General features: G+C 67.7%; 57 protein-coding genes, 1 tRNA gene and 2 pseudogenes (1 of these 60 running past the window's edge). 26 read left to right on the top strand and 34 right to left on the bottom strand.

All coding sequences use genetic code 11. The features are described 5' to 3' along the window. Positions 1–141, top strand: a pseudogene (locus tag AC0N04_RS12435) (branched-chain amino acid ABC transporter substrate-binding protein); the annotation flags it as partial. Between the two features lie 109 nt (positions 142–250). On the opposite strand, the gene AC0N04_RS12440 reads toward AC0N04_RS12435, so the two are convergent. Further along, positions 251–556, bottom strand: coding sequence for a hypothetical protein (locus AC0N04_RS12440; RefSeq protein ID WP_474282073.1), 306 nt, complete (start codon positions 554–556; stop codon positions 251–253). 444 nt (positions 557–1,000) lie between these two features. Between AC0N04_RS12440 and AC0N04_RS12445 the strand changes: the two genes are divergently transcribed. From AC0N04_RS12445 to AC0N04_RS12455, 3 genes are read left to right on the top strand one after another with little or no spacing between them, the layout of a single operon-like run. After that, positions 1,001–1,516 (top strand): hypothetical protein, encoded by a 516-nt coding sequence (locus tag AC0N04_RS12445; protein ID WP_474282075.1) that lies wholly within the window; start codon positions 1,001–1,003, stop codon positions 1,514–1,516. After that, positions 1,513–1,875, top strand: a complete 363-nt coding sequence (locus AC0N04_RS12450; RefSeq protein WP_474282077.1) for a hypothetical protein — start codon at positions 1,513–1,515, stop codon at positions 1,873–1,875. Before AC0N04_RS12445 ends, AC0N04_RS12450 begins: the two co-directional genes overlap by 4 nt. Next, positions 1,872–2,414: a hypothetical protein gene (locus AC0N04_RS12455; protein ID WP_474282079.1), complete on the top strand. Its 543-nt coding sequence runs from the start codon at positions 1,872–1,874 to the stop codon at positions 2,412–2,414. The genes AC0N04_RS12450 and AC0N04_RS12455 overlap by 4 nt, the downstream gene beginning before the upstream one ends. A 436-nt stretch (positions 2,415–2,850) precedes the next feature. Here the strand turns inward: AC0N04_RS12455 and AC0N04_RS12460 are convergent. The 3 genes from AC0N04_RS12460 to AC0N04_RS12470 all read right to left on the bottom strand — a co-directional run bounded on the left by AC0N04_RS12460 (position 2,851) and on the right by AC0N04_RS12470 (position 4,379). Beyond that, positions 2,851–2,940: transfer RNA gene (locus AC0N04_RS12460), tRNA-Ser, on the bottom strand. 24 nt (positions 2,941–2,964) lie between these two features. Next, positions 2,965–3,909 carry an SPFH domain-containing protein gene (locus AC0N04_RS12465; RefSeq protein ID WP_474282081.1) on the bottom strand — a complete coding sequence of 315 codons (945 nt, stop codon included), beginning with the start codon at positions 3,907–3,909 and terminating at the stop codon, positions 2,965–2,967. A gap of 29 nt (positions 3,910–3,938) precedes the next feature. Next, positions 3,939–4,379, bottom strand: a complete 441-nt coding sequence (locus tag AC0N04_RS12470) for an NfeD family protein (protein WP_474282083.1) — start codon at positions 4,377–4,379, stop codon at positions 3,939–3,941. 129 nt (positions 4,380–4,508) lie between these two features. Between AC0N04_RS12470 and AC0N04_RS12475 the strand changes: the two genes are divergently transcribed. Both AC0N04_RS12475 and AC0N04_RS12480 read left to right on the top strand, forming a co-directional pair. Next, on the top strand, positions 4,509–6,773 hold the full coding sequence (locus AC0N04_RS12475; protein ID WP_474282085.1) for an Orn/Lys/Arg family decarboxylase: 2,265 nt from the start codon (positions 4,509–4,511) through the stop codon (positions 6,771–6,773). Between the two features lie 102 nt (positions 6,774–6,875). Continuing rightward, positions 6,876–7,769, top strand: coding sequence for a GGDEF domain-containing protein (locus AC0N04_RS12480; RefSeq protein ID WP_474282088.1), 894 nt, complete (start codon positions 6,876–6,878; stop codon positions 7,767–7,769). Between the two features lie 17 nt (positions 7,770–7,786). Here the strand turns inward: AC0N04_RS12480 and fabI are convergent, their stop codons facing one another. Beyond that, on the bottom strand, positions 7,787–8,584 hold the full coding sequence (fabI, locus tag AC0N04_RS12485) for an enoyl-ACP reductase FabI (protein ID WP_474282091.1): 798 nt from the start codon (positions 8,582–8,584) through the stop codon (positions 7,787–7,789). A gap of 255 nt (positions 8,585–8,839) precedes the next feature. On the opposite strand from fabI, the gene rimP reads away from it, so the two are divergent. From rimP to AC0N04_RS12520, 7 genes are all read left to right on the top strand, one after another. Next, positions 8,840–9,388 carry a ribosome maturation factor RimP gene (gene rimP / locus AC0N04_RS12490; RefSeq protein WP_474282093.1) on the top strand — a complete coding sequence of 183 codons (549 nt, stop codon included), beginning with the start codon at positions 8,840–8,842 and terminating at the stop codon, positions 9,386–9,388. Continuing rightward, positions 9,385–10,863 (top strand): transcription termination factor NusA, encoded by a 1,479-nt coding sequence (nusA, locus tag AC0N04_RS12495; RefSeq protein WP_474282095.1) that lies wholly within the window; start codon positions 9,385–9,387, stop codon positions 10,861–10,863. The genes rimP and nusA overlap by 4 nt, the downstream gene beginning before the upstream one ends. A gap of 64 nt (positions 10,864–10,927) precedes the next feature. Continuing rightward, entirely contained in the window at positions 10,928–13,801 is a 2,874-nt protein-coding gene (gene infB, locus AC0N04_RS12500; RefSeq protein ID WP_474282097.1) for a translation initiation factor IF-2, read from the top strand. A gap of 75 nt (positions 13,802–13,876) precedes the next feature. Next, entirely contained in the window at positions 13,877–14,239 is a 363-nt protein-coding gene (gene rbfA / locus AC0N04_RS12505; RefSeq protein WP_474282099.1) for a 30S ribosome-binding factor RbfA, read from the top strand. 80 nt (positions 14,240–14,319) lie between these two features. Continuing rightward, positions 14,320–15,267 (top strand): tRNA pseudouridine(55) synthase TruB, encoded by a 948-nt coding sequence (truB, locus tag AC0N04_RS12510; protein ID WP_474282101.1) that lies wholly within the window; start codon positions 14,320–14,322, stop codon positions 15,265–15,267. 11 nt (positions 15,268–15,278) lie between these two features. Beyond that, complete coding sequence (gene typA / locus AC0N04_RS12515; RefSeq protein ID WP_474282103.1) at positions 15,279–17,108, top strand: translational GTPase TypA; 1,830 nt, start codon at positions 15,279–15,281, stop codon at positions 17,106–17,108. A 136-nt stretch (positions 17,109–17,244) separates the two neighbouring features. Continuing rightward, entirely contained in the window at positions 17,245–18,129 is an 885-nt protein-coding gene (locus tag AC0N04_RS12520; RefSeq protein ID WP_474282105.1) for a DMT family transporter, read from the top strand. A gap of 34 nt (positions 18,130–18,163) precedes the next feature. Here AC0N04_RS12520 and AC0N04_RS12525 read toward each other — a convergent pair whose 3' ends face one another. From AC0N04_RS12525 to AC0N04_RS12565, 9 genes and pseudogenes are all read right to left on the bottom strand, one after another. Next, a complete protein-coding gene (locus AC0N04_RS12525; protein ID WP_474282107.1) occupies positions 18,164–18,799 on the bottom strand; it encodes a hypothetical protein in 636 nt (211 codons plus the stop codon). An 88-nt stretch (positions 18,800–18,887) separates the two neighbouring features. Next, on the bottom strand, positions 18,888–19,265 hold the full coding sequence (locus AC0N04_RS12530) for a hypothetical protein (RefSeq protein ID WP_474282109.1): 378 nt from the start codon (positions 19,263–19,265) through the stop codon (positions 18,888–18,890). Positions 19,266–19,634: 369 nt separating this feature from the next. After that, on the bottom strand, positions 19,635–20,261 hold the full coding sequence (locus AC0N04_RS12535) for a Rieske 2Fe-2S domain-containing protein (RefSeq protein WP_474282111.1): 627 nt from the start codon (positions 20,259–20,261) through the stop codon (positions 19,635–19,637). Continuing rightward, positions 20,254–21,129 (bottom strand): universal stress protein, encoded by an 876-nt coding sequence (locus AC0N04_RS12540; protein WP_474282113.1) that lies wholly within the window; start codon positions 21,127–21,129, stop codon positions 20,254–20,256. Before AC0N04_RS12540 ends, AC0N04_RS12535 begins: the two co-directional genes overlap by 8 nt. Further along, entirely contained in the window at positions 21,126–21,542 is a 417-nt protein-coding gene (locus AC0N04_RS12545; protein WP_474282115.1) for a hypothetical protein, read from the bottom strand. The genes AC0N04_RS12540 and AC0N04_RS12545 overlap by 4 nt, the downstream gene beginning before the upstream one ends. A gap of 82 nt (positions 21,543–21,624) precedes the next feature. Continuing rightward, positions 21,625–22,620, bottom strand: coding sequence for a sulfite exporter TauE/SafE family protein (locus AC0N04_RS12550; RefSeq protein ID WP_474282117.1), 996 nt, complete (start codon positions 22,618–22,620; stop codon positions 21,625–21,627). Further along, positions 22,617–23,534, bottom strand: a complete 918-nt coding sequence (locus AC0N04_RS12555) for a dimethyl sulfoxide reductase anchor subunit family protein (protein ID WP_474282119.1) — start codon at positions 23,532–23,534, stop codon at positions 22,617–22,619. The genes AC0N04_RS12550 and AC0N04_RS12555 overlap by 4 nt, the downstream gene beginning before the upstream one ends. Positions 23,535–23,540: 6 nt before the next feature. Then, a complete protein-coding gene (locus AC0N04_RS12560; protein ID WP_474282121.1) occupies positions 23,541–24,272 on the bottom strand; it encodes a 4Fe-4S dicluster domain-containing protein in 732 nt (243 codons plus the stop codon). 41 nt (positions 24,273–24,313) lie between these two features. After that, a pseudogene (locus AC0N04_RS12565) lies at positions 24,314–27,193 on the bottom strand (molybdopterin oxidoreductase family protein); the annotation flags it as partial. A gap of 271 nt (positions 27,194–27,464) precedes the next feature. On the opposite strand from AC0N04_RS12565, the gene AC0N04_RS12570 reads away from it, so the two are divergent. Continuing rightward, a complete protein-coding gene (locus AC0N04_RS12570; protein WP_474282123.1) occupies positions 27,465–28,715 on the top strand; it encodes a GAF domain-containing sensor histidine kinase in 1,251 nt (416 codons plus the stop codon). Further along, positions 28,712–29,416, top strand: a complete 705-nt coding sequence (locus AC0N04_RS12575; protein WP_474282125.1) for a response regulator — start codon at positions 28,712–28,714, stop codon at positions 29,414–29,416. The genes AC0N04_RS12570 and AC0N04_RS12575 overlap by 4 nt, the downstream gene beginning before the upstream one ends. 19 nt (positions 29,417–29,435) lie before the next feature. Here the strand turns inward: AC0N04_RS12575 and cobA are convergent, their stop codons facing one another. The 15 genes from cobA to dsrA form a co-directional block, all read right to left on the bottom strand. Next, positions 29,436–30,296, bottom strand: coding sequence for a uroporphyrinogen-III C-methyltransferase (gene cobA / locus AC0N04_RS12580; RefSeq protein WP_474282127.1), 861 nt, complete (start codon positions 30,294–30,296; stop codon positions 29,436–29,438). Between the two features lie 83 nt (positions 30,297–30,379). After that, on the bottom strand, positions 30,380–30,727 hold the full coding sequence (locus AC0N04_RS12585; RefSeq protein ID WP_474282129.1) for a HesB/IscA family protein: 348 nt from the start codon (positions 30,725–30,727) through the stop codon (positions 30,380–30,382). Next, complete coding sequence (locus AC0N04_RS12590) at positions 30,715–32,271, bottom strand: cobyrinate a,c-diamide synthase (protein WP_474282131.1); 1,557 nt, start codon at positions 32,269–32,271, stop codon at positions 30,715–30,717. The genes AC0N04_RS12585 and AC0N04_RS12590 overlap by 13 nt, the downstream gene beginning before the upstream one ends. 1 nt (position 32,272) lies before the next feature. Next, the gene (nrfD, locus tag AC0N04_RS12595; protein ID WP_474282133.1) at positions 32,273–33,478 is read right to left on the bottom strand and encodes an NrfD/PsrC family molybdoenzyme membrane anchor subunit; all 1,206 of its coding nucleotides are present in this window, start codon (positions 33,476–33,478) and stop codon (positions 32,273–32,275) included. A 1-nt stretch (position 33,479) separates the two neighbouring features. Beyond that, positions 33,480–34,238 carry a sulfate reduction electron transfer complex DsrMKJOP subunit DsrO gene (gene dsrO / locus AC0N04_RS12600; protein WP_474282135.1) on the bottom strand — a complete coding sequence of 253 codons (759 nt, stop codon included), beginning with the start codon at positions 34,236–34,238 and terminating at the stop codon, positions 33,480–33,482. Beyond that, on the bottom strand, positions 34,235–34,705 hold the full coding sequence (locus tag AC0N04_RS12605; RefSeq protein WP_474282137.1) for a hypothetical protein: 471 nt from the start codon (positions 34,703–34,705) through the stop codon (positions 34,235–34,237). The genes dsrO and AC0N04_RS12605 overlap by 4 nt, the downstream gene beginning before the upstream one ends. Positions 34,706–34,709: 4 nt before the next feature. Continuing rightward, entirely contained in the window at positions 34,710–36,668 is a 1,959-nt protein-coding gene (locus AC0N04_RS12610) for an NAD(P)-binding protein (RefSeq protein WP_474282139.1), read from the bottom strand. A gap of 11 nt (positions 36,669–36,679) precedes the next feature. Next, complete coding sequence (gene dsrK / locus AC0N04_RS12615; protein ID WP_474282141.1) at positions 36,680–38,185, bottom strand: sulfate reduction electron transfer complex DsrMKJOP subunit DsrK; 1,506 nt, start codon at positions 38,183–38,185, stop codon at positions 36,680–36,682. 18 nt (positions 38,186–38,203) lie between these two features. Then, a complete protein-coding gene (locus tag AC0N04_RS12620) occupies positions 38,204–38,926 on the bottom strand; it encodes a respiratory nitrate reductase subunit gamma (protein ID WP_474283061.1) in 723 nt (240 codons plus the stop codon). Between the two features lie 49 nt (positions 38,927–38,975). After that, a complete protein-coding gene (locus AC0N04_RS12625) occupies positions 38,976–39,308 on the bottom strand; it encodes a TusE/DsrC/DsvC family sulfur relay protein (RefSeq protein WP_474282143.1) in 333 nt (110 codons plus the stop codon). Positions 39,309–39,353: 45 nt separating this feature from the next. Further along, complete coding sequence (gene tusB, locus AC0N04_RS12630) at positions 39,354–39,653, bottom strand: sulfurtransferase complex subunit TusB (protein ID WP_474282145.1); 300 nt, start codon at positions 39,651–39,653, stop codon at positions 39,354–39,356. 12 nt (positions 39,654–39,665) lie between these two features. Next, on the bottom strand, positions 39,666–40,040 hold the full coding sequence (gene tusC / locus AC0N04_RS12635; protein WP_474282147.1) for a sulfurtransferase complex subunit TusC: 375 nt from the start codon (positions 40,038–40,040) through the stop codon (positions 39,666–39,668). Between the two features lie 2 nt (positions 40,041–40,042). After that, positions 40,043–40,402: a sulfurtransferase complex subunit TusD gene (tusD, locus tag AC0N04_RS12640; protein WP_474282149.1), complete on the bottom strand. Its 360-nt coding sequence runs from the start codon at positions 40,400–40,402 to the stop codon at positions 40,043–40,045. Between the two features lie 27 nt (positions 40,403–40,429). Next, positions 40,430–41,503 (bottom strand): dissimilatory-type sulfite reductase subunit beta, encoded by a 1,074-nt coding sequence (gene dsrB, locus AC0N04_RS12645; protein WP_474282151.1) that lies wholly within the window; start codon positions 41,501–41,503, stop codon positions 40,430–40,432. Between the two features lie 88 nt (positions 41,504–41,591). Next, positions 41,592–42,887 (bottom strand): dissimilatory-type sulfite reductase subunit alpha, encoded by a 1,296-nt coding sequence (dsrA, locus tag AC0N04_RS12650; protein WP_474282153.1) that lies wholly within the window; start codon positions 42,885–42,887, stop codon positions 41,592–41,594. 247 nt (positions 42,888–43,134) lie between these two features. On the opposite strand from dsrA, the gene AC0N04_RS12655 reads away from it, so the two are divergent. The 9 genes from AC0N04_RS12655 to AC0N04_RS12695 all read left to right on the top strand — a co-directional run bounded on the left by AC0N04_RS12655 (position 43,135) and on the right by AC0N04_RS12695 (position 48,591). Then, the gene (locus tag AC0N04_RS12655) at positions 43,135–43,383 is read left to right on the top strand and encodes a DUF6967 family protein (RefSeq protein ID WP_474282155.1); all 249 of its coding nucleotides are present in this window, start codon (positions 43,135–43,137) and stop codon (positions 43,381–43,383) included. Then, positions 43,380–44,009 carry a type I-MYXAN CRISPR-associated protein Cas6/Cmx6 gene (gene cas6, locus AC0N04_RS12660; protein ID WP_474282157.1) on the top strand — a complete coding sequence of 210 codons (630 nt, stop codon included), beginning with the start codon at positions 43,380–43,382 and terminating at the stop codon, positions 44,007–44,009. The genes AC0N04_RS12655 and cas6 overlap by 4 nt, the downstream gene beginning before the upstream one ends. A gap of 70 nt (positions 44,010–44,079) precedes the next feature. Beyond that, positions 44,080–44,409 carry a TusE/DsrC/DsvC family sulfur relay protein gene (locus AC0N04_RS12665; RefSeq protein WP_474282159.1) on the top strand — a complete coding sequence of 110 codons (330 nt, stop codon included), beginning with the start codon at positions 44,080–44,082 and terminating at the stop codon, positions 44,407–44,409. A gap of 25 nt (positions 44,410–44,434) precedes the next feature. Beyond that, complete coding sequence (locus AC0N04_RS12670; protein ID WP_474282161.1) at positions 44,435–45,052, top strand: hypothetical protein; 618 nt, start codon at positions 44,435–44,437, stop codon at positions 45,050–45,052. A 5-nt stretch (positions 45,053–45,057) separates the two neighbouring features. Next, a complete protein-coding gene (locus AC0N04_RS12675) occupies positions 45,058–45,987 on the top strand; it encodes a TauD/TfdA family dioxygenase (RefSeq protein WP_474282163.1) in 930 nt (309 codons plus the stop codon). After that, entirely contained in the window at positions 45,987–47,447 is a 1,461-nt protein-coding gene (locus tag AC0N04_RS12680; protein WP_474282165.1) for a 2Fe-2S iron-sulfur cluster-binding protein, read from the top strand. Before AC0N04_RS12675 ends, AC0N04_RS12680 begins: the two co-directional genes overlap by 1 nt. A gap of 29 nt (positions 47,448–47,476) precedes the next feature. Next, positions 47,477–47,893, top strand: coding sequence for a S24 family peptidase (locus tag AC0N04_RS12685; RefSeq protein WP_474282167.1), 417 nt, complete (start codon positions 47,477–47,479; stop codon positions 47,891–47,893). Positions 47,894–47,901: 8 nt separating this feature from the next. Next, positions 47,902–48,120, top strand: coding sequence for a hypothetical protein (locus AC0N04_RS12690; RefSeq protein ID WP_474282169.1), 219 nt, complete (start codon positions 47,902–47,904; stop codon positions 48,118–48,120). A gap of 12 nt (positions 48,121–48,132) precedes the next feature. After that, complete coding sequence (locus tag AC0N04_RS12695) at positions 48,133–48,591, top strand: hypothetical protein (protein ID WP_474282171.1); 459 nt, start codon at positions 48,133–48,135, stop codon at positions 48,589–48,591. A 2-nt stretch (positions 48,592–48,593) separates the two neighbouring features. On the opposite strand, the gene AC0N04_RS12700 is transcribed toward AC0N04_RS12695, so the two are convergent. The 4 genes from AC0N04_RS12700 to AC0N04_RS12715 form a co-directional block, all read right to left on the bottom strand. Next, positions 48,594–49,715: a YeeE/YedE family protein gene (locus tag AC0N04_RS12700; protein WP_474282173.1), complete on the bottom strand. Its 1,122-nt coding sequence runs from the start codon at positions 49,713–49,715 to the stop codon at positions 48,594–48,596. 33 nt (positions 49,716–49,748) lie between these two features. Then, positions 49,749–50,621, bottom strand: a complete 873-nt coding sequence (locus tag AC0N04_RS12705; RefSeq protein WP_474282175.1) for a hypothetical protein — start codon at positions 50,619–50,621, stop codon at positions 49,749–49,751. Between the two features lie 160 nt (positions 50,622–50,781). Further along, a complete protein-coding gene (gene dsrE2 / locus AC0N04_RS12710) occupies positions 50,782–51,249 on the bottom strand; it encodes a sulfur carrier protein DsrE2 (RefSeq protein ID WP_474282177.1) in 468 nt (155 codons plus the stop codon). 66 nt (positions 51,250–51,315) lie between these two features. Beyond that, positions 51,316–51,543, bottom strand: coding sequence for a sulfurtransferase TusA family protein (locus AC0N04_RS12715; protein ID WP_474282179.1), 228 nt, complete (start codon positions 51,541–51,543; stop codon positions 51,316–51,318). A gap of 282 nt (positions 51,544–51,825) precedes the next feature. On the opposite strand from AC0N04_RS12715, the gene AC0N04_RS12720 reads away from it, so the two are divergent. Beyond that, positions 51,826–53,427: a bifunctional aminoglycoside phosphotransferase/ATP-binding protein gene (locus tag AC0N04_RS12720; protein WP_474282181.1), complete on the top strand. Its 1,602-nt coding sequence runs from the start codon at positions 51,826–51,828 to the stop codon at positions 53,425–53,427. A gap of 15 nt (positions 53,428–53,442) precedes the next feature. Here the strand turns inward: AC0N04_RS12720 and AC0N04_RS12725 are convergent, their stop codons facing one another. Then, positions 53,443–53,988 carry a helix-turn-helix transcriptional regulator gene (locus tag AC0N04_RS12725; RefSeq protein WP_474282183.1) on the bottom strand — a complete coding sequence of 182 codons (546 nt, stop codon included), beginning with the start codon at positions 53,986–53,988 and terminating at the stop codon, positions 53,443–53,445. A 162-nt stretch (positions 53,989–54,150) separates the two neighbouring features. Between AC0N04_RS12725 and AC0N04_RS12730 the strand changes: the two genes are divergently transcribed. Then, positions 54,151–54,167 carry the beginning of a CoA transferase subunit A gene (locus AC0N04_RS12730; RefSeq protein WP_474282185.1) on the top strand. It continues 685 nt past the right edge of the window, so 17 of the gene's 702 nt are visible here — the first part of the coding sequence; the start codon lies at positions 54,151–54,153; its stop codon lies off the right edge, out of view.

A 54,167-nucleotide genomic window follows, 5' to 3' on the forward strand; every position in this document is an offset into this window, starting at 1 on the left:
CCGGTGCTGGCCAAGACCACGGGCTACAAGGGCGTGACGGGCACCATCTCGTTCGACGAGAAGGGCGACATCAAGAACGGCGCGCTGACCCTGTACACCTACAAGGGCGGCAACAAGGTCTCGCTGGGCGTGATCCGCTGATCGCGTTTTGCAGGATCGACAAGGCCGCCCTCGGGCGGCCTTTTTTCTGTGCGCCGCGCGGTCGGCGTCCGCCGCCGGTGCGCCACCCGGCACCGACCGAACGGCCGGCTCAATCTCGATCCGATCCCAGTCGGCCGAGGGCATCCACATGCGAGCGTGCGGCCTGCAACGCGGCCTCCATTGCGCCGCGTTCACCGCTGCTCTTGCATTTGGATCGGTAGAGCGTGGGCCGCTGTCCCCCGCAGACCTGGACCGTGACCACGCTGGTGTAGGCACCGCCCAAAGGATCGCGGCCCGTATCGATGCGGATCGCCGTGCCTCGGTAGGTATGGATGGCGTCCTCGGCAACCGGTGAGTTGCGCCTGGCGATGGAGACCGATCCGGCGCGGCGTCGACAGTCGCTCGTCGCGCGCATCGCTGACGTGCCCCCTCTGTATGACATCCACATCTTGCCGCACGTCGGCGGTTGGATGGTCCTCGCCGGCTACGAGTACGGGCTGGGCGACAAGCTCGCGCGGCCGCAGCTATTCGCACAGACGTGGCTTCTGACTCCAGGACCAACACGCGAACTGGAGAAGGCCGACGCCCTGGTACGCAAGCTCACACGCGAGCTGGCCGAGGCGAGAGGCAAGGGTGGCGAGATGCCTACGCGGGGCCGTTACGCGAAGCGGCGACCGGTGACCCAGACGATGAATTGCCCGTCAAGGCGGGGCATGGTGGTAGATTCACGGCGATGTCGAAACACGCCCGCTCCGTTCAGTCTACCCAGCCCATCCATCGGCCAGGTGAGGGTTCGCCAATTGCCGTAACTCCCGTGCGACACGTCGGGTCGAACGGGGTTTCGACAGAACTTTTGGCGGTGAATCTGGGTGAAGCGCCTGTTCCTGATCGAAGCTACGGGGCCGACGTCTTCAGCGTCACTTTCGTGCGTGGGGTGGTCAATCTGTACTTCGGCCAAACCCAGGCGAGTAACCCAGACTCTCTTCATTCTCTGCTGGCCATTCGCATGACGCCACAGACCACGCGAAACTTCATCGCGTCGTTGACTGAAGTGCAGTCAGGCATGACGCAGCCCCTGGAGGCCACTCTCCGTCAACTGCAGATTGAGGCCGCCGAGCCCTTCACGATCACTCGGGATCCGCAGCAGTTCGTCAAGCTGTCGGCGAACTTCGCTTTGGCCGCGGTATCCAATGGCGATTCTTGTCTCGACTTTATGAACGCCTCTCCCTTCTCGATGATCGCTGTGCATTCGTCACAGAAGCTGGTTATTCAGCCAGTTGTTCGAATCGAATTGTCGAGTCCCCAGCTGTTAGGGTTGGTAGAAGCGCTAAAAGCGCTGCAAAATACGCTCCCCGCCGAAAGAGTAGCAACATGATCGGTTTCGAATTGTTCGATATCGCGAGTTGGATCGATGCCGACGGATTGCTGCTGCGCAGTTCACCAACGGCACCCACGCAGACCAAGAAGGCTATCCGGAAGTTCGCGAACGGGTTCGTCGCGAGCGTCGCCATCGCAGCGAGCGCGTCCAGCATGGCATCGTCGCAAGTTGTCATGAGGACACCTGTGACAGCTCAAGCGGCTACTCCGGCGCGGACGTCGGTCCCAATCGCCGGAGATGAGGTGAATGACTCCGATTCGGCGGATCCAAACTACTGGTTTTCGTTGATGAGCAAGATGCAGTCCTGGCGACCGATTGTTGAGTCTTCGGTCGTATCGCCAGAGCCACTTGATTGAGCGCCGATAGCGGCTGGTGGGCTCCTCAGCTTGCCGAGAATCTCAGCCAAGGGGACGTGATAGCGGAGCAGGTTTCAGCTACCGCAGTCCGTCCGACGACGTTCTTGAAGGCGCGGAGCTTCAAGGGAAATGAGTCTGGCTGGGGAATTAGCCCCGGGCCAGCGGTCGACAAGGACGGCCGCACCTTGGTGCTTGCCGCGGGAGCGGTGCGGGCAGTGATCGTAATGACCCACAGTTGCGAACTCGATAAAGCCGATGGAAAGCTGTCGCGCCGCCGAGTTCTGGTCGCCCCGATTGCCGCACTCGATACAGTTCCCGAAGAGCACCAGCGGCAAATCCTCAGCCAGACGAACAAGGCACTTCTCCCGCTTCCTGGGATCCCGGAGCTGGGCGACTGCTACGCCGACTTGCGCGTGATGTTTCCGGTATTGCGCGAACTAGTAGATGCCTCTCGTCGGCTGGCATCGATGACGCCCGAGTCGGAAGCAAGACTGCAGGCGCAGCTTGTCGCATTTTTTGTTCGCAAACTGCCTAACTAGAACTCTTGCCTTCGAGGGGCTTACTTCGTGGCATTGCAGCCCATGGTGCGCCCCTAGTGCATCTTGTACCACCGCCCGCCCCGATAGACCGGCTGCCAGTGCCGCGCCGCAGTCTCCCCGTCATCAACCACGACGGAGAGCATCGACATGACGACCTAGCACATCAACCCACCGACCGCATCGGGCTTTTACATCGCATCATGTGAGCGCCGCGGCGGGTTCGCGGCCTACTGGACCGGCCGCCACGAGACGATGTCCTGTAGCTTGCGCGACCCGGGCGACCCCATGGCGACTCAAAGCTGCGGCGCCGTGCTGGCGACTTCCTGCGCCTGAAGACCCAGGCGCGACGCCGAAACCAAGCATCCTGCCGGTTGGTGGGCCTTATGGTGGGCAGGAAAGAAAAACTGGCCACGAGGGCCCGTCTCTTCTAGGTTGGTGGCGGAGGGAGCGGGATTCGAACCCGCGGTGGGGGTTAGCCCACACACGCTTTCCAGGCGTGCGACTTAAACCGCTCATCCATCCCTCCGCAGGGACAGCCGGCGATTCTAGCTCAGGACGAGGCCTTCGGCGCCGGGTGGGTGCCCGGCGCGGCCGTGGTCCGCATCAGGGCCATCGCGCTGCCGACCAAGCCGGCGACCTCGGTCATGTTGCCGGGCACGATCATCGTGTTGGTGGTGCGGGCCAGTTGCGCATACGCTTCGACGGCACGCTCTGCCACCTTCAGTTGCACCGCCTGCTCGCCCCCGGGGAGTTGGATCGAGGCCGCAATCTTGCGAATCGCTTCGGCGGTGGCTTCAGCCACCGCCATGATGGCAGCGGCTTCGCCCTGCGCCTTGTTGATCTCGGCCTGCTTCTCGCCTTCGGAGCGCGCGATGAAGGATTCGCGCTGGCCGTTGGCGATGTTGATCTGCTCCTGCTTGCGACCTTCGGAGGCCGCGATCAGCGCGCGCTTCTCGCGCTCGGCGGTGATCTGCTGCTGCATCGCGTGGAGGATTTCCTTGGGCGGCGTCAGATCCTTGATCTCGTAGCGCAGCACCTTGACGCCCCAGTTGCTGGCGGCTTCGTCGAGCGCGTTGACGACATGGGCGTTGATCGCCTCGCGCTCCTCGAAGGTCTTGTCCAGTTCCATTTTGCCGATCACGCTGCGCAACATGGTCTGCGCCAGTTGCGTGATGGCCGAGACATAGTTGCTGGAGCCATAGCTGGCCCGCATCGGGTCGGTAACCTGAAAGTACAGGATGCCGTCCACCTGGAGCTGGGTGTTGTCCTTGGTGATGCAGACCTGGCTGGGCACGTCGAGCGGGATTTCCTTGAGCGAATGCTGGTAGGCCAGGCGGTCGATGAACGGCACCAGGAAATTCAGGCCCGGCGCCAGCGTGGCGTGGTACTTGCCCAGCCGCTCGACCACCCAGGCGTGCTGTTGCGGGACGACCTTGACGGATCGCGCGATGAACAGCACGGCGACCACGAACAACACGATGGCGATGATTTCCATGAAGATTCCCTGTCAGTCAGTCGGTGCGGTCATTTCGCGCAGGGCGAAATGATCAGGTGGTTGGATTCAACGGCGACGATGACATGCTCGCCGGGCGCTGGCTGGCCCGGTCCCTCGAGCCGCGCCTGCCAGGTCGAACCGCGGTACTGAACCAGCGTCCGGCCGTCGGGCTGCCAGGTCGACACCTGGACATGCTCGCCGACGTCGAGGTTCACGTCGCGGTTGCGCGATGGGCTGGACTCGGCCGGGCGCCGGCTCCGGTGGCGGCGCCACGCCACCACCGCGCCGCCGCCGACCGCGGCGGCCACCAGCATCTGGCTGCTGTGGCCCAGCCCGATTCCCGCGGCGAGCGCCCCCGACGCGGTGCCGAGCGCCAGCATCAACAGGTAAAAGGTGCCGGTCGTCAGTTCGGCCAGCACGAGGACGCCGCTGACCAGCCACCACACGATCGACGGGTTCCAGGTGTCCATGCATCCTCCAGGGGGGTACGGCCTGAGGCCAGTGTAGCGACGCCGGCCGAGGCGTCGGCGTTCCGTCACCACTTCGGCCCTACACTTCGCCCTCGCATTTCCTCAGACCGTCGTGCATCCGGAGCCGCCATGCAGCGTTTTCACTTTCCCATCGTGATCATCGATGAGGATTACCGTTCCGAGAACACCTCGGGCCTGGGTATCCGCGCCCTGGCGGAGGCGATCGAGAAAGAGGGCTTCGAGGTGGTCGGGGTGACCAGCTATGGCGACCTGTCGCAGTTCGCGCAGCAGCAGAGCCGGGCCAGCGCCTTCATCCTGTCGATCGACGACGAGGAGTTCACGCCGGGGCCGGAACTGGACCCGGCGGTGCTGAACCTGCGCAAGTTCATCAGCGAGATCCGCTTCCGCAACGCCGACATCCCGATCTACCTGTACGGCGAGACGCGCACCAGCCAGCACATCCCGAACGACATCCTGCGCGAGCTGCACGGCTTCATCCACATGTTCGAGGACACGCCGGAGTTCGTGGCCCGCCACATCATCCGCGAGGCCAAGAGCTACCTGGACGGCCTGGCGCCGCCGTTTTTCAGCGCGCTGATGGACTATGCCCAGGACGGTTCGTACTCCTGGCACTGTCCGGGCCATTCGGGCGGCGTGGCCTTCCTGAAGAGCCCGATCGGCCGGATGTTCCACCAGTTCTTCGGCGAGAACATGCTGCGCGCCGACGTCTGCAATGCGGTCGAGGAACTGGGCCAGCTGCTGGACCACACCGGCCCGGTGGCGGCCAGCGAGAAGAACGCGGCGCGGATCTTCAACGCCGACCATTGCTTCTTCGTCACCAACGGCACCTCGACTTCGAACAAGATCGTCTGGCATCACACGGTGGCACCCGGCGACGTGGTGCTGGTGGACCGCAACTGCCACAAGTCGATCCTGCATTCGATCATCATGACCGGAGCGATCCCGGTCTTCCTCACGCCCACCCGCAACCACTTCGGCATCATCGGTCCGATCCCCGAGAGCGAATTCAGCAAGGCCTCGATCCAGAAGAAGATGGCCAAGCACCCGTTGCTGCAGCACGTGGACGTCAAGACGGTGCGGCCCAAGATCCTGACCGTCACCCAGAGCACGTATGACGGGGTGCTCTACAACACCGAGACCATCAAGTCCAAGCTCGACGGCTGGGTCGATACGCTGCACTTCGACGAGGCCTGGCTGCCCCACGCCGCGTTCCACAAGTTCTACGGCACCTTCCACGCGATGGGCAAGGGGCGGACGCGGCCCAAGCAGGCGGTGGTCTATTCGACGCAGTCGACCCACAAGCTGCTGGCGGGCATCAGCCAGGCCTCGCAGGTGCTGGTGCAGGACTCCCAGAGCGTGCCGCTGGACCGGCATCTGTTCAACGAGGCCTACCTGATGCACACCTCGACCTCGCCGCAGTACGCGATCATCGCGTCCTGCGACGTCGCGGCGGCGATGATGGAGCCGCCCGGCGGCACCGCCCTGGTCGAGGAAAGCATCCGCGAGGCGCTGGATTTCCGCCGCGCCATGCGCAAGGTGGACGAGGAGTACGGCCAGGACTGGTGGTTCCAGGTCTGGGGGCCGGACCGTCTGGCCGAGGACGACATCGGCCAGTCCGACGACTGGATCCTGCAGGCTGGCGAAACCTGGCATGGCTTCGGCAAGCTGGCCAAGGGCTTCAACATGCTGGACCCGATCAAGTCCACCATCATCACGCCGGGACTGGACGTGTCGGGCCGCTTTGCCAAGACCGGCATTCCCGCCTCCATCGTCACCAAGTTCCTGGCCGAGCATGGGGTCGTGGTCGAGAAGACCGGGCTGTACTCGTTCTTCATCATGTTCACCATCGGCATCACCAAGGGCCGCTGGAACACCTTGCTGACCGCCTTGCAGCAGTTCAAGGACGACTACGACCGCAACCATCCACTGTGGCGCATCCTGCCCGAGTTCTGCGCGGCCTATCCGCGCTACGAGCGGCTGGGCTTGAAGGATCTGTGTCAGAGCGTGCACGAGGCCTATGCCAAGGGCGACATCGCCCGCTTGACCACCGAGGTCTACCTGTCCGATCTCGAACCCGCGATGAAGCCCAGCGATGCCTTCGCCTACATCGCGCACCGCAAGACCGAGCGGGTCGAGATCGACGACCTGGAGGGACGGGTGACCACCGCCTTGCTGACGCCGTATCCGCCGGGGATTCCGTTGCTGGTGCCCGGCGAGCGGTTCAACCGCAAGATCGTCGACTACCTGCGTTTCACGCGCGAGTTCAACCTCGCGTTCCCCGGCTTCGGGGCCGATGTCCATGGCCTGGTGACCCAGGAGGGCAGCGACGGTGTGCGCCGCTATTTCGTCGACTGCGTGCAAGGCGAGACCTGAGCGCGGTCTCAAGCGAGCGGCCGGACCGCCGATAGACCCGCATGGGCCGGGCTCGCCGCCCGACCCGGGGTGTCCATGCCAGAAGCTTTCGATCCCGCCACCATGACACGGCGCCCTGCGCCGCGCCCGGTGGCGGCCCGCTGGCTGGTGGCCGGCCTGGCGGCCAGTGCCGTGGCCGCGGCGGGTGCGTGGGCTTGGGGCGAGGCAAGCGGCTTCTTTCTGTATTTGTTGCTGCTGCCGGCGGCGGTCGCGTCATGGCGCCGGCAGCGGGGTGTCGGCGGCGCGCTGCCAGGCGCCGTCGCGGCCATGCTGGGCGTGACGGCCTATGGGGTTCTGCTGCGTCGCGTTCCTCCGCTTTGGTCGCTGAGTCCGGCCACCTTGGACCTGCTGCGCGGCGCGAACGCGATCGGCGCGATGGCCCTGGCCACCGGCCTGATGAGGACGATGGGCCGCGTCGCCGGGGCCCGGCAGAACCTGGCGACGCGCCGGGCCCGCGATCCGCTGACCGGTGTGCTCCATCGAAGCGGCTGGCTCGTGGCGGTGGCCCGCTGGCAGCAGGCGGCGGGTGCCGCGGCCGAGCCCGGCGTGCTGGGGGTGCTGATGGTCGATGTCGACCACCTGGGCGCGATCAACGAACTGCACGGGCAGCTGATCGGCGATCAGGCCCTGAAGACCGTCGCCGCGGCGTTGCGGCAGGGCCTGCGGGAGGGCGATTTGCTGGGTCGATGGGCCGGCGATGTCTTCATCATCGCGATGCGCACCGGCGAGGCTCGCGGCCTCAGGATGGCGGCGGAGCGCCTGCGCGCGCTGGTTCAGGCCGCCGAACTGCGGGCCGGCAACGACGGCGAATGGCTGGCCTTGAGCGCGAGCCTGGGCGGGGCGGTCGGCCCGCTCGACGAAGCCATCGAGGCGCTGATCGGGCGCGCAGAGGAGGCGCTGCGGGCGGCGCGCAGCGAAGGCCGCGCGCGCCTGCGTGTCACCCCGATGCCGGAGTGACGCCCGCGTTCGCCGGCTCAGCCGCCGGCGACGTCCTCGCCGCCACCCGGCGTCATGTGACTGAAACCGCCATCGACGTACATGATCTCGGCGTTCACGCCGGCGGCCAGGTCCGACAGCAGGAACGCGGTGGCATTGCCCACTTCCTCGATCGTGATGTTGCGATGCAGCGGCGCATGGGCTGCGAACTGGCTGAGTTTCTTGCCGAAATTGGCGATGCCCGAGGCAGCCAGCGTCTTGATCGGCCCGGCCGACACCGCATTGACCCGGATGTCGCGTTCGCCCAGCGAATAGGCCAGATACCGCACCGACGCTTCCAGCGAGGCCTTGGCCAGGCCCATGGTGTTGTAGTCCGGCACGCGCCGCGCGGCGCCCAGGTAGGACATGGTCACCAGCGACGCCTTGGGGCGCAGCATCGGCAGCGCCGCCTTGGCCATGGCCGGAAAACTGTAGGAGGAGATGTCGTGGGCGACCCGGAACGATTCGCGCGACAGGCCGTTGAGGAAATCTCCGCCGATGGATTCACGCGGTGCGAACGCAATGGCGTGGACAAAGCCGTCGAACTGCCCCCAGGCCGCGCCCAGCGCGGCCATGGCCTGTTCGATCTGCTCGTCGCTGGCCACATCCATTTCGACCACCAGTTTGGAGCCGAATTCCGAGGCAAACTCGTTGGCGCGTTCCTTGAAGCGCTCGCCCGCATAGCTGAAGGCCAGTTCGGCCCCTTCGCGGTGGCAGGCCTTGGCAATGCCATAGGCGATCGAGCGGTTGTTGAGCAGGCCGGTGATCAACAATCGCTTGCCGGCGAGAAAACCCATGGTGGCTCCTGTTACTTTGACGTTCGGCGTCGCATTTTGGCATGCCAGGGCGCGATTTCGAACCTGTAACTTGTGGGCACATGGCTTGCAGGCTACAATCCGTCTTTCGCTAGAATTGCAAGGCGTGGGCGGACTCTTCCAGCCCATTTTTTTTGCGCAATTCATGCTTGCTTCACGCTCGGCGTGGGCTGAATGTGTGCTTGAGCGCGCCTGGAAAGGCGCCAACCCGGAACGAGAAAAGGCGCTTACCCCCTGATGAACTGGATGCAGGCCGTCGAACGCACGGTGACCGGATTGAACTATGAACTCGTCGATGTCGAACGGTCGGCGGGCGGGTTGTTGCGTGTCTTCATCGATCGCATTCCGGGCTGCGCTTATCCGACCGGGGAGCACGAGTTCGTCACCGTCGAGGATTGTGAGGCGGTGACCCGCCAGTTGCAGTACGTGCTGGAGGTCGAAAACGCCGACTATGCACGGCTGGAGGTGTCTTCGCCGGGCCTGGATCGGCCGCTGAAGACGCCTGAGCACTACGCCCGCTTCGTGGGCGAGCAGGTGCAGATCACCCTGAAGCTGCCGTTTCAGGGTCGAAAAAAATACCAGGGCACGCTGCAGGCTTCCGAAGCTGGGGGTTGGCAGTTGGTGTTCAGTGACGGCAAGGTCGAGCAGGTGCTGGACTTTGCCTTCGACGAAGTTCGTGAAGCCCGGTTGGTGCCGGTGCTTGATTTCAAGGGGCGCCGTGGCAAGGGCACCCTGGCTGCGCCGAAGGTGTCGGCCGATACGGTTGACGGAGGTCTAGAAAAATGAACCGCGAAATGCTGATGTTGGTGGATGCGATCTCGCGCGAAAAGAGCGTCGATCGCGATGTCGTGTTCGGTGCCGTGGAAGCGGCGCTGGCCTCCGCGACCAAGAAACTGCACGGCGGCGAGGTGGACATCCGCGTCACCGTCGATCGTGAGACCGGCGATTACGAAACCTACCGCCGTTGGCTGGTGGTGCCCGATTCGGCCGGCCTGCAGAATCCGGATGCCGAAGAGTTGCTGTCTGAAGCGCAGGAGCAACTGGCCGAACTCGAAGAAGGCGATTACATCGAGAAGACGATCGACTCGGTGCCGATCGGCCGCATCGGGGCGCAGGCCGCCAAGCAGGTCATCCTGCAGAAGATCCGCGACGCCGAGCGCGAGCAGCTGCTGAACGATTTCCTGTCGCGCGGCGAGAAGATCTTCGTCGGCACGGTCAAGCGGCTGGACAAGGGCGACATCATCGTCGAGTCCGGGCGCGTCGAAGGGCGGCTCAAGCGTGGCGAGATGATCGCCAAGGAAAATCTGCGCACCGGCGACCGGGTGCGGGCCTACATCGCCGGCATCGATACGGCGGCCCGGGGCCCCCAGATCATGCTGTCGCGCTCGGCCCCCGGGTTCATGGTCGAGTTGTTCGCCCAGGAAGTGCCGGAGATCGAGCAGGGCCTGCTGGAAATCAAGAGCTGCGCCCGCGATTCGGGTTCCCGCGCCAAGATCGCCGTTGTCTCGCACGACAAGCGGGTCGACCCGATCGGTACCTGCGTGGGTGTGCGCGGTTCGCGGGTGACCGCGGTCACCAACGAGCTGGCCGGCGAGCGCGTGGACATCGTGTTGTGGTCGGAAGATCCGGCCCAGTTCGTGATCGGCGCCTTGGCGCCCGCCAACGTGCAGTCCATCGTCGTCGACGAGGAACGGCACGCCATGGACGTGGTGGTGGACGAGGAGAACCTCGCCATCGCGATCGGCCGCGGCGGCCAGAACGTGCGGCTGGCTTCCGAGCTGACCGGCTGGCGCATCAACATCATGACGGCCGAGGAATCGGCCGCCAAGCAGGCCGAGGAATCGGGTTCCAGCCGCAAGCTGTTCGTCGACAAGCTCGACGTCGACGAGGAAGTCGCCGAGATCCTGATCGCCGAAGGTTTCACCAGCCTCGAAGAGGTGGCCTATGTGCCGCTGCAGGAGATGCTGGACATCGAAGGCTTCGACGAAGACACGGTCAACGAATTGCGCACCCGCGCCAAGGACGCCTTGCTGACGATGGAAATCGCCCGCGAAGAGAAGGTCGAGGAGGTCTCCCAGGATCTGCGCGACCTCGAAGGCCTGACTCCCGACCTGATCGCCAAGCTGGCCGATGGCGGTGTGCATACCCGTGACGACCTTGCCGACCTTGCGGTCGACGAGCTCGTCGAGATGACCGGCGTGGAAGACGCGCAGGCCAAGGCGCTGATCATGAAGGCCCGTGAACACTGGTTCACCGCCTGATCGCGCCGACCCCGAAGAATCCCCGCGTCATCCGCACACGGCATCCAGATCAAGGAACTCAAGAATGGCAGTGACCACCGTCGCCCAACTCGCATCGGAGCTGAACCGGCCCGCTGCGACGCTGCTGGAGCAGTTGCAGTCGGCCGGCGTCGCGAAGCAGTCGGCCGATGACTCGCTGAGCGAGTCCGACAAGGAACGCCTGCTCGAATTCCTGCGCTCGGCGCATGGCACGGCCGGCGGCGATCGCAAGAAGATCACGCTGACCCGCAAGTCGACCAGCGAAATCAAGCAGGCCGACGCCTCCGGCAAGGCTCGCACCATCCAGGTCGAAGTCCGCAAGAAGCGGACCTTCGTCAAGCGCGACGACCTTCCCGGCGCGCCGGTCGAGGACGACAGCGTGGCCGAAGCCGCCGAGCTGGCCCGGCGCGAAGAAGAGGCGCGCCAGCAGGCCGACCTGATCCGCCAGCAAGAGGAAGAACTGGCGGAGAAGCGCCGCCTGCGCGAGGCCCAGGAACTCGCCGAGCGCGAGGCTGCCGCCCAGCGCGCCGCTGCCGAAGCCGCCGCCGCACAGGCCGCTGCCGAGCGTGCCGCGGCCGAGGCCGCCGAGGCCTTGGCCCGGGCCGCCGCCGAATCGGGTGTCGCCAAGACGCAAGCACCTGCGAAACCGGCGGCTGAAGAGCCTGTGGCTGCGGCACCGGCCGCGCCGGCAGAGCCGCCCAAGCCGACCTTGCGCGTGGTCAAGGCCGCCGATGCCGAAGCCGAAGAACAAAAGCGCCTGAGTGACCTGACCCGGCGCCGCCAGGCGGCGGAGTCCGAAGCCGCTGCGATTCGCGACATGATGAATCGCAAGGCCAAGGTCATGGTCGCGAAGAAGGAAGAGCCCAAGCCGGTCGAAGCGGCCAAGGAAGGCATCAAGGGCACGATCCACAAGGCCAAGGCCGTCCCGGGGGCTCCGGCCGCCGCGGCGACGGCCGCCAAGCCGGGCGACAAGAAGTCGGTCAAGTCCGAGAAGCTCTCGTCGAGCTGGGCCGACGACGCCAAGAAGCGCGGCGCAGCGCCGGGCAAGGGCCGTCCCGACGCCGGTGCGAATCGCCCCGGTTGGCGTGCGCCTCGCGGCGGCCGCCGCGGCGACAGCCGCGACGGGGAGCGCAGCAGCACCTTCCAGGCGCCGACCGAGGCGGTGGTGCAGGAAGTGCACGTGCCCGAAACCATCTCGGTGGCCGATCTGGCCCACAAGATGGCGGTCAAGGCCAGCGAAGTCATCAAGCAGTTGATGAAGCTGGGCCAGATGGTCACGATCAACCAGCAGCTGGACCAGGAAACGGCGATGATCGTCGTCGAGGAAATGGGCCACAAGGCGCTGGCCGCCAAGCTGGACGATCCGGAGGCCTTCTCGGAAGAAGAGGAAGCCGCGGTCACCGGCGAAGCGCTGCCGCGCGCACCGGTGGTCACCGTCATGGGTCACGTCGACCACGGCAAGACCTCGCTGCTCGATTACATCCGCCGCAGCCGCGTGGCCGCGGGCGAAGCCGGCGGCATCACCCAGCACATCGGCGCGTACCACGTGGAAACGCCGCGCGGCATGATCACCTTCCTGGACACCCCGGGTCACGCTGCGTTCACGCAGATGCGGGCCCGCGGCGCGAAGGCGACCGACATCGTGATCTTGGTGGTGGCGGCCGATGACGGCGTGATGCCGCAGACCAAGGAAGCCATCGCCCACGCGAAGGCGGCCGGCGTGCCCATCGTGGTCGCGATGACCAAGATCGACAAGCCGGACTCGAACCTCGAACGCCTGAAGGGCGAACTGGTGGCCGAGCAGGTCGTGCCGGAAGAGTTCGGTGGCGATTCGCCGTTCATCGGCGTCTCGTCCAAGACCGGCGAAGGCATCGACGCACTGCTGGAGCAGGTGCTGCTGCAGGCCGAAGTGCTGGAGCTGAAGGCGCCCGCCGAGGCGATGGCCAAGGGCCTGGTGATCGAAGCGCGTCTGGACAAGGGCCGCGGCCCGGTGGCCAGCGTGCTGATCCAGTCAGGCACGCTCAAGCGTGGCGACGTGATCCTGGCCGGTTCCAGCTATGGCCGCGTGCGCGCCATGCTGGACGAGGACGGCAAGAACATCGCCGAGGCCGGTCCGTCGATTCCGGTCGAGATCCAAGGCTTGACCGAGGTGCCGCAGGCCGGCGACGACTTCATGGTGCTGTCGGACGAACGCCGGGCCCGCGAAATCGCCACCTTCCGCCAGGGCAAGTACCGCGAGGTGACGCTGAACCGCCGCCAGGCCGCCAAGCTGGAGAACATGTTCGAGAACATGGGCCAGGGCGCGGCGCAGGCCCTGCCGTTGATCATCAAGGCCGACGTGCAAGGTTCCCAGGAGGCGCTGGCGGCGTCGCTGCTCAAGCTCTCGACCGACGAGGTCAAGGTGCAGATCGTCCACGCGGCGGTCGGCGGCATCAGCGAATCCGACGTCAACCTGGCGATCGCGTCGAAGGCCATCATCATCGGCTTCAACGTGCGGGCCGATGCCCAGGCCCGCAAGCTGGCCGAGCACAGCGATGTCGACATCCGCTACTACAACATCATCTACGACGCTGTCGATGAAGTGAAGGCGGCGATGAGCGGCATGCTGGCACCGGAGCAGCGCGAAGAGGCGCTGGGCACGGCGGAGATCCGCAAGGTCTTCGTGGCGTCCAAGATCGGCACCGTGGCCGGCTCGATGGTCACCTCGGGCCTGGTGCGCCGCAACGCCAGGTTCCGCCTGCTGCGCGACAACATCGTCGTCTACACCGGCGAGGTCGACTCGATCCGGCGCGAGAAGGACGACGTCCGCGAAGTCAAGGAAGGCTTCGAGTGCGGTATCAAGCTCAAGAACTACAACGACATCGCCGAAGGCGATCAGCTGGAATTCTTCGAGATCAAGGAAGTGGCACGCACGCTGTAAGCCGACGAGGGTTCGCACCCGCGAAACCCCGCCGGCACCGGCGGGGTTTTTGCTTGCTGACACCGGAGAACGACCATGCGACATAAACGCACCATCCCCAACCGCAGCTTCCGCGTGGCGGATCAGATCCAGCGCGATCTGGCCGAACTGATCCGCGAGTTGAAGGATCCGCGCATCGGCATGGTCACGATCAATGCCGTCGAGGTGACGCCGGACTACGCCCATGCCAAGGTGCTGTTTTCGCTGCTGGTCGGCGATCCGGCGGCGACCGAACTGGCTCTCAACGAGGCGGCGGGTTTCGTGCGCAACGGCTTGTTCAAGCGGCTGGCCATTCATACCGTGCCCACCTTGCATTTCAAGTTCGACCAGACCACGGAGCGCGCCGCCGAGCTCAGCCAGCTGATCCAGCAGGCCAACGCGAGCCGCGCCAAGGAGTGACGCGGATGAGGCTTTCGTCCTGCCAACCGTGTGGCCGAACCGACGGGCGGACGCTCGTCTGCGCGGGCGCCTGACCCCCGATGACTGCGCGCCAAGAGCCTCCGCGCCGCGTTGCACGCCGTGCCCTGCACGGGGTGCTGCTGCTGGACAAGCCGGTCGGTTTGTCCAGCAACGACGCGTTGCAGAAGGTCAAGCGCCTGTTCCGGGCCGAGAAGGCGGGCCACACCGGCACGCTGGACCCCCTGGCGTCGGGCCTGCTGCCCATCTGCTTCGGCGCGGCGACCAAGTTTTCGCAGCTCAGCCTGGACGCGGACAAGACCTACGTCGCGACGCTGCGCCTGGGCCAGCGCCGCGTCGGAGGTGACCGCGAGGGCGAGGTGGTCCAGGAGCGTGCCGTCGACGTGGACGCCGAGCGCTTGGAACTCGCTTGCCGCGGCTTCACCGGCGAGATCGAGCAGGTGCCGCCGATGCAGTCCGCGCTGAAGAAGGATGGCAAGGCGCTCTACGAATACGCCCGTGCCGGAATCGAGATCGAGCGCGCTCCGCGGCGGGTGACGATTCACGCCCTTGACATCCTGGACTGGAATGCTGAGGCCCTGGAACTGGGCTTGCAGGTGCGTTGCTCCAAAGGGACTTACATCCGCGCGCTGGCCGAGGACCTGGGTGAAGCCCTGGGCTGCGGCGCTCATCTGGCGGCGCTGCGGCGCACCGCCAGCGGCCCGCTGTCGTTGGCCGACGGCTTGTCGCTGGAGCGGCTGACCGCGATGGACGACGCTGCGCGGGATGCGGCCCTGCTGCCGGTGGACTGCCTGCTCGATACCGCCGCCCCGGTGCGCCTCGACGCCACCGAGGCGGCACGCTTCCTGTCCGGCCTGCGCCGTCGCGTGCTGCTGCCGGACACGCCCGCCGTGCGGGTCTACGGCCCCGAACCCGCTGCCTTCCTCGGCAGCGGCCACATCACCCATGGCGAACTGATCGCCGACCGCCTGCTCAGTCCCGTCGAGGTGCAGGCCTTGCTGAATTCCTGAGAAAGCCCGACATGAGCCGACAAATACGCAACATCGCCATCATCGCCCACGTGGACCATGGCAAGACCACCTTGGTGGACCAGCTTCTGCGCCAGAGCGGCACCTTCCGCGAGAACGAGAAGGTGGCCGAGCGGGTGATGGACAACAACGACATCGAAAAGGAGCGTGGCATCACGATCCTGGCGAAGAACTGTGCGGTCAGCTGGAAGGGCACCCACATCAACATCGTCGATACCCCGGGACACGCCGACTTCGGTGGCGAGGTCGAGCGGGCGCTGTCGATGGTCGACGGCGTGGTGCTGCTGATCGACGCCCAGGAAGGGCCGATGCCGCAGACCCGCTTCGTCACCAAGAAGGCGCTGGCGCTGGGCTTGAAGCCCATCGTGGTGGTCAACAAGGTGGACAAGCCCGGTGCCCGTCCCGATTACGTCATCAACGCCGCGTTCGAGCTGTTCGACAAGCTCGGCGCCAACGATGAACAGCTCGATTTCCCGGTGGTCTACGCCTCGGGACTGAACGGCTGGGCCTCGCTGACCGAGGGCGCGCCGGGCGAGCAGTGGGGCAAGGATCTGACCGACTTGTTCGACACCGTGCTCAAGCATGTGCCGGCCCACCAGGGCGACCCGGCCGCGCCGTTGCAGCTGCAGATTTCGTCGCTGGACTATTCCACCTATGTCGGCCGGATCGGCGTGGGCCGCATCACCGCCGGCACCATCAGGCCGGGGATGGACGTGCTGGTGATGGAAGGTCCGGACGGCAAGACGATCAAGGGGCGCATCAACCAGGTGCTGACCTTCGAAGGCCTGGAGCGGGTCCAGTCCACCGAGGCCGGCCCGGGCGACATCGTGCTGATCAACGGCATCGAGGGCATCGGCATCGGCGTGACCATCACCGACCCGCTGGATCCGAAGCCGCTGCCGATGCTGATGATCGACGAGCCGACGCTGACGATGAACTTCTGTGTCAACAACTCGCCGCTGGCAGGCCGCGAGGGCAAGTTCGTCACCAGCCGCCAGATCTGGGACCGGTTGCAGAAGGAATTGCAGTCCAACGTGGCGCTGCGGGTGCGCGAGACCGACGAGGACGGCATCTTCGAGGTGTCGGGCCGCGGCGAACTGCACCTGACCATCCTGCTGGAGAACATGCGTCGCGAGGGCTACGAGCTGGCCGTGTCCAAGCCGCGCGTGGTGTTCCGCGAGGTCAACGGCGAACGCCAGGAGCCGATCGAGCTGGTCACGGCCGACGTCGAAGACACCCACCAGGGCGGCGTGATGCAGGCGCTGGGCGAGCGCAAGGGCGAGCTGGTGAACATGGAGTCGGACGGCCGCGGCCGCGTGCGGCTGGAATACCGCATTCCGGCGCGTGGCCTGATCGGCTTCACCAACGAGTTCATGAACCTGACCCGCGGCACCGGCCTGATCAGCAACATCTTCGACGGCTACGAGGCCTACAAGGGCGAGATCGGCGGCCGCAAGAACGGTGTGCTGATCAGCATGGACGACGGTGAGATCGTCACCTATGCGCTGGGCAAGCTGGACGATCGGGGCCGCATGTTCGTCAAGGCCGGCGACCCGGTTTACGAGGGCATGATCGTCGGCATCCACAGCCGCGAAAACGACCTGGTGGTCAATGCGGTGCGGCAGAAGCAGCTGACGAACTTCCGCGTCTCCGGCAAGGAAGACGCGATCAAGATCACGCCGCCGATCGATTTGTCGCTCGAATACGGCGTCGAGTTCATCGCCGACGACGAACTGGTCGAGATCACGCCCAAGAGCATCCGCATCCGCAAGCGCCACCTGAAGGAACACGACCGCAAGCGTGCCTCTCGCGAGGGCGCTTGAGCGACCCTTTGCTCGGCACGCTTTCGCGCCATCCGTGGGCTCCCCGAGCCCCCTCCGGGAGGGGGCTCTGGCGTGAGCGTCGAAGGCGGCCCTCCTGGGCCGCTTTGTCCTTGCCGCTGGGTTGGCGGGTTCGTCCATGACACATCGAAAAGCGGTTGCGACCATGGTGCTGGTGACGCTGCTGTGGAGCAGCGCCGGCGTGGTGACGCGGCACCTGGAATCGGCGGCGGCCTTCGAGGTCACGTTCTGGCGCAGTGCGGCCAATGCCGTGGCCCTGGCCTTGCTGCTGGGCTGGCAGCGCGGGTTCGGCGCGCTGTGGCAGGCCCTGCGCCGTGGCGAGGCGTTGCTGTGGTGGTCGGGCCTGTGCTGGTCGGTGATGTTCACCGCCTTCATGGTCGCGATGACCCTGACCACCGTGGCCAATGTGCTGGTCACGATGGCGCTCACGCCCTTGTTCGCGGCGTTGATGACCCGCGCGGCGCTGCGCCAGCGCCTGCCAGCGCGCACCTGGGCTGCCATCGTCGTCGCCGGGGTCGGCATCGCCTGGATGTACGGCGCCCAGGTAACCGGTGGGTCCGGTCGGGACCTGCTGGGGACCCTGGTGGCGCTGGCCGTGCCGATGGCCGGGGCCACGATGTGGACGCTGCTGCAGCACAACGCTCGCAAGCACCCCGATGATCGGAGCGACATGACGCCGGCGGTGCTGATCGGTGCGCTGTTGTCGGCGGTGGTGAGCCTGCCGCTCGCGCTGCCGTTGCGCGCCTCCGTCCATGACGTCGGGCTCTTGGTGATGCTGGGCGTGTTCCAGCTGGCGATTCCTTGCCTGCTGGCGGTCGCGGCGGGCCGGGTGCTGAAGGCGCCCGAGGCCTCGCTGCTGGGCTTGCTGGAAATTCTGTTCGGCGTGCTTTGGACCTGGTGGGGAACCCCGGAATCCCCCACGCCCGCGGTGCTGGGCGGCGGCGCGCTGGCGTTGGGCGCCCTGGCGACCAACGAGGCATGGGCCTTGCTGCGAGGCCGCTGAGGCGTCCGTGCCGGGCGCCTCAGCGGCGCACCGGTCACGGCGACTGGAGCTGGTCGCGCGTCTGGGTCTGCAACTGCTCCTGGGTGCGCAGCAGTTCTCTCGTCTGGGTCTGCAACTGCTCCTGAGCCTTCAGCTGCTCCAGGGTCTTGGTCTGCGCCTGTTCCTGCGCCCGGAGCTGCTCCATCGTCTGGGTCTGCGCCTGCTCCTGTGCGTGCAACTGGTCACGAAGCTGCTGGCGCGACTGCTCGTGCAATTGAACCTGTTCCCGCGTCTGGGTGAGCAGTTGCTCCTGCGTGCGCAGTTGCTCGCGAGTCTGGGTCAGGACCTGTTCCTGCGTCCGGGTCTGGGTGCGCGTGTGCGCCATCTCCTGGTCCTGGGTTTTGAGCTGGGTGCGCGTGTGCTGCATGGCCTGCTCTTGCGTTCTGACCTGCTCGCGCGTCTGCAGGGTCGTTTGCTGCTGCACCGCCGTGGCCTTGCCCGAGGGGGAGGCCGCGCCCGCACCGGCACCCGCACCTGCACCGGCACCTGCACCACCACCGGAGCCCGCGCCACCCGAGCCGGCGCCCCCCGAGCCGCCGCTGCCGGCGCCGCCTCCGCTGCCGCCACCACCACTTCCGCTGCCGCCGCCTTGGGCCAATGCGGCGCCGCCGAGGGCCAAGGCCAGGGTCATGACCCATGCGGCCGACGATAGAACTTTGCGTGTCTTCATAACAACCTCTTGCTGGTTAGAAACCGAATGGATGGCCGGAGCGGCCGGATCAGCGCTTGAGCCCGCTGCAGGCATCGCGACGCGGCTGGGGCAGCGGCTTCAGGCCGCGCTCTTTCGCACGAGCGGCCATCTGCTCATGGTGTTGCGCTTGATAGGCGTTGCAGTCTTCGTACGTCGTCATCGAGCGCATTCGCTCACGATGCTCGGTACGCTCCTGTGGCGTCATCAACGCCCATCCGGGCGTGTAGTCGCTACCCCAGCGGGCCATGCCACGACCCCCTCCCGGGCCCATGCCCATGCCCGGCGCGCTGGCTGCAGGGCCGACGCCCAGAGGGCCTGGCCCGTTGCTGCTGCCAGGTTGGGCGAAAGTCAGGCCGCAGGACAGAAATGAGCCGACCAACAACAAAATGTTTCTGCCGTATTTCATCGCGTACTCCTTGCGTAAATCATCGACAACTTCACAGTACCGTTCCCGGCATGTGACATCGTTGACTTAGCGCAAGACACGCCCCCGTGTTCACCAGCGCCTATCCAAACGTGGGGGGTGCGGTCTCAGGGGCGAGGACCCGTTCGAGAAGGTCCTGGGCGTGGCAGGACCGAACCCGGTTCGGCGCGTGGCCTACGCCATCGACGGGCCCTGGCGGTCGCGCCGGATTCAGGCTTCTCGGGCTTCTCGTCGTGCGCCGCAGCGCCCGTCGTCGTGTGCGACGACTTCGTCTTCGGCGGCCGGGCCGGCTTGAGGGAGGGCGTCTCCCTCAGCGCATCGACGTCGGGTTTCCGGCGTCGACGGGGTCGCCTACCACTGTGCCAGCACGCGGCCTTTGCTGACCTTGCTCGGCCAGCGCTTGAGCGGGCTGTTGCCCTTCTTGATGCAGGCACCGCTGTGCAGGTCGAAGGCCCATTCGTGCTTCGGGCAGGTCAGCGTGCTGCCTTGCAACGCCAAGTGCGGAATATCGGTGGTCTGGTGCGGGCAGCGGCTGTCGTAGACGGTGCAGGTGCGGCCTTCGCGGTAGACGAACAGGCCGCGCCCGTCGCACTCCACCCGCGTCACGTCGCCGGGTTTCAGGTCGGCGACGGCCATCACGTCGTGCCACTGCGGGTGACCGTTCATCGCCTCGGGGGCAAATTCCGGCAGGTTCATCGAGAGGATGATGTCCACGGCCCAGACGATCTTCGCGAGCCCCAGCGTGGGAAACGCCATCAGCAAGGCGTCCAGCACTTCCGCCGGGCTGCAGCCCTCCCGCAGGGCCCGGCCCAGGTACTGGCGCAGGCCTCGTTCGGTTTGCGCATCGACCTTGGTGATGACCGAGATCAGGTTGCGGGTCTTCGGGTCCAGATGCTTGCCGCATTGCTTGAGGAACTGGAAGTAGTGGCCGACTGCATCGGGGCGGGCCTTGACGAGGTAGGCGAGGGCGTCACTCATGGTCGGGGGGCGCGGTGGGCGCGGTGGAGGGAGGGACGAAGACCAGCACCGGGCACGGGGCCAGGCCGATCACCTTCTGGGTCGCGCCGGCCACCCAGACGCGCGACAGCAGGTCGTGGCGCCGGCGGCCGATCACGATGAGGTCGGCGCCGATGCGCGAGGCGACGGCGATGATTTGCTCGGCCACGTGGCCGACGGCGCAATGGCTGTCGCCGTCGATGCCGAGGGCCTGGGCGCGCTGGAGTGCCTCGTGCACCGCGGTCCGGGCCCGATCGCGCGAGACCGGGTCGTCGTGGCTGATCACGGCCACCACCGCGACCGGCACGCGGCACGCGCGTGCCACCGCCAGGGCCGCGTCGACCAGGGCCGGGTCGGGATGCTCGGGGTCCAGGGCCACCAAGACCCGGTGCGACCAGACCTGCGCCCCGCGCGGCGCGATCATCACGCTGCAGGGCGAGTGCGCGACGACCTTGCCGACCATGTCGCCCATCATCATGCGGGCCAGCAGGCCGCGCCGGCCGCGCCGGCGGATCACCAGCAGGTCGGTCCGGCGTTCGACGGCCTCGGCGACGATCTCCGCATACAGTTCCGCGCCACGCCGCACCCGCACGGCCAGCGGCAGGCCGAGCTCGCCGGCCTGCGCGACGAGTTCCTGCAGACAGTCATGCGCGGCGGATTCGTCGCGCGCCGCGACGTCCGGCGCCGAGGCTTCGAATTCGGGGTTGCTGATCAGCGGCAGCACCGCCGCCAAAGGCAGTTCGCAGCGCTTGGCCAGTGACATCGCCAGGAATTCGGCGCCGGCGTCCTGCGGCGTTCGCTCGGTGGCCAGCAAGAGGCGCTGGTAGACGTGGTCCATCGCAGCGCTCATCGGTGGCCCGAGATCCAGCCCGACGCCGCCAGCACGAGCACCCCGGCCTGCAGCAGGCACAGCACGACGTGCAGGTGGTCGCCGCGTCGGGCATAGACCCGCATCGCGGCGATCAACCCCGGCACGGCACAGGACGCCAGCAGCGCGATGCCGACCAGGTTGGCAAAGTCGGCATGGCCGGCCAACGGCAGCCAGCCCCAGCCGGAGGGCGACGTCGTCAGCCGGAGGTAGCGCTCGACGGGCAGGTTCCAGACCGTGTCGAGCCGGTCCAGCGGCACCCAGGGCGCCCACAGGCCGCTCACATAGGCAGCAAAGCAGGCCGCCATCACCGCCAGGGCCAGGTGGTTGCCGCGGTCGATCCACAGGGCGAAGCGGGCCTGCTCCTCGGGTTGGGCAGCGACGGGCGAGGGCATCGCAGGCGACGGTGGCGCGGTCACGGGCCGGCCCTCCGCGCGACGCGCTGCGGGATTCGCGCTGGGAAGCGGCCCGGCGCGCTCATGCCCAGATCTCCAGGCCCTTGAGCAGCGAGCGCAGGCCGGCGAACAGCAGCATGCCGATCACCATCCTGCGGATCACCGTGCCCTTGAGCACGTGCAGCAACCGGGCGCCCAGGCGCGCGCCCAGCATCATGCCGAGCATCGAGGGCACGGCGATCAGCGGCAGTACCGCGCCCTGGTCCAGGTAGACCCAGGCAGCGGACGAGCTCGACAGCGACAGCACCACGCCCGAGGTGCCCGCCGCCACCTTCAACGGCACGCCCATCAGCAGATTGAGGGCCGGCACGTTGGCCCAGCCCGCGCCGATGCCGAACACGCCACCCAGCACGCCGATGACGGTGAACAAGGCCAGGCCCAGCGGCGTGCGGTGGACCTGCCAGTCGACTTCCCGGCCGCTGGCCCGATCGACGAAGACGCCGTGCAGGCCCAGGGTGATCGACAGCGGGTCGCGGCGGGCCACGACCGGAAACTCGGACTTCCCGGCGGTCAGCATCAGCACCACGATGCCCAGCACGATCGCGCCGAGCGCCACTTCGACGGCGCGCGCCGGCAGCGCCAGGCCCAGCCGCGCACCGACGATCGAGCTGATCGAGGCCAGCAAGGCCAGCGGCAGCGCCAGGCGCAGGCTGGCAAGCCCGTCGCGCAGCAGCATCGGGCCGGCCGACAGGGCGCTGGCCAGTGCCACCAGCAGGCCTGCGCCGCGGACGAAGTCGAGATGAAACGGGAAGAAGCCGCCGACGATGGGCACGAACAAGGTACCGCCGCCGATGCCTGCCGGCACCGCCACGATGCCCATCAGGAAGCACGCCGCGAACAACAGCAGCGACCAGCCCCACCACGGCAATCCGGATGCGGCGTGGTGGTCGCCGGCGGCGGCCTGCGCCGGCAGGTCCAGCAGAACCAGCACCAGACCCGCACCAACCCATCCGACCCAGCGCAGCGCGACCCGGGCGGCCGAGGCGGGTGGTGAGGCGGGTCGGGCGCACGCAGTCACGAGATCGCCTGGTAGTACAGGTTCTGCGGGTGGTTGGCCTGGGCGAAGAAGAACCAGCGCTCGGCCAGCAAGCCGACATACTGCAGCGCGAAGGCCGCCACCAGCCACGGTGCGTCGGGCGGCGCGACCGCCAGCAACAGCACCGGCAGCGCGAAGGCCAGCGCGAGAAACCACCACTTGACGCTGCGCAGGAAGGCCGTGCTGCGGCCATGGAAGAACTCGCGGGTGTTGTACGAACCGCCCATGAAGCCCTGCGCGCGCTGCCGGATCTGGGGATGCCGCACGCCGATGGCGCTTTGCAGCGTGGATACCGGCACCAGCCGCGCATTGCGCCACAGCGCGGCGCTGCGCGAGGCCAGGCCGGCCAGCGTCAGCGCCAGTGCTGCGGTCGCGTACGGCGCGGCCATCGCCGGGGCCCGCACGGCGGCCAGCGCCGCCGCCAGCGTCGACCCGGAGGCGCAGCCGAGCAGGGTGTAGTTCAGCAGCGTCAAGGGGCTCGCCCATTCGCGCAGGAAGCGCAGCGAGGCGTAGATCATCGCGGTGCAGACGAACAGCGCCAGGCTGGTGAGCAGCACCAGCCCGGCCCATCCCGTCGTACCGGCCCAGCCCAGCGCGTGCGCCAGGCTCCACGCGGCCACCGACCCCATGAACGCCGGCAGGGCGATCACCTCGCGCGACAGCCACGAGGTGCGCCACATCGTGGCGGTGCGCCAGGCCCGCTCCGGGTGCCCGAGGTGGAAGAACGACGCCAGCAGCCCCAGCGCGGCCAGCAGCAAGGCGATCTCGCCACCGGTGACCAGGAAGCCGCCGGGGACCTCGGCATGGGCCCATTCGGTGAGCACCAGCACGATCATGAGCCCTTGGGCGGCGCCGATCAGCGTGGTCAGGAAGATGACGGAGAAGGCAGGCTTCATGGCGGCTCAGGTCGCGTAGTCTTCGGCGCCGGGGGCGCCGACATGGGGGGCTTCGGGTTGCTGGCCGTCGCGCTTGAGCGGGTTGTCCACCCGCTGCAGATCTTCCTGGCGGATCGTCATGCCGGTGCGGCGCCGCGGCAGGTAGTGGTTGGCGGGCTGGGTGTTCCACTCGGGCATCAGCGCGTAGCCGGCGCGCTCGCGGATCGCGACCGAAACCCCCGAAGCCGGGTCGTGGATGTCGCCGAACAGCCGCGCGCTGGCCGGACAGGCCAGCACGCAGGCCGGCTTGCGCTGCGCCTCGGGCAAGGTCTTGTCGGTGACACGGTCCACGCACAGCGTGCACTTGGTCATCACCTTGCGGTCCTCGTCGAATTCGCGCGCGCCGTATGGGCAGGCCCAGGAGCAGTACTTGCAGCCGATGCACTTGTCGTAGTCGACCAGCACGATGCCGTCTTCCTTGCGCTTGTACGAGGCCCCGGTGGGGCAGACCGGCACGCACGGCGGATCCTCGCAGTGCAGACAGCTCTTGGGGAAATGCACGGTCTGGGTGGCCGGGTACTCGCCGACCTCGAAGGTCTGGACCCGGTTGAAGAAGGTGCCGGTCGGGTCGGCGCCGTAGGGGTTGTCATCGGTCATCGGGCCGGCGCTGCCCGAGGTGTTCCACTGCTTGCAGCTGGTGACGCAGGCATGGCAGCCGACGCAGACGTTGAGGTCGATGACCAGGGCCAGCTGGGTCATGCGTGGCTCCCTTTCTTCATCCAGCCGGCGCGCCAGCCCCGCCGTTTCGGCGCTTCGCTCATGCCGGGTGCGATCCTCATGGGCTCGAAGCTGGGCGAGGTCACGGCAGGCTCGTCGGCTCCCGCCGGGTAGATGCGTACGCGCACGTCGTACCAAGCCGCCTGACCGGTGACGGGGTCGCTGTTGGAGACGGTGCCGCCGCCGGCGGTGGGCAGCTCTTCCTTGATCAGGTGGTTGAGCAGGAAGCCCCGCTGCGATTCGTTGGCGTCGGGCGAAAGATTCCAGGCGCCGGGTGCCTTGCCGATCGCATTCCAGGTCCAGACCGTGCCGGGCTCGACTGCCTCGGAATGGCGGCACAGGCAGCGCACCTTGCCCCATGGGGATTCGACCCACATCCAGCCACCGTCGGCGATCCCCGCCGCCTGCGCGGTGCGGGTGTTGACGAACAGGAAGTTGTGGGTGTGGATCTGGCGCAGCCAGGCGTTCTGCGAGTCCCAGGAGTGGTACATCGCCATCGGCCGCTGGGTGACCGCGTTGAGCGGATAGGCGCGGGTGTCGGTGGCCTGGGATTCGAGCGGCTCGAAGTGGAAAGGCAGCGGATCGAAGTAGGTGGCGACGCGCTGGCGCAGCCGTTCGGGCGGCTGCTTGCCGGGTTGCCTGCCCTGGGCGGCGAGGCGGAAGCGCTGCAGGAACTCGGAGTAGAGGTGGATGACGATCGGGTCGCGGTCGCGCCGCAGGCCCATCTGCTGCGCCCAGTCCATGTAGCCCTGGTTCCAGTTGCGCATGTATTGCAGCGACGGCGGCAGCACGTGGTGGTGCACGCAGTTGTTCTGTGCGTACATCTCCCACTGGCGCGGGTTGGGCTCGCCGCGCATCGACTTCTCGCCACCCTTGCCGCGCCAGCCGGTCAGGAAGCCGATGCCCGAGCCGGGGGCGGTCTCGTAGTTGATGACGAAGTCGGGGTAGTCGCGGAACTTGCGGCCGCCGTCCGCTGCGGTGAAGGCCGGCAGCTTCAGCCGGCCGGCCAGCTCGACCAGCACCTCCTGGAACGGCTTGCACTCGCCGGTGGGCGGCAGCACCGGAATGCGCACCGAGTCCACCGGACCGTCGAACTCCGAGATCGGCCGGTCCAGCATCGACATGCAGTCGTGCCGCTCCAGATAGGTCGTGTCTGGCAGCACCAGATCGGCGAACGCCGTCATCTCGCTCTGGAAGGCATCGCAGACGACCAGGAAAGGGATCTTGTACTCGCCGTTCAGTTCTCCATCCGTGTGCTTGTCGTTCAGCATCTTGCGGACCTCGGACGTGTTCATCGTCGAGTTCCAGGCCATGTTGGCCATGAAGATCAGCAAGGTGTCGATCGGATAGGGGTCACCGCGCCAGGCGTTGGTGATCACGTTGTGCATCAGGCCATGGGCCGACAGCGGATGCTCCCAGCTGAAGCCTTTGTCGATCCGCACCGGTTCGCCGGCGGCATCGACGAACAGATCGTCCGGGCCTTCGGGCCACCCCAGCGGCGCGCCGTTGAGCGGGGTGTTGGGCTGCACGGCGTCGGGTCCCTTGGGCGGACGGGCATTGGGCGGCACCGCGCGCGGGTAGGGCGCCTTGTGGCGGAAGCCGCCGGGGCGATCGATCGTGCCCAGCAGGCTCATCAGGATGGACAGCGAGCGGATGGTGTGAAAGCCGTTCGAATGGGCGGCCAGGCCGCGCATCGCGTGGAAGGCGACCGGGTTGCCGGTCACTGAATCGTGCTGCTTGCCCCAGCAGTCGGTCCAGGCGATCGGCAGCTCGATGCGCTGGTCGCGCGCCGTCACGCCCATTTCGTGGGCCAGGCGGCGGATGGTGGCCGCCGGAATGCCGGTGATCTCGGCGGCCCATTCGGGCGTGTAGGCCTTGACCCGTTCTTCCAGCAGCTGGAAGGCCGGAACGGCCGGCGTGCCGTCGGGCATCGCGAAATGGCCCAGCAGCGCGGGATCGGTGTCGTCGGCGTGGTCGCCGACCGGCGCCTGGGTCAGGCGGTCCCACCAATAGAAGTTGGCCGGTCGCAAGGGGTTGCGGATATCGCCGTCCTGCTTGCGCAGCATCAGCCCGAAGTCATCGCTGGCGGCGTCCTGGTTCACCAGCTGGCCGGCATTGGTGTAGCGCACCAGGAAGTCGCGGTCGTAGAGGCCGAGCGCGATGATTTCGTGGATCATCGCCAGCAGCAGCGCACCGTCGGTGCCCGGCTTGATCGGCACCCATTCGTCGGCGATCGCTGCGTAGCCGGTGCGCACCGGATTGATCGCGATGAAGCGGCCGCCGTTGCGCTTGAACTTGGCCAGCGCCATCTTCATCGGGTTGGAGTGGTGGTCCTCGGCGGTGCCTATCATCACGAACAGCTTGGCCCGCTCCAGATCCGGTCCGCCGAACTCCCAGAACGAGCCGCCGATCGTGTAGATCATGCCGGCCGCCATGTTGACCGAGCAGAAGCCCCCGTGCGCGGCGTAATTGGGCGTGCCGAACTGGCGCGCGAACAGGCCGGTCAGCGCCTGCATCTGGTCGCGGCCGGTGAACAGGCAGAACTTCTTCGGGTCGGTCGCCCGCAGATAGCTCAGCCGTTCTTCGAGCATCTGGAAGGCCCGGTCCCATGAGATCGGTTCGAACTCACCGGCGCCGCGTTCGGTGCCGGGCTTGCGCAGCAGAGGCCGGGTCAGCCGGGCGGGCGAGTACTGCTTCATGATGCCCGACGAGCCCTTGGCGCAGATCACGCCCTGGTTCAGCGGGTGATCGGGGTTGCCCTCGATGTAGCGCACCTCGCCGTCCCGCAGGTGCACCCGGATGCCGCAGCGGCAGGCGCACATGTAGCAGGTGGTGTCCTTGGTCTCGGTGCGCGCATCGGGCAGCGGCACGGCGGTGGGGTCGTGAAGCGGTTTTGCCGGCATGTTTGTTCCCCGCAGCCGTCCGGTCCTTGCAGGCATAAGATGCTGCATCCGGAGCAACGCGTCGGCGCGCGCGGGGGGTGTCTCCTATGGCGCTGATTAGGCGCAAGCGCTCCGGGTCACGTCTATTCCCGGGACGGGTGACAGTGCGTAATCCCAATGGGGGATAGCCAAGCCGGGAAGGACGACGGCCCCCGGGAGGTTTGAATACCCGCTGGGGTACATGGTAGATACTGATGCCGGCCACCGGGTACTGAGGTTCAATCCAGCCATCATGCAAGCCAGGCCCTTCGAGCATCCCGACACGGCAGCGCCGGACCCGGCCCGGCCGCGTCTTGCGGCAGAGCCGGCCCCAGGCCTGGTCGCCGGGGCAGGCTTGTTGGCTGAAATCACCGCCGACGTCGCGGCCGGGGCCGACATGCCCGACGTGCTGCGCAGATTCCTGGCGCCGCTGGTGCGCCTGGCGGGAGCCGAGGCGGGGGCCGTCCGGGCACTGACCGACGACGAACTGCAGCTGCGCCTGATCGGCCAGATCGGCATGCCCGAGCACCTGGCCTGCGCCGAGGAACTGGTGGACAGCCAGTGCGGCATCTGCGGGCAGGCGGCGGTCCGGCACCAGGCGGCCTGGGCGGACGACCTGCAGGGCTGCAGGGGCCGCAGCCCGGGCCACTCCGATTACTTCGGTTCGGCCTGCCAACGGGTGCTGGCGGTGCCATTGCAGCGCCGTGGCCGGGTGCTGGGCGTGTACAACCTGTTTTTCGGCGCCGGCAAGCAACCGCCGGACGATCTGGTGCCGCTGCTGCGGTCGGTGGGCGAGTTGCTGGGCCTGGCGTTGGACAACGCCCGCCTGGAGCGCGAGATGCTCACCGCCACCATCCTCACCGAACGACAGGCGATGGCCGCCGAAGTGCACGATGCGGTGGCGCAAAGCCTGGCCTTCATCAAGATGCGCACGCCGTTGCTGCGCCAGGCCATCGAGTCCTGCGACCAGGCCCAGTCGATGAAATACCTGCACGATGTGGGGCGGGCGGTCACCGAGGCGCATGCCAGTCTGCGCGAGGTGTTGACCCATTTCCGCGCGCCGATGCATCCGCAGGGCTTGTGGCCGGCGCTGGCGGATTGCGCGGCGCACTTCCAGGAGCGGGCCGGGCTGGCACTGCATTACGTCAACGAAGTGCCGGAGTTGCGCCTGAGCGCGGCCGCCGAGGCGGAGATCTTCCACATCGTGCAAGAAGCGTTGGCCAACATTGCCAAGCATGCGTCGGCGCGCCAGGCCTGGCTGACGATCACCGCGGCGGGGCGCGACTTGGGCGTGCTTGTTGAGGACGATGGGGTCGGCCTGGCGCCTGGCGGCAAGGCGCCGGCCCGGGAGGGCCATCACGGCATGAACATCATGCGCGAGCGGGCGCAGCGCATCGGCGGCACGATCAGCGTGGGCGCCCGCCAAGGCGGAGGAACCCGCGTGCAACTGAGTTTCCCGGCGCCGTGGATGGCCGACCGCCCGCTGCAGAGCGCGACCCGATGACGACGACGCCAGAAGCTGCGCCGATCCGCCTGATGCTGGTGGATGACCATGCGCTGTGCCGCAATGGTTTGACGGATCTGCTGGTCCACCGCGGCCACATGCAGGTGATGGCGGCCACCGGCGATCCGGAGCGCGTGGTTCCTCTGCTGCGCGAACACCGGCCGGACCTGCTGATCCTCGATCTGCGCATGCCGACGACCGATGGCTTGAGCCTGCTCAGGCGCATCCGCGCCGAAGGCTGCGACACGCCGGCCCTGATCCTGACGATGAGTGACGCCGAAGAGGATCTGGCGGCTGCGCTGCGGGCCGGGGCGCAGGGCTATTTGCTCAAGGACATGGAGCCCGACGACGTGATCGCGGCGATCGGCCGGGCCGTGCGTGGGGAACTGGCGGTCGCCCCGGCGATGACCTTGAAACTGGCCCAGATGCTGCAGTCCGGCCATCGACCCGGGGAACGCGCCGACCTGTTGTCCACCCTGACCGAACGCGAGCGCCAGATCCTCGAACACCTGGCGCTGGGCGAAAGCAACAAGACCATCGGACGGGCGCTGGACATCAGCCACGACACGGTGAAGCTGCACGTGCGCCACATCCTGTCCAAGCTCCACCTGAGTTCACGGGTCGAGGCGGCGGTGTTCGCGGTGGAGGCGCGGGTGGCCGGGCCGGACGGACGCGACGCCGCCCGGCGGCCGTCGCGTTGAGCCGGCCGCGTCCGGCGGATCAGCTGGCGGCGGCCGCCCGCGGCTCGGCGCGGGCGTCTTCGCGGGCCTGCTCGAACCAGGCCAGCTGTTCGCGCAGGCGCACCACCTCGCCGACGATGATCAGGCAAGGCGATGCCAGACCGGCCTCGGCGACCCGCTCGCCCAGATCGGCCAGCGTCGCGGTGACGACGCGCTGATGTACCGTCGTGCCTTGCTGCACCACCGCCGCAGGGGTGTGGGCGGGCAGGCCATGCGCGGCCAACTGCTTGCAGATGCTGGGCAGCGCCGACAGGCCCATGTAGATGACCACGGTCTGGCGGGGCCGCGCCAGTGCCGGCCAATCCAGGTCGGCGCTGCCGTCCTTCAGGTGGCCGGTGACGAACAGGCAGGACTGGGCATGGTCGCGATGGGTCAGCGGGATTCCGGCGTAGCTCGACACGCCGCAGGCCGCGGTGATGCCCGGCACGACTTCAAACGCGACCTGATGGGCTGCCAGGATTTCCATTTCCTCGCCGCCGCGGCCGAAGATGAATGGATCGCCTCCTTTGAGGCGGACCACCTGACGCCCTTGGCGGGCCAGTCGCACGAGCAGCAGGTTGATGTCCTCCTGCGGCATGCTGTGGCAGGCGCGCTGCTTGCCGGCATAGATGCGCTCGGCGCGCGGGTTGACGAAATCGAGCACCTCCCGCGAGACGAGGTGATCGTAGACCAGCGTGTCGCATTGCTGCAGCAGGCGCAGCGCGCGCAGCGTCAGCAATTCGGGATCGCCGGGGCCGGCCCCGACCAGATGGACCCGTCCTTCGCCGCCTTGCGGGCCGGCGGCCGCTGCGTCACTGGCGCGGCGAAGGCGCAGTGCAGGCAGGTCGACGAGAGAGTTCATGGCAGGGTTCCTTGCAACGGGACGGTGTCAGGGCGCATCGTACGACGGCGGAAGAAGTCGGCAGGACCGAAGGGGACGCGGCATCAGTGTTGACTGCAGCCGCTGCAGCCCCCGTGGCCGCAGGCGCCCGCGCTGGCCTCGGTGGTGGCGGGTGGCGGAATGAAGATGAATGTGGGTTGGCCGGGCTCCAATTCGACGAAATCCAGCTGGGTACCCGCCAGCAGTTCCTGGCTGCCCAGGCCGATCAACACGGTCACGCCCTCGAAGACCAGCGTCTGGTCATCGTCTTGCGGGTCGTCGAACCCCATGCCGTAGCTCAGGTCGCCATCGGCACCGCGCTGGGCCGCGACCCGCAACGCGGCCCCCTCGCAGCCGGACTGCCGGGCAGAAAGCAGGATCTGTGCCGCAGCGGCAGGGCTCAGGCTGAACATGGGAGCGGCTCCTGGTCGGGGTGCAGGGCCGGATCGATCCTGGGGGCGTCCTTGCCCTGCGGGGCGAGCGCCGCGGATCGCGACGGCGCATCGAGGCGTCGGCAATCCCGGACATAGGCCACGAAACGGGCCGGCCAGTGGTTCTCGCCAACATGGCGAAGGTGGGTGTAAGACGCCATCAGGCGGTGCAGGCACAGCCCGTCCTGCCGGCCGGTGATGCCGTGGCCTCTCAGCACTTGGTAGGCGAAGCGGCTGTCGGCCGGCAGGCCTTCCAGGCTGGAATGGTGGAATTCATGGGCGCGGCGTTCCGGCGTGGCCGAGCCGCCTTCCTGCGGCGGCAGCGCGGGCCAGGGAAAGTCCGCCGTCTCGGCCAGATGCACGTAGCCGCGGCCGACCGGGCGCTCGTGCATCAACACATCGCCCGGAATCACGCCTGCCATCTCGATGCGGCGACCTTGCCAGCTGATCGAGCGCGCCAGGTACATCAGGCCGCCGCACTCGGCATAGCTGGGCAGGCCGCCTTCGATCGCCTGGCGCACCTCGGTGCGCAGGGCACCATTGGCGTGCAGCCGGTCCAGGAACATTTCCGGAAAGCCGCCGCCGATGAACAGGCCGTCCAGGTCGGCAGGCAGCGCGGGGTCGTTCAGCGTGTCGAAGGGCACCAGCTCGGCACCGGCTGCTTCCAGCGCGGCCAGGTCGTCGGGGTAGTAGAAGCCGAAGGCGGCGTCGCGGGCGATGCCCAGGCGCACCGGCCTCAGGGTTTGCGCGGCAGCCCCGGTCTCCGGCGCCCGGGGCCAGCGCAGCGCGGGAGGCGCCGCCGGCGTCGGGCGGACGCTGCAGTCCAGCAGGCGGTCGAGGTCGACCTGCGCTGAAACGGCTTCGCCCAGCGCCGCGATGCGCGCAGCGGCATCGCCCAATTCGGCATCGGGTGTCAGGCCCAGGTGCCGCTCGGATAGGGCCAGCGACGGGTCGTGCTGGAGGGCGCCCAGCACCTCCAGGTCGGTGTAGTGTTCGATCACCGAGCGCAGCTTGGCCTCGTGCCGGGAGCCCCCGAGCTGGTTCAGGATCACACCGGCGAAGCACAGCTCGCGGTCGAACGCCTGGTAGCCGAGGATCAGCGGCGCAATGCCGCGGGTCATGCCGCGGGCGTCCAGCACCAGCACCACGGGCAGCCCGAGCTGCTTGGCCAGCGCGGCGTTGCAGTTGCTGCCATCCAGCGCGAGGCCATCGTACAAGCCCTTGTTGGCCTCGATGAAGGCGATGTCCGTGCCAGCGCGTCGGGCCGCGAAGGCGATTCGGATCTCGGCTTCGCTCATCAGGTAGGGGTCGAGGTTGATGCAGGGGCGGCCGCTGGCGCGCGACAACCACATCGGGTCGATGTAGTCCGGGCCCTTCTTGAAGGTCTGCACCGCCAGGCCGCGCCCGGTCAGCGCAGCCGCCAAACCAATGCTCAGCGTCGTCTTGCCCGACGACTTGTGGGCCGCGGCCACCATCCAGCATGGCCCGGCCGCGGCCGGGGCGGCGCGTCCGGAGGGGGGGCGCATCTCAGTCATGGGCAGCCGCCTTGAGCGCGGCGAAGTCGTCCTGCGGCAGGAAGTCGAGCACCCGAACGCCCACCGTGGTCAGCACGAAGGCCGCGCCGATGCCGCCCAATCCCAGCAGGGCTTCGGGCAGGCTGGGCTGGTAGGCAGTGATCGCACCGTCGCCGAAACTGCTGCTGACGAGATGTCCCGGGAAGATGTCCAGCGGGAACGCCTGGCCGCCGATGATGAAGACGAAGAGAAAGGCCAGGGCTCCCAGCACCACCAGCACCGAGGCGATCAACACGCAGCGGGTGCCGCCCAGCCGCGGGTGGTAGAGCAGCGCCAGCGGCAGCAGCGTGCCCAGCGCGACGTAGCCCAGCCAGAACAGGGCCGGAAACACGCCGCCGTCGCGCAGGATGAAGGTTTCGAAACTGCCTTCGCGGGCGAAATAGAGGTTGGTGAGGTGATAGACGGCCACCAGGTAGGCGGCGCCCATCACGAAGATCCCCAGCAGGCGGGCCATGCGCTGGCGGATCTCGGCCGGCATCTGCAGGCCGTTCCAGCGGTACATCGCGGTCTGGACGATCAGGAACACGGCCAGCCCCCAGCCGAACGACAGCACGATGAACATCGGAGCCAGCACCGCCGACTGGTAGGCCTGGCGTGCCACCAGAAAGCCGAAGATCGAGCCGGTCCCGGTGGTCAGCACGAAGCGCCAGGCCAGCGCAGCCATGCCGGCGAGCTTGGAGTAGGTGTTCATGCGGCGCTCGAACATCGTCCACAGGTACAGCGCGACGATGGCGAACATGCCCGAATACAGGAACACGTTCCAGGCGAAGACCGAATGGAAGTTGTAGTGCGTGGCGGCGACGATGACCCGGTCCGGCCGACCCAGATCCAGCATCAGCACGAACAGGCCACCGGCCAGCATCGCCAGCGTCAGCAGGCCCGACAGCGGGGCCCGCTTCTTGTAGATCACCTTGCCGAACACCGAGCCGATCGAGGCGACGTTGAGCACGCCCGACGCGGCGACGATCAGGAAGATCGCGAACACATGCGGCAGGCCCCAGACGACCTGGTTGTTCATGCCGGTCACCCCATGGCCGTGTTCTTCCATGTAGTGGGCGGCCAGCAGTCCGACGCCGGTCACAAGGCCGCCGATCACCAGCAGCACGTAGAACATGCGTTCCTGCAGCGTGTACAGGCCGGGGGAGGCGCGGCGGGTCATGTCAGAGTCCCTCGTAGCGGACACCGGGGTCCAGCTTCAGATCGGCGCGCAGCGCAACGCTGCTGACCGCGCGGACCCGGCGAGCGATGTCGCTGTTCGGATCGTTCAGGTCGCCGAACACGATCGCGCCATGGCCGGCCTTGGCACAGGCTTCGGCGCAGGCGGTGGTCGATTCGCCGCGGTCGATGCGCTGGACGCACATCGTGCAGCCCTCGACGCAACCCTGGCCGCGCGGCACGTCGGGGCGCTGGTCGTGCACCGGTTCGTGCACGAAGGAGCGCGCCTTGTAGGGGCAAGCCATCATGCAGTAGCGGCAGCCGATGCAGGCATGGCGGTCGACCAGCACGATGCCGTCGGCGCGCTTGAACGACGCGCCGGTCGGGCAGACATCGACGCAGGGCGGCTCGGCGCAGTGCTGGCACATCACCGGCAGCGACTGCTCGCGGCCGGTCGAGATGTCCTTGATCGCCACCTTGCGTATCCACTGCGACGAGGTCGGGCTGGGGGTCTCGGGCAGTCCGTTCTCGCGGGTGCAGGCGGTGACGCAGTCGTTGCAGTTCGGATCGCAGCGCGTGGTGTCGATCAACATTCCCCAGCGCACGCCCGGGCGGGTGCCGGTCTGCGGCGCGGCGCGGGCCACTTCGATGAGGTGGATGCCGGGGGCGAGCAGCAAGCCCGCGCCCAGGGCGCCGGCCGCGCCCAGGAAGCTGCGGCGTGCGGGCAGGGCGGCGGAGCCTTCGGTGGATTCGGGCGTGGTCATGGCTGTTTCGCCGAGGCGGTGGTGGTGCCGGCCGGCTGGCTGGCGTGGCATTCGAAACAGTCGATCTTCACGGCGGCGTAGCGGTGGCAGCTCTGGCAGAAGTTCTCGGGCGACGCCACGACGCTGTTCGTCTTCAGGCTGGCGTGGCATTCGATGCAGGCCTTCAGGCTGTAGGGCGCCGCCCGATTGCCGTGGTGGACCGTGTCGTCGCGCTGATGCCGCAGCAGGTCCATGTGGTGCAGTCGCATGTAGGCCGGATCGGCGACGCAGTGACCGCCGCGCGCCGGCTCGACCGCCGGCACCGGCGTGCGCCCGGCCTCGACCGTCTGGGCCCGGGCGGCCGGCGCAGCGCCGAGCAGCAAGGCCAGCGCGAGCGCCGACAGCACCAGCGCGAAGGCCCACTCGAAGCTGCGCGATCCGCCGGGGGAGGCGCTTGCGCCGGTACGCTGCGGGGACGGTCGACTCATCGACTCACTCCCCCAGGCCCATCTGGATGTAGCCGGTCGGGCAGACGTCGTGGCAGATGTGGCAACCGATGCACTTGTCGTAGTCGGTGTCGACATAGCGGCCGGTGGTCGCCTTGGCCTTGGGCACCTTGAACACCGCGGTCTGCGGGCAGTAGACGACGCAGTTGTCGCACTCGAAGCACAGGCCGCAGCTCATGCAGCGCTTGGCCTCGGCCTGGGCCTCGGCCTCGGTCAGCGGCAGCAGCCGTTCCTCGAAGTTGTTGAGTGCGCTCTCGGCGTCCAGCGTGACGATCTTGCGGCGCAGACGCGGGGTGTGGTTGAAGTGACCCAGGAACAGGTCTTCGTGGGGAATGACGTAACGGTCGGAGCGGTTGTCGAAGTTGTGGACCACGCCGCTGCGGCTGTCGGTGCCCCGCAAGGGCTCGTTCACCTCGGTCAGCGGCAAGCCCTTCTCGATCAGCTTGCGCTTCAGGTCGAAGGCGTGGACGTCGATCTTCGGGCGTTTGTCCAGCGGTTCGCCGCGCAGGTGCCGATCGATGCCCTCCGCGGCGATCGCGCCATGGCCGATCGCGGTGGTGAGCAGGTGCGGGCGCACCACGTCGCCGCCGACGAACAGGCCGGCCTGGCCCTGCACCTGGTAGTTCTTGTCGGCATTGATGCCGCCGCGGCCGTTGTTGAGGTTGTCGAGGCCGGTGAAATCGACCGCCTGGCCGATCGCCGAGACGATCAGGTCGGCCTCGATGTCTTCCTCGGTGCCTTCGAGGGTCTTGACCTCCAGCTTGCCGCCGCTGATCTTGGCCTCACAGCGGGCCACCCGCAGCGCCGTGGCGCGGCCCGAGGCGTCGCGGATCACCGCCAGCGGCACCATGCCGCCGCGGATCGAGATGCCTTCGGCCAGCGCGTGCTCGACCTCGTGCTTGCTGGCCTGCATCTTGTCGATCTGGAAGATGGACGTGAGGGTGACCTCGGCGCCTTGCCGGGCCGAGGCCTCCGCGACGTCGTGGGCCACGTGGCCGGCGATCGCGCGCTCGGGCCGGTCGCTCTCGTGGCTGCTCTCGATGTGGCCGAGGCGGCGGGCCACGGTGGCCACGTCGATCGAGGTGTCGCCGCCGCCGACGACGACCACCCGCTTGCCGACGTGGCGCATGCGCCCGTCGTTGAAGGCCTTCAGGAACGCGGTGGCGGTGACGCAGTTGGGGGCCTCGGCGCCTTCCACCGCCAGCGCGCGGCCCGCCTGAGCGCCCAGGCCGAGGAAGACCGCATCGAAGTCGGCGCGGATCTGCTCCATCGTGATGTCGGTGCCGATGCGGCAGTTCATCATGGCCGTCACGCCCAGGTCCAGGATGCGCTGGATCTCGGCATCCAGCACCGCGCGCGGCGTGCGAAAGCCCGGAATGCCGTAGCGCATCATGCCGCCCAGCGCCTGACGTTCGTCGAAGATCGTGACCGAATGGCCTTTGCGTGCCAGCTGGTAGGCGGTTGAGAGCCCGGCCGGCCCGCCGCCGATCACCGCCACCTTCTTGCCGGTGAGCTGCTCGGGCTTGGGAAACGCCAGCTTGTTGGCGATCGCGTATTCGCCCAGGAAATGCTCGACCGAGTTGATGCCGACGAAGTCCTCCACCTCGTTGCGGTTGCAGCCCGATTCGCAGGGCGCGGGGCAGACCCGGCCCATCACCGACGGCAACGGATTGGCCTCGGTCAGGCGGCGCCAGGCGTATTCCTGCCAGGCCATGCCGGCCGGCGGCTTTTCCATGCCGCGCACGATGTTCAGGTAGCCGCGGATGTCCTCACCCGACGGGCAGCTGCCCTGGCACGGCGGCGTGCTCTGGATGTAGGTGGGGCACTTGTGGGTGTGGTCGGCGTCGAAGATCTCCTGCTGCCAGGGCAGCGGCTTGGCATCGCCATCCTTGTAGCGGCGGAAGGTCAGCGGCTGGACGGAGCCGGTATCGGCGGTGTTGGCCATGGCGGTGTCTCCTAGGGTTCTTGGGGTTCGGCGTCGAGCACGATGGCCTTGCTGACCAACTGGTGCACGCCGCCGATCAATCGCATGTCAAAGCCGTAGTAGGGCAAGACCTTGGTGAACTGGGCCTTGCAGATCGCGCAGATGGCGGCCATGAAGTTCACCTGATGCTGGTCGACCACCGTCTTGAGCGCTTCCATGCGCGGCAACGCACCCTTGACCCGCAGTTCGAGCAGGTCGTCGGTCAACAGGCCGCCGCCGCCGCCGCAGCAGAAGGTGGCTTCATGGGTGGTCCCTGGCGCCATCTCATGGAAGTGGTTGGCGACGGCCTTGATGATTTCGCGCGGAATGGTGAACTGACCACCCGGCGTCGGGCCCATGCGGGAGGCGCGGGCCACGTTGCAGGAGTCATGGAAGGTGACGATCTTGTCGTCGTTGCGGCTTTTATCGAAGGTCAGGACGCCGCGCTGGATCAGGTCGAGCGTGAATTCGCAGATGTGCTGCGGCACCGGGTAGCGCGGGTCGAGCCAGTCGAACGGGCCGATCAAGGTGTTCCAGAAGCTGTAGGCGACCCGCCAGGCATGGCCGCATTCGCCGACGACGATGCGTTTGACGCCGAGTTCCTGGGCGGCTTCCTTGATGCGCAGCGAGACCTTGCGCATCTGCTCGTAGTTGCCGATGAACAGCGCGAAGTTCGCCGCTTCGCTGGCCTTGGAGCTCAGGGTCCACTTGACGCCCGCCGCGTGAAACACCTTGGCGTAGCCGATCAGGCTCTCGACGTGGGGTTCGGAGAAGAAGTCGGCCGACGGGGTGATCAGCAGGACTTCGGCACCGGCCTCGTCGAGCGGGAAGCGCACGTCGACGCCGGTCTCGTCCTTGGTGTCCTCCTCCAGGCCGGCCAGCGTGTCGGCCAACGCGGCTTCGGGGATGCCGAGGTTGTTGCCGATGCGATGGACCTTGCCGAGGATCTCGTTGGCGTACTTCTGGCCCACGCCGATCGAGTCCATGATCTCGCGCGCGGCCATCGTGACCTCGGCGGTGTCGATGCCATAGGGACAGAACACGGAGCAGCGCCGGCATTCGGAGCATTGGTTGTAGTAGCTCCACCACTGGTCCAACACCTCCTTGGTCAGGTCGACCGCGCCGACCAGCTTCGGGAAGTGCTTGCCGGCAAACGTGAAGTAGCGCCGATAGACCGATCGCATCAGGTCCTGGCGCGCCACGGGCATGTTCTTGGGATCGCCGGTGCCCAGGAAGTAATGGCACTTGTCGGAGCAGGCGCCACAGTGCACGCAGGCGTCCATGTAGACCTGCAGCGAGCGGTATTTGCCGAGCAGCTCGCCCATCCGGGCAATGGCGCGTTGCTCCCAGCCGTCGGTCAACTCGCCGGGAAAGCCCAGATTGGTCTGGAGCGCGGGCGAGGCAATGAAGGGCTTGCTGTGCGCCATGGCGCCCTCGGCCACCAGCGGAATGACCGGGTAGGGCTTGAGCTTGGGGGTGTCGAACGCGGCAGTGGCCATGACAGCAGGGTTCCTGGCTTACTTCTCGAGCGCGGAGGCCCAGGCGGAGACGTGGCGGTGTTCACGGGGGTCGTCGGTCTGGTTGCGGGTCGGGCTGAAGAACAGGCCCGGCGCATGCAGCAGCTTGCTGATCGGAAAGATGATCATCAGCGTGGCCACCAAAGCCAGATGCGCCAGCAGGATCGGATCCGCCGGCAGCGGCTGCAGGTCCAGGCGCATCAGCCCGAGCATGAAGGCCTTGACCGCGATGATGTCGGTGCGGGTGACGAAGCGCATCGCCATGCCCGACAGCGCGATGCCCAGCAGCAGTGCCAGCATCAGGTGGTCGGACGGCGTGGAGATGTAGCGCACCCGGTCGACCAGGACGCGGCGGGCCCACAGGCCGGCCAGCCCGGCCACCATCGCGAACGAGGCGTAGACGCCGAAGGGCTGGATCAGCGCCGTCACCGTCCAGACCGGCTGCTGAAAATACCGGCCATGCCGCAGCAGCACCAGCAGCAGGGCACCATGGAAGACCCAGCCGAAGAGCCAGGTCCACTTGCTGGACTTGAACAGGCTCTCGAACAGCACCACTTCGCGCGCCATGCGCAGGCTCACGCCGGTCGCGTCGAGCGGTGCCGGGGTGGTGGCGATCTTCAACGGCGCCGGCGTACGCCAATACAGCGCGATCTTGCGCGCCAATCCGATCACCAGGATGGCGGTGGCGGCGTAGAACAGCGCCGCATAGGCGAGCGACAGCATCGACACGGACAGTGCCTTTGAAGAGGGAGCGAAGGCGCGGCGGGCGGCGTCAGACGCAGCCGGTGGGCTTGGGCAGGCCGGCGATCTTGCAAGCCTGCTTGGCCGGGCCGTAGGGGAACAGTTCGTAGAGGTACTTGCTGTTGCCCTTTTCCGGGCCGAGCTGCTTGCCGATCGCCTTGGTCAGCACGCGGACGGCCGGGGCGATCTGGTACTCGTTGTAGTAGTCGCGCAGGAAGTTCACCACCTCCCAGTGGGCGGGCGTCATCTCGACGTTCTCGCCCTGCGCCAGCAGCTTGCCGATGTCTTCATTCCAATCGGCGAGGTTCAGCAGGTAGCCTTCTTCGTCCGTTTCGTAGGTCTTGCCGTTGACTTCGATTCCCATGGGTGTCTCCTGACGGGGGTGTGATGTGGTTGGGTTGCTCAGGGTTCAAAGCCAGGACTGAACGGCGGTGTGGTCGGCGACCAGATCGACGAAGCCGGCATAGTCCACCGTCGCGATGCCTTGCGCCAGCCGGTCGGCCATCCCGCGGGCGTCGACATCGGGCTGGAGGGCGTAGACCTTCAGCCCAGGCAAGGCCTGCCGCAGACGTTGCGCCGCAGCGCTGCCGGCGGTGGCGGCATAGACGCCGTCCTCGATCAGCAGCACGCTGTGGCCGGGCTGGGCCAGGCGCAGGCAGCTGTCGAGGGTCTGGCTCTGCGAGGGGGACTTGTTGACGATGTGCAGCATGGCGTGGGGGTTCTAGAAGCTCAGGATCACGTCCTGCTCGGCCATCAGCGCGCTCATGGCCTGGCTGTCGAGCACCTCGACGTCCACCAGCAGATCGTCCTCGGTCAGTCCGCGCGATTCCAGCGAGGCGCGTTCCACGTACAGTTTCTCGACGTCGTAGCCGTCCAGCGCGCGGTAGGTGGGGGAAAAGTTCTTGATGCCGATGCCTTGCGTCTTCTGGCCCTTGGCGAGCTCGTAGACGCCGTCGTCCAGGAAGACCAGGCTGACGTCCTGATCGAAGGTCGCGGTGATCAGCACCACCTCCAGGCTCTCCAGCGCATAGATCGTTCCGTAGGGCGCCTTGCGGTTGACGAACATGACTTTCTTGATGCGATTGGCGGCGGTCATGGTCAGTCTCCGAAAACGACGACGCGGTCGGCCTTGATGCCGCTGTCGACCAGCTGGCCCAGGCCCGAGATGCGAAAGCCGGGGGCCAGCACCTCGTCCTTGATGCCGCGACGCAGCGCGGCGGCCACGCACACCACCAGGTCCACCTTGTGCTGCTCGGCCAGCGCCGACCAGCGGTTGACGATGTGGCGGTCGTCCTGCGGCGGCTCGGTCAGGCGGGTCGCGTTGAGGACGCCATCGTGATAGAAGAAGATCCGGTGGATCTCGTGACCCTTGGCCAGCGCCGCGACGGCGAACTGGTAGGCCGTGTCAGGCGCCTGGTGGGTGTAGGGCCCCTCGCTGACGAGCAATCCAAATTTCATGACGTCAAGGTTCCGGTCAGAAGCGGGTCAGAAGCGGATGTGGGTCGAGGCGTTCAGATTGGCGCGCGAACCCCGCCAGTCGTCGATCAGGTACTTCGTGAACGGGAGGTCGCACTTCTCGAAAAAGCGCGGCCAGCCGATGCGCTCGATCCAGTCGGACAGCCGCTCCCACGAGCGGGCATCGTTCTTGTAGACGTGCAGGATCCGCTTGACGATTTCCGACACCTCGGGCCAGCGCGGCGGATTGTTCGGCAGGCCCGACGCCACCATCTTCATGAAGGTGGGCTTGCCCCGCGCGTTGGAGTTCTTGCCACCGACCCAGATCGCCAGCTTGGAGTGCTCCGGGTCGTTGATCTGCATCGGCGGGCACGGCGGGTAGCAGGCGCCGCAGCAGATGCATTTCTTCTCGTCGACCTCCAGCGTCGGCTTGCCGTTGACCAGCGCCGGGCGGATCGCAGCCACCGGGCAGCGGGCCACCACCGCGGGGCGTTCGCAGACATTGGCCACCAGGTCATGGTTGATCTTCGGCGGCTTGGTGTGCTGCACGATGATCGCGATGTCGGCCTGGCCACCGCAGTTGATCTCGCAGCAGCTGGTGGACAGGTGCACCCGGTTGGGCATGTCCTCGCGGATGAACTCCTCGTGCAGCTCGTCCATCAAGGCCTTGACGGCGCCCGAGGCATCGGTGCCCGGGATGTCGCAGTGCAGCCAGCCCTGGGTGTGGGCGATCATTGACACCGAGTTGCCGGTGCCGCCGACCGGGAAGCCGTTGCTCTGCAGCGCCTCGATCAGCGGCGCCACCTTGTTCGGGTCGCTGACCATGAACTCGATGTTCGAGCGGATCGTGAAGCGCACATGCCCCTCGGCGTAGGTGTCGGCGATGTCGCAGAGCTTTCGGATCGTGTAGACGTCCATCTGCCGTTGCGTGCCGGCGCGCACGCTCCACACCTCGTCACCGCTGTGCGAGACATGGTGCAGCACGCCGGGCCGGGGCCGGTCGTGGTATTTCCAGTTGCCGTAGTTCTTCAGCAGCGTGGGGTGCAGGAACTGCTTGTTGTCCGGCACGCCGCTCTCGATGGGCGCTCGCATTGCTGTGGCCATGAGGTGTCTCGTCTGCAGGGAGGGAAGGGGCGCCGGCGGCTCCGGAGCCGCCGACGGATGCGTGGTGCGGGGCGCTCGGCCGGATCGGTCAGGCCGCAGCCTTCTTGGCCTGGATTCGGGCGACCTCGTCGTCCCAGCCGTCGGTGCGCACGTACGGGTTGGTGCGCGGCGTGGAGACCATGTTGGGGTCGATCTCCAGCTCGATGCCTTCGAGGAAGTTGACCAGGCCGATGCGCTCGATCATTTCGCCGGTGCGCTCATGCTCCAGCGCGTTCTCGGCGAAGAAGTCGATGATCTTCTGGCCGAGTTCGACCAGGGCCTCGTAGTCTTCCTCGGTCTTCAGCGGCATGAACGGCACCACGACCGTGCCCATCAGGTCGCCGATCTTCAGCGTGCGCTTGCCGCCGACCAGGATGGTGGCGCCGGTGTCGGTGCCCTTGGCCAGCGCGCCGGTCATCACGTTGATGCAGTGCATGCAGCGCACGCAGTTGCTGTTGTCGATCTCCAGCGCGTGGCTGTCGCTGACCTTGACGCTGGTGATGTGCGGCCCGGTGGCGACGTCCTTGACCTCCTTGAGCAGGATGGTCTTGGTGGGGCAGCGCGAGATGACGTCGTTGACCAGCTCGTTCATGCCGTGCTTGTCGAACCACTTGCGCGCCAGCGCCTCGTCGCTGCGCATGTTGTCGCGCCAGGTGCCGATCACCGCCATGTCGGAGCGCTGGATCGAGTTCATGCAGTCGTTCGGGCAGCCCGAGAACTTGAACTTGAACTTGTAGGGCAGCGCCGGGCGGTGGATGTCGTCCAGGAAGGTGTTGATCACCTGCCGGTGCGCCTTGCCTTCGTCGTAGCAACTCTGTTCGCAGCGCGCGGCGCCGACGCAGCTCATCGAGGTGCGGACCGCGGGCCCGGCGCCGCCAAGGTCGAAGCCGAGTTCGTTGAGCTCGTCGAACGCGCCCTGCACGTCGGCGGTCTTGGCACCCTGGAACATGATGTCGCCCGACTGCCCGTGGAAGGCGATCAGGCCCGAGCCGTGCTTTTCCCAGATGTCGCACATCTTGCGCAGCACGTCGGTGTTGTAGTGCATGCCGGCCGGCGGCTGGACGCGCAGCGTGTGGAACTCCGCGGCATCCTTGAACAGCGGCTGGCCCTGCTCGTCCTTAAGTTCGGTGAAGCGCGGGATCACGCCGCCGCCATAGCCGACCACGCCCACCGTGCCGCCCTTCCAATAGCCTTTGCGGGTGCGGTAGCTGGTTTCGAGCTGGCCGAGCAGGTCGACCATGTAGTCCTTGTCCTTCGCCAGGCGCTTGAGCCCGGTGACGAAACTGGGCCAGGGCCCCGATTCGAGCTCGTCGAGCATCGGTGTGTCGTGCATCTTCTTGGCCATGGCCTGTCTCCTGTGTGCGTGACGGACGGCGGCGCGATCGACCTGCCGAGCAATCTCGTTCCCCCGACTCGTGCGGTCGATTGGGTTGAGACGGATGCTAGGGTGGGGGCCGACCCCGCGCTATCACTCTCGTTGGGTATCCAGCCGCCGCCCCTTCCGGGTGGGAGGAACCTACCCAGAAGGGGTATGCGCGCGCCACCCGTGCCGGGTATGGACGCCTGCGGGTGGACTTGGGCTCAATCGCCGGATGCCGGTCATCACCCCATTGGACAAGTTGCGCGTGCCGCTCGGAGGGCAGGAGATCGAACTTCAGCAGGTCGATTTCGAAGGCGGCGGCATGAGCCTGCTGCGCACGCGCATCCGCGAGCGCAGCCGTTTCACGATCTTCGACATCGATCCGGCCACCGCCGCCGCCTGGGGCGAGGCCTTGCTTCGGTGGGCCGCGGCCCAGCCCCGCGGCAACGGACTGCCCGCGGCCGAGGAGATCGAGCGATGAGCAGCGACGCGATCGCGCCGGAGGCACCGGTCGACATGGTCGATCTGGCGTTCCCGGTCAGTGCGTCTCGGCTGCCGCCCGGATACCGTCTGGCCCTGGGCCGCGCTTTGGTGAGTCGCCTGCCCTGGCTGTGCAGCCCGGCGGGTGGCGGTGTCCACCCGCTCAAGACGGTGGCGAGCCCCACCGGCGAAGCCTTGCTGCCTCACCGCGCCCGGCTGTTGCTGCGCCTGCCGCGGGCCCAGACCGCCGAGGCGACCGCCTTGGCGGGCCGCCCGCTGGGGCCGGACTGCGGCGATGCGCGCCTGGGTGACCCGGTGCTGCGCGAGTTGACGCCGCACACCACGCTGTACGCCCACTTCGTCGACGCCGAGGGCGACGACGAAGTCTCGTTCGTGGCACGCTGCCTGCAGCAGTTGCAGGCGCTGGCGGTGCGGGCCGAGCCGATCTGCGGCCGGGTCCAGCGCATCGCCGGGCCACAGGGCGATTTGACGGGCTACAGCCTGATGCTGCACGGTCTTTCGAGGACCGATTCGCTGCGCATGCAGGCCGACGGACTGGGGCCCTGGCGATGGCTCGGTTGCGGCCTGTTCGTGCCGCACAAATCCGCGGCCGCCGTCGGCGGCTGACGGGCGACGGCGCGGCCCGGCGCGAACCCGAGATTCGAGGTGTTGACAACGACGAAAGGAGACAGCGGCAATGGGTTACATGGTCAATGGCAATGAGGTCGAGACCGACGATCTGGGGTATGTGCTGGAACCCGACTTCAGCGACGAGATCGTCGCTGTGATCGCCGAAGCCGAGGGCTTGACGCTGAGCGATCCGCATTGGCAGGTCATCAACTACATGCGCGATCAGTACCGCGAGCAGGGGCACACGCCCAACTTCCGCAACATGCTCAAGGGCGTGGCCGAGTTCTGGCCCGGCGTGGACAGCAAGGCCTTGTACGACCTGTTTCCGGTCGGACCGGCCAAACAGGCGGCCAAGGTCGCCGGCCTGCCCCAGCCGCTGGGCAAGGGCGGGTACTGATGTCCGGTTCCGATCGGGGATGCGCATGGCGCTGAGGCTCAAGACCGAGTGGTTCAGGGCCGAATCGCCGCGCAGCGCGGCCGATCGTGCCAGCGCGATGGCGGCGGTGGTCTGGCGCCTGGCTCAGGAGATGCTGAAGCGCATGCGCAAGGCCGATTTCGACATCGACGTCGGACCGCGCTACTTCGACTTCCTGCGCGAGGCGGCGGTGTTCCTGGCGCTCGTGGCCGATCGGATGGCGCATGCGCGGCTGGATGCCGACCAGCGCGGTGAATTCGTCGCGGCGATGGTGCTGCGTCTGGCCGACCTCTTCGACGAGAGCGCGCAGGAGTGGCTGGGGCCGGCCATCGGCGGCCCCCTGACCTGGCGCGAAACCTTGATCGACGCCTTCAACGAGCAGGCGCCGTGTTATGGCGAATTCAGCTTCGACCCGGAGGGCGACGGCACCGACTTCGGTTTCGTCCGCTACTTCGGCAGCCGCCTCGAGCCGCTGCTGCCCGAGAAGGATCGGCGCTGGGCGATCGAGCAGGTGATGAGCGCCGAGGCGCCGGACGCCGTGATCTTGCTTCGGCAGGCGATGACCGGTGTGTTCTCGACCACGCCGCGGCGCGAGCGTCGCGTCGCCGCCACCCGCGGGGAGTGAGCGCCATGACCTTGACCGACATGCCTCTTGCCGATCCGGTTCAGCGTGGCTTCGGCGGCCCTTTCGACCTGGACGACACGGCGGCCTATCGGCACTGGCGCGCAGCCAAGCTTGCGTGCCGGCCGCGCACGGCGTCCGACCTGGTCGTCGACGTCGCCGATCCGCAGGCCCTCACGACGGCCGAACGCGCCGCGCTGCTCGATCGTTGCGGGCGCGCCAACATGGCGATCTACCGCAGCCCGGTGACCGAGGCCGACCCCGGCCTGCCGCTGGCGCTGGCCGCGACCCTGGGGTTGCGGCGGCTGGACGCACACTGGCTGGCCGACGAGGACGGCGTTGCCAGCATCGAGGTGTCGACCCGGCGCGACGAACGCGGCGGCTTCATTCCGTACACCGACCGGGCGATCCGCTGGCACACCGACGGCTACTACCAGCCATCGCAACGCAGCATCCGGTCGATGCTGCTGCACTGCGTCCGGCCCGCCGTCTCGGGCGGCGCGAATGCCTTGCTCGACCACGAACTGGCCTACATCGCGCTGCGCGATGCCGATCCGCGCCACGTCGAGGCGCTGATGGCACCGGATGCGATGACCATCCCCGAGCGAACCGATGACGAGGGCGTCGCCCGCGCAGCCCAATCCGGCCCGGTGTTCTCGGTCGATCCCTTCGGCGGCTCGCTGCACCTGCGCTACACCGCCCGCACCCGCAGCATCGAATGGAAGCCCGACAGTGCGACCCGGGCCGCCGTCAAGGCGCTGGAGACCCTGCTGGCGGGAGACTCGCCCGACATCCTGCGCGTGCAGTTGCAGGCCGGCATGGGGCTGGTGTGCCACAACGTGCTTCATGACCGCGAGGCCTTCGTCGACGATCCCGCCCGTCCGCGCCTGCTGTACCGCGCGCGCTTCCTGGACCGGCTGGACCTGGCGGAGGCCTGATGGCGCACTGGGTCACCGTCTGGCGGGCCGCCCAGTTGGTCGGGGTGGCCCGCGGCGTGCTGCAGCAACAGGTGCGCGCCGGCGTGCTGCCGCTGGCCGATGGCATGGTCTCGACCGATGCGTTGCTGACCTTGTATCCGCAAGTCCAGCTCGAAGACAGCGGCATGCTGGAGCGGACCGCGGCGATCCGCAACGATGCCTTCGCGCGGCGGGTGCGTGAGCGGACCTTGCCCAGCCAGGAAGTGCTGGCCCAGCGCCTGTTTCTGCAGAGCACCGAGCTGGCCGATGTGCGCCGCCACCTGCAGCGTTACCACGCGTTGGTGATCTCGCTGCGCGACCGGCTGCGGCAGCGGGCTGGCGACCCGGAGTGCGCCCGGATGGCGCGTGAACTCGACCAGGGCCTCGCCGAGGCCCTGGCCACTGACACCGTGGACGTGCTGGATGCGATGGACGACATGCTCAAGGTGATGTCGGCACAGGTCACGCTGCGCCCGAGCGGCCACGAATTCAGCGTACAGGGCCACGACACCCTGCTGCAGGCGGGGCTGAAGGCCGGTCTGAAGCTGAACTACGGCTGTGGCAATGGCAGCTGCGGCATGTGCAAGGTCCGCGTGATCTCGGGCCAGGTCTGCAAGACCCAGCCGTTCGACTACGTGCTGACCGAAGCCGAGAAATTGCAGGGCTACACGCTGCTGTGCGCCCACACGGCGGCCAGCAGCGAGCTGACGCTGGAGACCCTGGAGGCCCGCGGTCCGCAGGACATCGCACCGCAGGAGATCGTGACCCAGGTACGCGCCGTCTCGTCGCTGGCGGAACACACCCGCCTGTTGCACCTGCAGACGCCGCGGACCCACCGCCTGCGCTTCCTGGCGGGGCAGGCGGTCACGCTCGGCCGCGCGGGCGCCACGGGCGACGTGCAAGCCACGCTGCCGATCGCCAGTTGCCCTTGCGACGACCGCAACCTGCACTTCCTCGTGGCGCGCGACGAGGACGATCCCTTTGCCCGCTGGGTGTTTGGTGGCAGCGCGCGGGCCGGGGACGCGGTCTCGGTGCGCGGGCCGCTGGGCGATTTCGTGCTGTGCGAGAGTGCCCGGCCGTTGGTCTTCGCCGCCTGCGACACCGGTTTCGCGCCGGTGAAAAGTCTGATCGAACACGCGCTGGCGCTGGACGCCGCACCGGCGATCTCGCTGTACTGGCTTGCCACCCGATCCGACGGCCACTTCATGGCCAACCAGTGCCGGGCCTGGTCCGAGGCGCTGGACAGTTTCGAGTACGCCCCCAGCACCTATGGCGACATGGCCGAGGGCGTGCGCCAGATGGCCAGCGCCTTGCGAGCCGATCTGTTCGACATCGACTGCGACTTCTACCTCGCCGGGCCGGAGACCTTCGTGCTGCCGCTGGACGGGCTGCTGGCGGCAGCCGGCGTGCCTGCGGCGCAACGCCACACGCTGGTGCTCTGACCCTGGACGACCCTTGCCGGAATCCGACGATGAAGCCTGACCCCAGTGAATCTCCTCTGCCACCAGCGGGCGGCCGCTGCGGCGGTGCCGACTGCGGCTGCGCCTCCGGCGCCACGGCCGCCGCAGCGGCCGAAGACGGTGCCTGCAGCGGCGCCGAGTCGTTTGCGCTGCAGGTACTGGGCGACAGCATGGCGCCCGAATTCGTCGAGGGCGACATCATCATCATCGAACCCGATGGCGCCCTGCGCGACGGCTCGTTCGTGCTGGCCTGGGCGCGCGAGGAGTGGATCTTCCGGCAGTTGCGCGGCAGCGAAGGCGCATGGCGCCTCGCCGCGTTGAACCCGGCCTATGCCGAGCAGCCGCTGGCGTCGCTCGAGGCGGTGCGCGGCGTGATCATCCAGAAGGCCAAGCCCGGGCGGCGGCGGGCCTCGAAGTTCTATGTCTAGGAGCTGTCTTGCCGTACTACGTTTATCGCGTCCTGCCGTTCGCGCAACTGCACAAGCTGGCCGAGTTCCCGGTCTTTCGGGAGGCGTCGGCGCACGCCAAGGCCTTGCGCACGGCCGTGCCCGACGGCTCGGGCGGACAGGTCAAGGTGATGTTCGCGGATAACGAAGTCGATGCCGAGAACCTGCTGTGCCAGATCCGCGATCCGGGTCCGGCCGGCGACGACTGAGCCAGCCGTCCGATGACCGCCGACCCGGACAAGCCTGGCGAGGCGCCCGCGTGCTGCGCGCCTGCCGCGGCCTGCGTGTTCGAGAAGGCCCTGCTCGCCAGGACGGCCTCCTGCGAACTGGGTTGCCGGCGCGGCTACGGCGAGCGCGAGGTGATCTTCTGCAACTCGCCGGTGGCGCAGACCAACTGTCGCCTGCTGTTGGCCTTGTTCCGCGAGCGGGCCACTTTCGTGCTGAAGCTGCCGCGCGGCGCGGCGCCCGTGATCCACGCCAAGGCCCTCCAGCTTCAGTGCGGCGGGTTGGAGGGTTTGCGACAGGTCTTGCTCGAAGGGGGCGCCCCCTGTGATGGCGACGTGCACCGCATGGCGGCCCAGGCGCACGCGACCTGGGGCAGCTTCACCGAGCTGCCCTGGCCGACCATCGTGCAGATGATCGGCCAGTGGGTGTCGCGCCGCCGCCGGCTGCCGCGCTGATCTCAGGCCTCGCGCTCGGCCTGCCAGATCAGGGCCTTGAGGGTGATCACCGCGCCGCCCACGATGCCGATGACGGCCAGCAGCGATCCGATCGACATCGTCGACAGCCCGGTCAGGCCCTGGCCGACCGTGCAGCCCAGGGCGGTGACGCCGCCGAAACCCATCAGCACGGCCCCCAGCAGCTGAGCCCGCAGGTCGCTCAACGAGGCGAAGCCCTCCCAGCGGAAGGTGCCGCTGGCCAGCGAGGCGGCCAGCGAGCCCAGGACCACGCCGCACACCGTCGCGATGCCGAAGGTGACCGACAGCGAGGTGTCGGTCCAGCGCTGCAGCAGTTCCAGGCCGTAGGCCAGCGGCCCGACGAAGCTCATCGACTCGATGGTGTGCGAATTCGTCCCCTGGTAGCCCACTTCCAGCGTGTCCGGGTTCTCGGCGTAGCCCAGGTGACCGCTGACATACCAGCCGCCGATGATCAGGGCCCCCAGCACCACGCCGCCCAGCACCTGGGCACGGTTGGCGCGGAAGCGCCGGTCGCTGAAGATCCACGCCAGCATCGCCAGCACGACGACCGTGGCACAACCGGCCAGCGCTGCCGGGGCCGACAGCCCGGAGGCCTTGGCGAGCAGGGTCGGCAAGGCCAGGTCCTTGAGGCCGTAGAGGGACACGTCGATCGCCACCGGGTCCAGGTAGCTCGCGCGCCACTGCGCGAACAGGCCTTTCATCGACATCCCCGCGGACACGGCCAGCACCAGCAGCACCACCAGCGAGCGCAGGCTGCCGCCGCCCAGGCGCACCAGGTTCTTGTTGGCGCAGCCGCCCGCCAACGTCATGCCGACGCCGAAGAATAGGCCCCCCACCAGCAGCGAGAGCCAGCTCATCTTCGGCCGCAGCGTGACCGCCTGGCCGACGTCGATCAGGCCCAGGTAGCCCAGCGCGGCGGTGCCGGCGATGGCCACGGCGATGGCCAGCGCCCACATGCGCAGCCGACCCCAGTGGCCCATGTTGACCACGTCGGACAGCGCGCCCATGGTGCAGAACTGCGTGCGCTGGGCAATGGCACCGAAGACGACGGCCAGGCCAAAGCCGCCCCAGGCGACGGTCTGGGCCGCGGAGGAGGGGTTGAACATCGGGTTCTCCTGCTGTGGGGTCGCGACGGGGCGTCAGTTGGCGCCGGGTGCACCGCCGGCGACTTGCGTGAGCATCGATTGGATCCTGCCCGGCGCATTGACGATACCCATGAAGGTCCCCATTCCCAAAGACGGCCAGCCCAGGGCAATGCGGTAGCGGGCGTAGAGCGCCTGGACCTTGCCGTCGACGACATAGATCTCGTAGGGCAGGCCGGCGATCTGGTCGGCGCCGATCTTGTTGACCCACCAGCCTTCGCCGTCGGAGGGGTCGTTCATCGCCACGCCGAACACCGCGATATGGCGATCGGGCAGCACCACTTCGTAGACCTTGGCGGTGTTGGCGACGCCCTTGGCCAGGTTGTCGCGCACCGTGCGCACGGCGTCGTCGAAGCTGCCGAAAGTGCGCAACTCGTTGCGGCCGGAGTCGAAGCGCTCCATGCCCATCATGTAGTGGTAATCGGGCAGAGCATCGGCCTTGACGTCGCCGCCGAAGCCCTTGCCATGACCCAGTGCGCGCGCGAGGCGATCGCTCAGCGCGGGGACCTGGGCACCGATCACCTCAGGCTGACGGCGCACCAGCGCCCGCAGCCAATAGTCCGGGTTCTCGTACGTCACGGTGCCGTCGGATTTCACGCCCACGCGCAGCGGCGCTGCCACCACCGAGGCGCCCCGCACCGAGGCCAGAAAGGCGGGATCGGTGACGATGACGGTGCCGCGGTCGGCCACGCCCTTGGGCAGGTGGCGTCCGATGGGCGTGAATCCCTCGGCACTCAGCTTGTGCTCGACCTGGCTCATCTCGGTGGCGAGATCGGCCGGTGCGAGGCGGTCGCCCATCAGATACGGTTCGACGGCGCCGACGCGCCACGCAACCACCATCAACATCAGGCCGATCGACCAGGTTTTCATGCATTCTCCTCGGAGCCGCGCAGGCGATCGCCGGCGGCAATGGATATCAGTGGGATGCGCGTGGGGACGCTGCACGAGGGGCGTCGGTGAGACGTCCAGCGCAGCGGCCCGGCTGCCGGCCCTTCATCGCCGGCAGCGCGCGCCAGGGGGCGGCGGCGGGTCAGATGAACAGGCAGACGTCGGTCTCGCCAGCGAACTTCATGAAGGTCGCCGCGCCGCCGTATTCGATGCCTTCGATGAACTCGCTGGTATTGAACTCGAACAGGTCGACGGTCATCTGGCAGGCGATGAATTTCACGTCGGCCTCCTGGCACAGGTCACGCAACTCTTTCAGCGAGGCCACGCCCTTGGACTTCATCTTGGCCTTCATCATGGAGGTCGCCATCGCCTCCATGCCGGGGAGGACGGAGACGATCACCGGCATCGGCACCGGCATCGGCATGGCCGGATTGGCCAGCGGGCTGATGTGGATGCCGTCGAGGTCCTTGCGCAGCAGCTGCAGGCCGTAGAAGGTGAAGAAGATCTGTACGTCCCAACCCAGCGCCGCCGCCGTGGAGGCCAGGATCAGCGGGGGGTACGCCATGTCCAGCGTGCCCTTGGTGGCGATGATCGCCATCTTTTTCGTCATAGGTGCTCCGGTCGCCTTGCGATGTTCATGGCGGCACCGTGGCGGTGCCGCCAACCCTGGGCCCGATCAGGCCTTGCGCAGGAAGAAAACGTACTTGCCGGCGTCGGAACCCGATTCGAGCAAGGTGTTGCCGGTCTGCTCGGCGAAAGCGGCCATGTCGCAGACCGAGCCCGGATCGGTCGCGACCACGCGCAGCACCTGACCCGACGCCATGTCGGCCAGCGATTTCTTGGTTTTGACGATGGGCAGCGGACAAGCCAGGCCCGAGGCGTCAAATTCCTTGTCGAAGTTCATGTCATGTCTCCATTCGGGCCGCTCGCTGCGGCCACTGTGATCTCGAACCGCGCAGTCAGGCGCGCACTCCTCCACGGGTCCAGGCCCGCGAATCCCCGTCTGCAGCGTGGTCTATTACCGGCCATCGCACCAGAGGCGTCTATTCCCGCGATGGGTGAGACGGGGTAACCCATCCGGGTAGGGTCGCCGTGGCACCCTGGCTGGACAGGGTACCGGAGCCGCAGGCGAGACGGCGGCGGTTCGGCATGGAATGATGTCGTTGCAGACGCAAAGGCCGAAACGATGAACGCATCCTACGACGCGGACCCCGGCGAGCTCGGCCCGGCCGATCAGGCGGCGATGGTGCGTGCGCTGCAGGTCGGTCTGGACGACGGCGAGATCCAGCGCATCGAGACCCACATCTCCGAGGTGCTGGTCGGCAGGACGCTGGCCTACAAGTTCAAGAAGGTGCTGGCCAACGACTTTCTCGACTTCCGTACCCTGGCCCGGCGCCGCCAGGCCTGCGCCGAGGAGTTGCGCTTGAATCGCCGCCTGGCCCCCGACCTGTACCTGGCCGTGGTGCCGGTGACCGGTTCGGTCGCCGCACCGGTGCTGAACGGGAGCGGTCCGGTTCTCGACTGGGCCGTGGCGATGCGCGCCTTCGACCGCCAGGGCCAGTGGGACCGGCTGGCCGAGCGCGGCGCATTGCGCGCCGGGCACATCGACGCGCTGGTCCCCCGGCTGGACGCGTTCTACCGTGGCGCTGCGCGGGCCGATCCCGCAGGCCGCCTCGGCCATCCGGCGCAGGTGCGCGCAGCGATGCAGGCCTGCCTGGACGACGTTCGCCGCCACCTGCCGCCCGCCGGTGCGACCGAGGCGCAGGCCGACCGGCTGGCCACCTGGGAGGCCGAGGCCTTCCGCCGGTGGGCGCCGGCGCTGGCCGAGCGCCTGCGCGACGGCCACGTGCGGGAGTGCCATGGCGATCTGCATCTGGGCAATATCGCGCAATGGCAGGGCGAGCCGATGGCCTTCGACGGCATCGAATTCAACGACGAGTTTCGGTGGATCGACGTGGCGAGCGATCTCGCGTTCCTGTCGATGGACTTGCGGGCGCACGGCCTGGCCGGACTGGCCCACCGCCTGCTCAATGCGTGGCTGGAGCGCAGCGGCGACTACGGCGCGGCGCGGGTGCTGCGCTACCACGAGGTGTATCGCGCACTGGTGCGGGCGCGGGTGGCCACGCTCCGTCTGGCTCAGGCCCGCCAGGCCGCCGATGCCGCGGTGGCACACGGCTACCTGGACCTGGCGGAGCGGCTCAGCCGGCCTCGCACGCCGGTGGTGCTGATCACCCATGGCTTCTCAGGCAGCGGCAAGACCACGCTGACCCAGGGCCTGGTGGAGACTGGCGGCCTCGTCCGCATCCGCTCCGACGTCGAGCGCAAGCGCCTGGCGGGCGTCGCACCGCTCGATCGTCCAACGGCGGCCGACCTCGCTCGACGCTATGGCGCACAGGCCCGCCAGGCCACCTATGCGCGGCTGCGCGACGCGGCGGACGCCGCGCTGGACGGCGGACATTCGGTGGTCCTGGATGCGACGTTTCTCGCGCGGGCCGAACGCGATGCGGTGCGCCAATGGGTGGATCGGCGGGGCCTGCGCTGGCGGATCCTGGACTTCCAGGTCGACGCCGACGTGCTGCGCCAGCGCGTCGAGCGCCGGGCGCGGCGCGGCGACGACGCCTCGGATGCCGATCTGCCGGTGCTCGAAGCCCAGCTGCGGCAGGCCGAAGCGCTGGGGCCCGACGAGTTGCCGCAGGTCGTGGCCTGCCATGCCGCGCAGGATGCCGACGGCGGGTGGGTGCTGGCCGAACAGGCCGCGTTGCTGGCGTGGCTCGACCCAGGTGCCTGAACGACCCGGGCCGACTCAGCCGGTCAATAGCCGGTGCACCAGCTCGGTCGTGCTGGCGGCCCCGGTCTTGCGCATCAGCCGCGTCCGGTAGACATCGACGGTGCGCGGGCTGATGCCCAGCTTGCGGCCGATCTGCTTGCTGGTGTCGCCCTCGATCAGCAGCGCCGCGATTTCGCGCTCGCGGGCGGTGAAATCGACCTTCAGAACGCGCCGGGCCGACAGATCCTCGAAGCTCCAGATGCCGGCGGCATGCGGGTCGCCCGCGTCGAGCGCCCGGCCGGAGACGTGGCACCAGAACAGGTCGCCGCCGAAGCGCTTCATCACGCGGTCGTCGGCGTAACGGCCATCGGTTCCCAGGCTGGCGGCGATGCGGGCGCCGGTACGCTCGTACTCGGCCAGGCTGGGGTAGAGGATCTCGAAGGACTGGCCGACCAGCTGGTCGCGCTGGGCGCCGAACATCGCCAGCACCTGCTGGTTGCAGTCCACCATCAGCCGCCGGCGCGACAGCACCAGGCCGATCGGCGCCAGGTCGAAGGCGGTGCGGTAATCGAGATCGAGCATGCGAGTGGTGGGGCAAAGGGGGCGGTCCCGGGTCGCCGCGGCGGACCGTCCGCGAGCGCGGGCGGGCGCTCTCGAAAGGCCTTAGTCAAATGTACGTAACGACGGGCCGAGGGGGCCGTAGTACCCTGCGATCCCATCCGAACAAGCCCGGAGGCTTTGCGAATGAACAAGATCTACCC

This window comes from Ideonella sp. sgz306126 (assembly GCF_056032705.1).

What these genes read in the sequence shown, in the direction of transcription:
- AC0N04_RS12440 (WP_474282073.1), bottom strand. Translation starts at nt 556, where the DNA reads ATGCGCGCGACGAGCGACTGTCGACGCCGCGCCGGATCGGTCTCCATC.
- AC0N04_RS12450 (WP_474282077.1), top strand. Translation starts at nt 1,513, where the DNA reads ATGATCGGTTTCGAATTGTTCGATATCGCGAGTTGGATCGATGCCGAC.
- AC0N04_RS12465 (WP_474282081.1), bottom strand. Translation starts at nt 3,909, where the DNA reads ATGGAAATCATCGCCATCGTGTTGTTCGTGGTCGCCGTGCTGTTCATC.
- AC0N04_RS12470 (WP_474282083.1), bottom strand. Translation starts at nt 4,379, where the DNA reads ATGGACACCTGGAACCCGTCGATCGTGTGGTGGCTGGTCAGCGGCGTC.
- AC0N04_RS12475 (WP_474282085.1), top strand. Translation starts at nt 4,509, where the DNA reads ATGCAGCGTTTTCACTTTCCCATCGTGATCATCGATGAGGATTACCGT.
- AC0N04_RS12480 (WP_474282088.1), top strand. Translation starts at nt 6,876, where the DNA reads ATGACACGGCGCCCTGCGCCGCGCCCGGTGGCGGCCCGCTGGCTGGTG.
- fabI (WP_474282091.1), bottom strand. Translation starts at nt 8,584, where the DNA reads ATGGGTTTTCTCGCCGGCAAGCGATTGTTGATCACCGGCCTGCTCAAC.
- rimP (WP_474282093.1), top strand. Translation starts at nt 8,840, where the DNA reads ATGAACTGGATGCAGGCCGTCGAACGCACGGTGACCGGATTGAACTAT.
- nusA (WP_474282095.1), top strand. Translation starts at nt 9,385, where the DNA reads ATGAACCGCGAAATGCTGATGTTGGTGGATGCGATCTCGCGCGAAAAG.
- infB (WP_474282097.1), top strand. Translation starts at nt 10,928, where the DNA reads ATGGCAGTGACCACCGTCGCCCAACTCGCATCGGAGCTGAACCGGCCC.
- rbfA (WP_474282099.1), top strand. Translation starts at nt 13,877, where the DNA reads ATGCGACATAAACGCACCATCCCCAACCGCAGCTTCCGCGTGGCGGAT.
- truB (WP_474282101.1), top strand. Translation starts at nt 14,320, where the DNA reads ATGACTGCGCGCCAAGAGCCTCCGCGCCGCGTTGCACGCCGTGCCCTG.
- typA (WP_474282103.1), top strand. Translation starts at nt 15,279, where the DNA reads ATGAGCCGACAAATACGCAACATCGCCATCATCGCCCACGTGGACCAT.
- AC0N04_RS12520 (WP_474282105.1), top strand. Translation starts at nt 17,245, where the DNA reads ATGACACATCGAAAAGCGGTTGCGACCATGGTGCTGGTGACGCTGCTG.
- AC0N04_RS12525 (WP_474282107.1), bottom strand. Translation starts at nt 18,799, where the DNA reads ATGACCCTGGCCTTGGCCCTCGGCGGCGCCGCATTGGCCCAAGGCGGC.
- AC0N04_RS12530 (WP_474282109.1), bottom strand. Translation starts at nt 19,265, where the DNA reads ATGAAATACGGCAGAAACATTTTGTTGTTGGTCGGCTCATTTCTGTCC.
- AC0N04_RS12535 (WP_474282111.1), bottom strand. Translation starts at nt 20,261, where the DNA reads ATGAGTGACGCCCTCGCCTACCTCGTCAAGGCCCGCCCCGATGCAGTC.
- AC0N04_RS12540 (WP_474282113.1), bottom strand. Translation starts at nt 21,129, where the DNA reads ATGAGCGCTGCGATGGACCACGTCTACCAGCGCCTCTTGCTGGCCACC.
- AC0N04_RS12545 (WP_474282115.1), bottom strand. Translation starts at nt 21,542, where the DNA reads ATGCCCTCGCCCGTCGCTGCCCAACCCGAGGAGCAGGCCCGCTTCGCC.
- AC0N04_RS12555 (WP_474282119.1), bottom strand. Translation starts at nt 23,534, where the DNA reads ATGAAGCCTGCCTTCTCCGTCATCTTCCTGACCACGCTGATCGGCGCC.
- AC0N04_RS12560 (WP_474282121.1), bottom strand. Translation starts at nt 24,272, where the DNA reads ATGACCCAGCTGGCCCTGGTCATCGACCTCAACGTCTGCGTCGGCTGC.
- AC0N04_RS12570 (WP_474282123.1), top strand. Translation starts at nt 27,465, where the DNA reads ATGCAAGCCAGGCCCTTCGAGCATCCCGACACGGCAGCGCCGGACCCG.
- AC0N04_RS12575 (WP_474282125.1), top strand. Translation starts at nt 28,712, where the DNA reads ATGACGACGACGCCAGAAGCTGCGCCGATCCGCCTGATGCTGGTGGAT.
- cobA (WP_474282127.1), bottom strand. Translation starts at nt 30,296, where the DNA reads ATGAACTCTCTCGTCGACCTGCCTGCACTGCGCCTTCGCCGCGCCAGT.
- AC0N04_RS12585 (WP_474282129.1), bottom strand. Translation starts at nt 30,727, where the DNA reads ATGTTCAGCCTGAGCCCTGCCGCTGCGGCACAGATCCTGCTTTCTGCC.
- AC0N04_RS12590 (WP_474282131.1), bottom strand. Translation starts at nt 32,271, where the DNA reads ATGCGCCCCCCCTCCGGACGCGCCGCCCCGGCCGCGGCCGGGCCATGC.
- nrfD (WP_474282133.1), bottom strand. Translation starts at nt 33,478, where the DNA reads ATGACCCGCCGCGCCTCCCCCGGCCTGTACACGCTGCAGGAACGCATG.
- dsrO (WP_474282135.1), bottom strand. Translation starts at nt 34,238, where the DNA reads ATGACCACGCCCGAATCCACCGAAGGCTCCGCCGCCCTGCCCGCACGC.
- AC0N04_RS12605 (WP_474282137.1), bottom strand. Translation starts at nt 34,705, where the DNA reads ATGAGTCGACCGTCCCCGCAGCGTACCGGCGCAAGCGCCTCCCCCGGC.
- AC0N04_RS12610 (WP_474282139.1), bottom strand. Translation starts at nt 36,668, where the DNA reads ATGGCCAACACCGCCGATACCGGCTCCGTCCAGCCGCTGACCTTCCGC.
- dsrK (WP_474282141.1), bottom strand. Translation starts at nt 38,185, where the DNA reads ATGGCCACTGCCGCGTTCGACACCCCCAAGCTCAAGCCCTACCCGGTC.
- AC0N04_RS12620 (WP_474283061.1), bottom strand. Translation starts at nt 38,926, where the DNA reads ATGCTGTCGCTCGCCTATGCGGCGCTGTTCTACGCCGCCACCGCCATC.
- AC0N04_RS12625 (WP_474282143.1), bottom strand. Translation starts at nt 39,308, where the DNA reads ATGGGAATCGAAGTCAACGGCAAGACCTACGAAACGGACGAAGAAGGC.
- tusB (WP_474282145.1), bottom strand. Translation starts at nt 39,653, where the DNA reads ATGCTGCACATCGTCAACAAGTCCCCCTCGCAGAGCCAGACCCTCGAC.
- tusC (WP_474282147.1), bottom strand. Translation starts at nt 40,040, where the DNA reads ATGACCGCCGCCAATCGCATCAAGAAAGTCATGTTCGTCAACCGCAAG.
- tusD (WP_474282149.1), bottom strand. Translation starts at nt 40,402, where the DNA reads ATGAAATTTGGATTGCTCGTCAGCGAGGGGCCCTACACCCACCAGGCG.
- dsrB (WP_474282151.1), bottom strand. Translation starts at nt 41,503, where the DNA reads ATGGCCACAGCAATGCGAGCGCCCATCGAGAGCGGCGTGCCGGACAAC.
- dsrA (WP_474282153.1), bottom strand. Translation starts at nt 42,887, where the DNA reads ATGGCCAAGAAGATGCACGACACACCGATGCTCGACGAGCTCGAATCG.
- AC0N04_RS12655 (WP_474282155.1), top strand. Translation starts at nt 43,135, where the DNA reads ATGCCGGTCATCACCCCATTGGACAAGTTGCGCGTGCCGCTCGGAGGG.
- cas6 (WP_474282157.1), top strand. Translation starts at nt 43,380, where the DNA reads ATGAGCAGCGACGCGATCGCGCCGGAGGCACCGGTCGACATGGTCGAT.
- AC0N04_RS12665 (WP_474282159.1), top strand. Translation starts at nt 44,080, where the DNA reads ATGGGTTACATGGTCAATGGCAATGAGGTCGAGACCGACGATCTGGGG.
- AC0N04_RS12670 (WP_474282161.1), top strand. Translation starts at nt 44,435, where the DNA reads ATGGCGCTGAGGCTCAAGACCGAGTGGTTCAGGGCCGAATCGCCGCGC.
- AC0N04_RS12675 (WP_474282163.1), top strand. Translation starts at nt 45,058, where the DNA reads ATGACCTTGACCGACATGCCTCTTGCCGATCCGGTTCAGCGTGGCTTC.
- AC0N04_RS12680 (WP_474282165.1), top strand. Translation starts at nt 45,987, where the DNA reads ATGGCGCACTGGGTCACCGTCTGGCGGGCCGCCCAGTTGGTCGGGGTG.
- AC0N04_RS12685 (WP_474282167.1), top strand. Translation starts at nt 47,477, where the DNA reads ATGAAGCCTGACCCCAGTGAATCTCCTCTGCCACCAGCGGGCGGCCGC.
- AC0N04_RS12695 (WP_474282171.1), top strand. Translation starts at nt 48,133, where the DNA reads ATGACCGCCGACCCGGACAAGCCTGGCGAGGCGCCCGCGTGCTGCGCG.
- AC0N04_RS12700 (WP_474282173.1), bottom strand. Translation starts at nt 49,715, where the DNA reads ATGTTCAACCCCTCCTCCGCGGCCCAGACCGTCGCCTGGGGCGGCTTT.
- AC0N04_RS12705 (WP_474282175.1), bottom strand. Translation starts at nt 50,621, where the DNA reads ATGAAAACCTGGTCGATCGGCCTGATGTTGATGGTGGTTGCGTGGCGC.
- dsrE2 (WP_474282177.1), bottom strand. Translation starts at nt 51,249, where the DNA reads ATGACGAAAAAGATGGCGATCATCGCCACCAAGGGCACGCTGGACATG.
- AC0N04_RS12715 (WP_474282179.1), bottom strand. Translation starts at nt 51,543, where the DNA reads ATGAACTTCGACAAGGAATTTGACGCCTCGGGCCTGGCTTGTCCGCTG.
- AC0N04_RS12720 (WP_474282181.1), top strand. Translation starts at nt 51,826, where the DNA reads ATGAACGCATCCTACGACGCGGACCCCGGCGAGCTCGGCCCGGCCGAT.
- AC0N04_RS12725 (WP_474282183.1), bottom strand. Translation starts at nt 53,988, where the DNA reads ATGCTCGATCTCGATTACCGCACCGCCTTCGACCTGGCGCCGATCGGC.